The 42,191-nt window shown below is 72.0% G+C and carries 43 protein-coding genes (1 of these 43 only partly in view); 26 read left to right on the top strand and 17 right to left on the bottom strand.

The genetic code is table 11. The features are described from left to right. Window positions 1-203: 203 nt before the first annotated feature. Entirely contained in the window at window positions 204-1,196 is a 993-nt protein-coding gene (gene hemB / locus ACZ5CW_RS14740) for a porphobilinogen synthase (RefSeq protein WP_468601066.1), read from the top strand. A gap of 13 nt (window positions 1,197-1,209) precedes the next feature. Here hemB and ACZ5CW_RS14735 read toward each other — a convergent pair whose 3' ends face one another. Further along, window positions 1,210-1,989 (bottom strand): DUF4232 domain-containing protein, encoded by a 780-nt coding sequence (locus ACZ5CW_RS14735; protein ID WP_468601065.1) that lies wholly within the window; start codon window positions 1,987-1,989, stop codon window positions 1,210-1,212. 211 nt (window positions 1,990-2,200) lie between these two features. Between ACZ5CW_RS14735 and ACZ5CW_RS14730 the strand changes: the two genes are divergently transcribed. Together ACZ5CW_RS14730 and ACZ5CW_RS14725 are read left to right on the top strand one after the other, a co-directional pair. After that, window positions 2,201-3,655 (top strand): helix-turn-helix domain-containing protein, encoded by a 1,455-nt coding sequence (locus ACZ5CW_RS14730; RefSeq protein WP_468601063.1) that lies wholly within the window; start codon window positions 2,201-2,203, stop codon window positions 3,653-3,655. Between the two features lie 104 nt (window positions 3,656-3,759). Continuing rightward, window positions 3,760-4,968: an aminotransferase-like domain-containing protein gene (locus ACZ5CW_RS14725; protein WP_468601061.1), complete on the top strand. Its 1,209-nt coding sequence runs from the start codon at window positions 3,760-3,762 to the stop codon at window positions 4,966-4,968. Window positions 4,969-5,005: 37 nt separating this feature from the next. Here ACZ5CW_RS14725 and ACZ5CW_RS14720 read toward each other — a convergent pair whose 3' ends face one another. Both ACZ5CW_RS14720 and ACZ5CW_RS14715 read right to left on the bottom strand, forming a co-directional pair. Next, complete coding sequence (locus ACZ5CW_RS14720) at window positions 5,006-5,872, bottom strand: DUF4253 domain-containing protein (protein WP_468601059.1); 867 nt, start codon at window positions 5,870-5,872, stop codon at window positions 5,006-5,008. 141 nt (window positions 5,873-6,013) lie between these two features. Further along, window positions 6,014-6,400 (bottom strand): VOC family protein, encoded by a 387-nt coding sequence (locus ACZ5CW_RS14715; RefSeq protein WP_468601057.1) that lies wholly within the window; start codon window positions 6,398-6,400, stop codon window positions 6,014-6,016. A gap of 73 nt (window positions 6,401-6,473) precedes the next feature. On the opposite strand from ACZ5CW_RS14715, the gene ACZ5CW_RS14710 reads away from it, so the two are divergent. Beyond that, window positions 6,474-7,445, top strand: coding sequence for a helix-turn-helix transcriptional regulator (locus ACZ5CW_RS14710; protein ID WP_468601055.1), 972 nt, complete (start codon window positions 6,474-6,476; stop codon window positions 7,443-7,445). 83 nt (window positions 7,446-7,528) lie between these two features. On the opposite strand, the gene ACZ5CW_RS14705 is transcribed toward ACZ5CW_RS14710, so the two are convergent. Both ACZ5CW_RS14705 and argS read right to left on the bottom strand, forming a co-directional pair. After that, window positions 7,529-8,167, bottom strand: coding sequence for a chaplin (locus ACZ5CW_RS14705; protein ID WP_468601053.1), 639 nt, complete (start codon window positions 8,165-8,167; stop codon window positions 7,529-7,531). A gap of 261 nt (window positions 8,168-8,428) precedes the next feature. Continuing rightward, window positions 8,429-10,192, bottom strand: coding sequence for an arginine--tRNA ligase (gene argS / locus ACZ5CW_RS14700; protein ID WP_468601051.1), 1,764 nt, complete (start codon window positions 10,190-10,192; stop codon window positions 8,429-8,431). A gap of 127 nt (window positions 10,193-10,319) precedes the next feature. Between argS and lysS the strand changes: the two genes are divergently transcribed. Beyond that, window positions 10,320-12,062 carry a lysine--tRNA ligase gene (gene lysS, locus ACZ5CW_RS14695; protein ID WP_468601049.1) on the top strand — a complete coding sequence of 581 codons (1,743 nt, stop codon included), beginning with the start codon at window positions 10,320-10,322 and terminating at the stop codon, window positions 12,060-12,062. Between the two features lie 101 nt (window positions 12,063-12,163). Here lysS and ACZ5CW_RS14690 read toward each other — a convergent pair whose 3' ends face one another. The 3 genes from ACZ5CW_RS14690 to ACZ5CW_RS14680 all read right to left on the bottom strand — a co-directional run bounded on the left by ACZ5CW_RS14690 (window position 12,164) and on the right by ACZ5CW_RS14680 (window position 15,493). Beyond that, window positions 12,164-13,408 carry a DUF2637 domain-containing protein gene (locus ACZ5CW_RS14690; protein WP_468601124.1) on the bottom strand — a complete coding sequence of 415 codons (1,245 nt, stop codon included), beginning with the start codon at window positions 13,406-13,408 and terminating at the stop codon, window positions 12,164-12,166. 163 nt (window positions 13,409-13,571) lie between these two features. Beyond that, window positions 13,572-14,513: a DUF3558 family protein gene (locus ACZ5CW_RS14685; protein WP_468601047.1), complete on the bottom strand. Its 942-nt coding sequence runs from the start codon at window positions 14,511-14,513 to the stop codon at window positions 13,572-13,574. A gap of 128 nt (window positions 14,514-14,641) precedes the next feature. Beyond that, on the bottom strand, window positions 14,642-15,493 hold the full coding sequence (locus ACZ5CW_RS14680) for a DUF3558 domain-containing protein (protein WP_468601045.1): 852 nt from the start codon (window positions 15,491-15,493) through the stop codon (window positions 14,642-14,644). Window positions 15,494-15,722: 229 nt separating this feature from the next. On the opposite strand from ACZ5CW_RS14680, the gene ACZ5CW_RS14675 reads away from it, so the two are divergent. Continuing rightward, a complete protein-coding gene (locus ACZ5CW_RS14675) occupies window positions 15,723-16,916 on the top strand; it encodes an RtcB family protein (RefSeq protein WP_468601043.1) in 1,194 nt (397 codons plus the stop codon). A 44-nt stretch (window positions 16,917-16,960) separates the two neighbouring features. Here ACZ5CW_RS14675 and ACZ5CW_RS14670 read toward each other — a convergent pair whose 3' ends face one another. The 3 genes from ACZ5CW_RS14670 to ACZ5CW_RS14660 are packed head-to-tail and all read right to left on the bottom strand — an operon-like array spanning window position 16,961 to window position 18,282. Further along, entirely contained in the window at window positions 16,961-17,116 is a 156-nt protein-coding gene (locus ACZ5CW_RS14670) for a hypothetical protein (protein ID WP_468601041.1), read from the bottom strand. Continuing rightward, window positions 17,116-17,892, bottom strand: coding sequence for an SDR family NAD(P)-dependent oxidoreductase (locus ACZ5CW_RS14665; RefSeq protein WP_468601039.1), 777 nt, complete (start codon window positions 17,890-17,892; stop codon window positions 17,116-17,118). Before ACZ5CW_RS14665 ends, ACZ5CW_RS14670 begins: the two co-directional genes overlap by 1 nt. A 51-nt stretch (window positions 17,893-17,943) precedes the next feature. Continuing rightward, a complete protein-coding gene (locus ACZ5CW_RS14660) occupies window positions 17,944-18,282 on the bottom strand; it encodes a YnfA family protein (RefSeq protein WP_468601037.1) in 339 nt (112 codons plus the stop codon). A gap of 123 nt (window positions 18,283-18,405) precedes the next feature. Between ACZ5CW_RS14660 and ACZ5CW_RS14655 the strand changes: the two genes are divergently transcribed. Beyond that, on the top strand, window positions 18,406-18,927 hold the full coding sequence (locus ACZ5CW_RS14655; protein WP_468601035.1) for a hypothetical protein: 522 nt from the start codon (window positions 18,406-18,408) through the stop codon (window positions 18,925-18,927). Between the two features lie 9 nt (window positions 18,928-18,936). Here ACZ5CW_RS14655 and ACZ5CW_RS14650 read toward each other — a convergent pair whose 3' ends face one another. Continuing rightward, window positions 18,937-19,341, bottom strand: a complete 405-nt coding sequence (locus ACZ5CW_RS14650) for a winged helix-turn-helix transcriptional regulator (protein ID WP_468601034.1) — start codon at window positions 19,339-19,341, stop codon at window positions 18,937-18,939. 136 nt (window positions 19,342-19,477) lie between these two features. On the opposite strand from ACZ5CW_RS14650, the gene ACZ5CW_RS14645 reads away from it, so the two are divergent. The 6 genes from ACZ5CW_RS14645 (at window position 19,478) to ACZ5CW_RS14620 (ending at window position 25,738) form a co-directional block, all read left to right on the top strand. After that, entirely contained in the window at window positions 19,478-20,368 is an 891-nt protein-coding gene (locus tag ACZ5CW_RS14645) for an NADP-dependent oxidoreductase (RefSeq protein WP_468601031.1), read from the top strand. Between the two features lie 112 nt (window positions 20,369-20,480). Further along, a complete protein-coding gene (locus tag ACZ5CW_RS14640; RefSeq protein WP_468601029.1) occupies window positions 20,481-21,566 on the top strand; it encodes an LLM class flavin-dependent oxidoreductase in 1,086 nt (361 codons plus the stop codon). Next, the gene (locus ACZ5CW_RS14635; protein WP_468601027.1) at window positions 21,563-22,135 is read left to right on the top strand and encodes an FMN reductase; all 573 of its coding nucleotides are present in this window, start codon (window positions 21,563-21,565) and stop codon (window positions 22,133-22,135) included. Before ACZ5CW_RS14640 ends, ACZ5CW_RS14635 begins: the two co-directional genes overlap by 4 nt. A 161-nt stretch (window positions 22,136-22,296) precedes the next feature. Next, window positions 22,297-23,046: a response regulator transcription factor gene (locus tag ACZ5CW_RS14630; RefSeq protein ID WP_468601025.1), complete on the top strand. Its 750-nt coding sequence runs from the start codon at window positions 22,297-22,299 to the stop codon at window positions 23,044-23,046. Further along, a complete protein-coding gene (locus ACZ5CW_RS14625) occupies window positions 23,047-24,498 on the top strand; it encodes a sensor histidine kinase (RefSeq protein ID WP_468601023.1) in 1,452 nt (483 codons plus the stop codon). A gap of 526 nt (window positions 24,499-25,024) precedes the next feature. Continuing rightward, window positions 25,025-25,738 carry a hypothetical protein gene (locus tag ACZ5CW_RS14620; RefSeq protein WP_468601021.1) on the top strand — a complete coding sequence of 238 codons (714 nt, stop codon included), beginning with the start codon at window positions 25,025-25,027 and terminating at the stop codon, window positions 25,736-25,738. Between the two features lie 19 nt (window positions 25,739-25,757). Here the strand turns inward: ACZ5CW_RS14620 and ACZ5CW_RS14615 are convergent, their stop codons facing one another. Beyond that, on the bottom strand, window positions 25,758-26,027 hold the full coding sequence (locus tag ACZ5CW_RS14615; RefSeq protein ID WP_468601019.1) for a hypothetical protein: 270 nt from the start codon (window positions 26,025-26,027) through the stop codon (window positions 25,758-25,760). Between the two features lie 77 nt (window positions 26,028-26,104). Between ACZ5CW_RS14615 and ACZ5CW_RS14610 the strand changes: the two genes are divergently transcribed. Next, window positions 26,105-26,935, top strand: coding sequence for a M55 family metallopeptidase (locus ACZ5CW_RS14610; RefSeq protein WP_468601017.1), 831 nt, complete (start codon window positions 26,105-26,107; stop codon window positions 26,933-26,935). Window positions 26,936-27,019: 84 nt separating this feature from the next. On the opposite strand, the gene ACZ5CW_RS14605 is transcribed toward ACZ5CW_RS14610, so the two are convergent. Next, window positions 27,020-27,625 (bottom strand): CGNR zinc finger domain-containing protein, encoded by a 606-nt coding sequence (locus tag ACZ5CW_RS14605; RefSeq protein WP_468601015.1) that lies wholly within the window; start codon window positions 27,623-27,625, stop codon window positions 27,020-27,022. Window positions 27,626-27,834: 209 nt separating this feature from the next. On the opposite strand from ACZ5CW_RS14605, the gene ACZ5CW_RS14600 reads away from it, so the two are divergent. Then, the gene (locus ACZ5CW_RS14600) at window positions 27,835-28,575 is read left to right on the top strand and encodes an MBL fold metallo-hydrolase (protein WP_468601122.1); all 741 of its coding nucleotides are present in this window, start codon (window positions 27,835-27,837) and stop codon (window positions 28,573-28,575) included. Between the two features lie 118 nt (window positions 28,576-28,693). On the opposite strand, the gene ACZ5CW_RS14595 is transcribed toward ACZ5CW_RS14600, so the two are convergent. Next, a complete protein-coding gene (locus tag ACZ5CW_RS14595) occupies window positions 28,694-30,106 on the bottom strand; it encodes an MFS transporter (protein ID WP_468601013.1) in 1,413 nt (470 codons plus the stop codon). Window positions 30,107-30,344: 238 nt separating this feature from the next. On the opposite strand from ACZ5CW_RS14595, the gene ACZ5CW_RS14590 reads away from it, so the two are divergent. Further along, window positions 30,345-31,271: a helix-turn-helix transcriptional regulator gene (locus tag ACZ5CW_RS14590; protein WP_468601011.1), complete on the top strand. Its 927-nt coding sequence runs from the start codon at window positions 30,345-30,347 to the stop codon at window positions 31,269-31,271. Window positions 31,272-31,288: 17 nt separating this feature from the next. On the opposite strand, the gene ACZ5CW_RS14585 is transcribed toward ACZ5CW_RS14590, so the two are convergent. Then, window positions 31,289-32,200, bottom strand: a complete 912-nt coding sequence (locus ACZ5CW_RS14585) for a LysR family transcriptional regulator (RefSeq protein ID WP_468601009.1) — start codon at window positions 32,198-32,200, stop codon at window positions 31,289-31,291. A gap of 80 nt (window positions 32,201-32,280) precedes the next feature. Here ACZ5CW_RS14585 and ACZ5CW_RS14580 point away from each other — a divergent pair, with 80 nt between their 5' ends. Continuing rightward, entirely contained in the window at window positions 32,281-33,267 is a 987-nt protein-coding gene (locus ACZ5CW_RS14580) for an EamA family transporter (RefSeq protein ID WP_468601007.1), read from the top strand. 56 nt (window positions 33,268-33,323) lie between these two features. Beyond that, a complete protein-coding gene (locus ACZ5CW_RS14575) occupies window positions 33,324-34,010 on the top strand; it encodes an NAD(P)-dependent oxidoreductase (RefSeq protein WP_468601005.1) in 687 nt (228 codons plus the stop codon). A 36-nt stretch (window positions 34,011-34,046) separates the two neighbouring features. Here ACZ5CW_RS14575 and ACZ5CW_RS14570 read toward each other — a convergent pair whose 3' ends face one another. Next, complete coding sequence (locus ACZ5CW_RS14570; protein ID WP_003974483.1) at window positions 34,047-34,484, bottom strand: hypothetical protein; 438 nt, start codon at window positions 34,482-34,484, stop codon at window positions 34,047-34,049. Window positions 34,485-34,526: 42 nt separating this feature from the next. Between ACZ5CW_RS14570 and ACZ5CW_RS14565 the strand changes: the two genes are divergently transcribed. The 8 genes from ACZ5CW_RS14565 to ccsB all read left to right on the top strand — a co-directional run. Continuing rightward, a complete protein-coding gene (locus ACZ5CW_RS14565; RefSeq protein WP_468601003.1) occupies window positions 34,527-34,808 on the top strand; it encodes a hypothetical protein in 282 nt (93 codons plus the stop codon). A 282-nt stretch (window positions 34,809-35,090) separates the two neighbouring features. Then, window positions 35,091-36,407 (top strand): glutamate-1-semialdehyde 2,1-aminomutase, encoded by a 1,317-nt coding sequence (hemL, locus tag ACZ5CW_RS14560; protein WP_468601120.1) that lies wholly within the window; start codon window positions 35,091-35,093, stop codon window positions 36,405-36,407. Between the two features lie 47 nt (window positions 36,408-36,454). Further along, window positions 36,455-37,114, top strand: a complete 660-nt coding sequence (locus tag ACZ5CW_RS14555; protein ID WP_468601118.1) for a histidine phosphatase family protein — start codon at window positions 36,455-36,457, stop codon at window positions 37,112-37,114. Between the two features lie 194 nt (window positions 37,115-37,308). Next, a complete protein-coding gene (locus ACZ5CW_RS14550) occupies window positions 37,309-38,613 on the top strand; it encodes a polysaccharide deacetylase family protein (protein WP_468601116.1) in 1,305 nt (434 codons plus the stop codon). A 115-nt stretch (window positions 38,614-38,728) separates the two neighbouring features. Then, complete coding sequence (locus ACZ5CW_RS14545) at window positions 38,729-39,319, top strand: TlpA family protein disulfide reductase (protein WP_468601001.1); 591 nt, start codon at window positions 38,729-38,731, stop codon at window positions 39,317-39,319. Window position 39,320: 1 nt separating this feature from the next. Next, entirely contained in the window at window positions 39,321-40,091 is a 771-nt protein-coding gene (locus ACZ5CW_RS14540) for a cytochrome c biogenesis CcdA family protein (protein ID WP_468600998.1), read from the top strand. A 4-nt stretch (window positions 40,092-40,095) separates the two neighbouring features. Further along, window positions 40,096-41,859 (top strand): cytochrome c biogenesis protein ResB, encoded by a 1,764-nt coding sequence (gene resB, locus ACZ5CW_RS14535; protein WP_468600996.1) that lies wholly within the window; start codon window positions 40,096-40,098, stop codon window positions 41,857-41,859. Next, window positions 41,856-42,191, top strand: partial view of a c-type cytochrome biogenesis protein CcsB gene (ccsB, locus tag ACZ5CW_RS14530; protein WP_468600994.1) — the start only. Its footprint extends 765 nt past the window's final position; 336 of the gene's 1,101 nt are visible here — the first part of the coding sequence; the start codon lies at window positions 41,856-41,858; its stop codon lies off the right edge, out of view. The genes resB and ccsB overlap by 4 nt, the downstream gene beginning before the upstream one ends.

Here is a 42,191-nt window from a genome sequence, read left to right as displayed (position 1 = left end):
CAACAGGAAATACAATAAGGATCCCCCCTCCCCTCCGCCCCCCTCTCGGCGCCCCCCCCCCCCCCCCCCCCCCCCCCCCCCCCCCCCCCCCCCCGGGTCCCCTCACGAGGCACGCAACCGGGGAAACGACCGGGGAAGCGGCCGCGCGCGGGCCGACAGGGCGTCGGCAAAGGCGGCGTCCGGGCGGGCGTAGCGTAGAGGGCATGACGAAGTACGGATCTTTTCCCGGTACGCGTCCCCGGCGGCTGCGGACCTCGCCCGTCATGCGGCGGATGGTCGCCGAGACGCGGCTGCACCCCGCCGACTTCATCCTTCCGGCGTTCATCCTGGAGGGCGTCAGCGAGCCGGTGCCGATCAACGCGATGCCCGGTGTCGTGCAGCACACCCGGGACAGCCTGAAGAAGGCCGCGCTGGAGGCCGTGGAGGCCGGGGTCTCCGGGATCATGCTGTTCGGCGTGCCGGAGGACTCCAAGAAGGACGCCCAGGGCACGGCAGGCACCGACCCGGACGGGATCCTTCAGGTCGCGCTGCGCGATGTACGGGCCGAGGTCGGCGACGACCTGCTCGTCATGTCCGACCTGTGCCTGGACGAGTTCACCGACCACGGGCACTGCGGGGTGCTGGACGCCGAGGGGCGGGTCGACAACGACGCCACCCTGGAGCGGTACGCCGAGATGGCCCAGGTGCAGGCCGACGCCGGCGCCCATGTCGTGGGCCCGAGCGGGATGATGGACGGCCAGATCGGCGTCGTCCGCGACGCGCTCGACCAGATCGGCCGCGAGGACGTGGCGATCCTCGCCTACACCGCCAAGTACTCCTCCGCCTTCTACGGTCCCTTCCGCGAGGCCGTCGCCTCGTCGCTGCAGGGCGACCGGAAGACCTACCAGCAGGACCCGGCCAACTGGCGGGAGTCCCTGCGGGAGGTGGAGCTGGACCTGACCGAGGGCGCCGACATGGTGATGGTCAAGCCGGCCGGACCGTACCTGGACGTCCTGGCCCGGGTCGCCGACAGCGTGGACGTACCCGTCGCCGCCTACCAGATCTCCGGTGAGTACTCGATGATCGAGGCCGCCGCCGAGAAGGGCTGGATCGACCGGGACCGGGCCATCTTCGAGTCCCTGACCGGCATCAAGCGGGCCGGGGCGCGGAACATCCTCACGTACTGGGCCACCGAGGCGGCCCAGAAGCTGCGCTGAGCGGCCCGCGGACCTACCAGTCGAGCGCGTCGCCGGCGTCCTTCTGCCAGAAGGTCACCGTCAGCGAGCTGTCGTAGTAGACCCCCTTGGCCGGCAGGGCCGGGATCGCGGCGGGACCGCCGTCGCTGTTCGGCGTGAAGCCCTGGAAGCCGACCGTCAGCTTGTGGGCGGTCCTGCCGCCGCTGCCGCTGCCGTCGGCGGCCGACAGCAGGACACCCGCGTATCCGGACTCGCCGGGGGCGAGGCTCGTCACGGCCTGGGGGCGGGTCTCCTCGGCCGCCCGCGGCACCCACTGCATCTCGTCGAAGCGCAGGACGGGGTAGTAGGGCAGCTCGCAGATCTTGCCGCCGGTGTTCTTGACCGTGATCAGCATGTGGTTGAGGGGCCTGGGCACCTGCTGCACGGTGACCGAGGTGTTGGAGCCGTTGCACACGACGAACGGCCGGCCGCGGTCCTTGGTGGAGGCGGGCGACTTGGTGGCGCCGTTCTTGCCGGAGCCCGAGGCCGAACCGGAGCCCGCGTTCGAGCCCGAGCCCGCGTGCGAGCCCGAGCCCGCGTTCGAGTGCGAGCCGGAGCCCTTGCCCGCGGCCGAGCCGCTGTCCTTGCCGGTCGTGCCGGCGGCGTTGTCGGCCGTGGGCTGCACGGTGGAGGGGGAGGACGGGGGCGCCGCCGAGTAGGACGCGGACGAAGCTCCCTCGTCCTTCGTCCCCGTTCCGCCGCCGCATGCCGTGAGCGCGAGGGCGGCGAGGGCCACGCCGGTGGCGGAGAGCAGGGAGGTACGGCGCGCACGCATGTCGGATCCTCTTTCGAGTAGGTGGGATCGCCGGGCCGCTCGACCGGTCGTCGGGAGCGGCTTGCCGGGTCGTCCACAGCTTGTGGGACGATCCGTTCCGTCCGCCACATCCGGCGGGCGATCAGGGACAGTGGAACGCCGATCCCGGCCCTGAGCTGGGGAGACGTGCCGCCCCTGGAACGGGGGAATGGAACGGAAGGTGGGGGAAACGGTGGCGGAAGGTACTCCCGGTGCTCTCTTCGCGGCGCTGCTGCGGGAGCTGAAGGACCGTTCGGGGCTCAGCTACGGCGCGCTCGCCAGGAGACTGCACACGAGTACGTCGACGCTGCACCGCTACGTCAACGGGGACGCCGTACCGGCGGACTACGCGCCGGTGGAGCGGCTGGCCCGCATCTGCAAGGCCACTCCGGAGGAGCTGGTCGAGCTGCACCGGCGCTGGGTGCTGGCGGACGCGATGCGGGGACGCAAGGGGGACGTCCAGGTCCCCGCGGTCGCGTTATCGGCCGACAGCCCCCCGGCGCCGGAGGCGGCGGGCGGTCCTGCGATGGCGGAGGCGGCGGGCGGTCCCGCGGTGGCGGAGACGGCGGGCGGTCCCGCGGTGGCGGAGACGGCCGGTGCGGCTGCGGACGATGGGTCAGGTGACGTCCCGGCGGCGTCGGTTACCGCGGCGGACGCGGAGCCGGAGGCCGGGCGCACTCCGGTCGCCCCGGCCCGGGTGGGCGGTGCGGGCTCGCGGCGCCGTGCCCGAGCAGCGCTCGTCGCCGGTGTCGCCGTCGCCGCCGTCCTCGGGGCCGTCGCGCTGGCCGTGCGGCTTCCCTCGGGCGGCTCGGCCGACCAAGCGGACAGGCCCGCCGGAGCGGTCGGGGCGACGGGCCGGACACCCGGTCGTACGCACGTCTCGGTGACGCCGAGTCACGGCACCTCGTCCTCGGCGTCCCCGTCCGCGTCCGGGTCCGCCTCAGGGTCCGCGCCCGCGTCCGGGGCCGCGCCGGCCGGGGGCGGCCCGAAGGCGGGCGGCGAGCGCGGGTCCTCGCCGGACAGTTCCGACGGCCCCGCTCCGCTGACCGTCGCCGCCAGCGGGTACGACTGGGACTACCCCTGCTCCGCGCGTTACCTCATCGACCGCCCCCCGACGCAGGTCGAACCGCCGCCGCCCGAGTCCGACGCGACCGCCTGGGTGGCCGCGCACGGCGCCGTCGCCTCCGGGGAGCAGCAGGTCGCGCTCACCGTGCAGGGGACCGGGAAGGAGACCGTGGTGGTGAAGAGCCTGGCGGTCGTGACGGCCGCCAAGCGCGCACCGCTCGCTTGGAACGACTACGTCATGGCCTACCCGGGCGTCGGCTGCGGCGGTGGCGTGCCGACCCGCTCCTTCACCGTCGCCCTCGACGCGGCCCGCCCGGCCGTCGTGCCCGAGGCGGGGCACCGTGACTTCCCGTTCAAGGTGAGCGAGTCGGACCCGGAACTGTTCCTCGTCGACGCGGACGCCTCCGCGTACGACGTCAGCTGGTACCTGGAACTGGCCTGGTCCAGCGGCTCACGCCAGGGCGTGCTGCGGGTCGACGACCACGGCAGGCCGTTCCGTACGAGCGGCAACAACGGCCGCCCTGCCTACGAGTTCCCGCTGGGCGGCTCGGGGTGGGTCAAGGAGGGCACGACCGTGCCCTGAGCGGCGGCGCGGCGCTGTCCGGATCCCGGAATTATCGGTGTAGCCAGCACATAACTCCCTAGGCTGCGGGCCAGACGACGACCGCCCCAGAGGAGAGCCGTGCCATGACCGTCACCGAGTCCGCGCCGCCCGTGCCGTCCCCCGCCCCCGTCCCGCCGCTCGCCGCCCGAGCCCGCAGCGTGGGCGGTTCGCCCGTGCGGGACATCCTCGCGGTGACCGCGCGTCCCGAGGTCATCAACTTCGCGGGCGGCCTCCCGGCACCGGAACTCTTCGACCGGGACGGCATAGCGGCCGCCTTCCACCACGTGCTGGCGGGCACCCCGGCCCAGGCGCTCCAGTACTCCACCACCGAGGGCGACCCGGCGCTCCGGGCGGGGCTGGCCTCCCGGATCACCGCCGACGGCCTGCCCACCGGCCCCGACGACCTGCTGATCACGACCGGTTCGCAGCAGGCGCTGTCCCTCCTGGCGACGGCCCTGCTCGAACCCGGCGACACCGTCCTCGTCGAGAACCCCTGCTACCTCGCGGCACTCCAGGTCTTCGGCCTGGCCGGAGCACGGGTGGTCGCCGTACCGGGCGACGAGGACGGAGTGGACCCGCAGGCGCTGCGGGAGGCGGTCCGCCGCGAGCGCCCGAAGCTGCTCTACCTGGTCCCCACCTTCCAGAACCCCACCGGCCGTACGATGCCCGCGCCGCGCCGCGAGGCGATCGCCGCCGTGGCCGCCGACCAGGGGCTGTGGATCGTCGAGGACGACCCGTACGGCGAACTCCGTTACGACGGCGAGCGCGTCCCCTGGATCGCGTCGTTCCCCGGCGCCGGGGACAGGACCGTGCTCCTCGGCTCCTTCTCCAAGGTGATGGCCCCCGGCCTGCGCCTGGGCTGGCTGCGCGCCCCCGCCGGCCTGCGCCGTGCGTGCGCGGTCGCCAAGCAGGCGGCGGACCTGCACACGCCGACGGTCAACCAGCTGGCGGCAGCCCGGTACCTGGACGTCCTGGACGCCCATGTCGCACGGGTGCGGGCCGTGTACGGCGAACGCCGCGACGCGATGCTCGCCGGGCTGGCCGAGGCGCTGCCCGAGGGCGCGTCGTGGACCCGTCCCGAGGGCGGCATGTTCCTGTGGGTCAGGCTGCCGGAGACGTACGACACCACGGCCCTGCTCCCGAGAGTGGTGGAGCAGGACGTGGCGTACGTCCCCGGCGCCCCCTTCTACGCCGCCGACCCCGACCGCTCGACGCTCCGCCTGTGCTTCGTCACGCAGACGCCGCCGGAGATCCAGGAGGGGCTGCGGAGGCTGGGCAGGGGGCTGGGCTGACCGGCTGGGGCACGGGCCGGGCCGGCGGTGCGGGCGGTCAGTCCCACCAGAAGTGCCAGTCGCGCTCGCCGACGAGTTCCTTGGCGTAGGCGCCCAGGCTGCCCACGCCGCTCTGGGTGACGTTGTCCGGGCAGAACGCGAAGTGCTCCGCCGCCAGCGCCTCCGCGTCGGCGAGGCCGGTGGGCGGGGCGGCCACGGACACCGTCAGCGAGTCGAAGCCGAGCGCGACGACCCGTATGCCGAAGCGGTCCTCCCAGGAGCGCAGGACCGCGCAGAGACGGGCCACGTCGTTCTCGTGGTTGAGCGGGCCGGACCAGCCGATGGCGGCGGGGATGTCGGCGGATCGCCGGGCCGGCACCAGGGCCAGTCGCGGTCCGGCCGCCGGCCGGGCGGAGGAGTCGCCGGTCAGTGAGTCGGCCAGCCGGGCGGCACAGGTGTCGGGGTCGACGGTGAGGGATCCGGCGGGCGCGAGGCCGGGCCAGTCGAAGCCGATCGGGGCGAGCAGCTCGGCCAGTTCGTCGTCGTGCTCGTACGCCTCCCCTTCGCCGTCCGTCTCCTCCTCGCCCTCGGGGTCCTCGTCCCCCCAGTACTCGACGAGCACCTCCTCGGCGTCGTGGTCCCCGGGGTACGAGGTGCGCCCGGGCCGCAACCGCCAGTCCTCGGGCCCGCCCTGGGTGCCGCCGACGTCGAGGAGCACCGGCAGGAGGCCCGCCCGGCGGGCCGGTACCCCGAGGGCCGCCCAGTGGCCGGGCGCGGCCGGAACGCCGGCGTGCCACAGCAGCGGCTCCCGCCACGGGCCGTCGATCGTCGCGTCGACCAGCCTCCCGGGCGGGAGTTGGAGCCCGGCGGAACGCCCGCTCGGGTCGGCCACCAGCGCGGGCAGCGGGTTGGGAAGAGTCGCCATGCCGCGACTGTAGGGGCAGGCACTGACAGCGGGCGCCGGCGGCCGGTGCCGAGGTTCCTCGGGCGATCGGCCGATGCGGAGCCGGTCCGCGGGGCTCCCTCACCGGTCCGCGGGGCTCCCTCACCCGTCTGCCGGGCTCCCTCAGACGAGGGTGGTGATGCAGAACGGGTGGCCCGCGGGATCCAGCAGGACCCGCCAGCGATCCGGGGCGGGCTGGAAGTCGGGCTTCTTGGCGCCCAGGGCCAGCAGCCGGGCCTCCGCGGCCTCCAGGTCGTCGACGCCCAGCTCGATGTGGGCCTGCTTCTCCTGGGCGGGATCCGGCCAGGTGGGCGGGCGGTAGTCGGCCAGGCGGTTGAAGCCGAGGCCGGCCGAGCCCTCCTGGCCCAGCAGGACGAAGTCGTCGGTGGAGAACAGCACCGGGAAGCCGAGCAACTCGGTGTAGAAGCGGGCCAGTTCGGCGGGATCGGCGCAGTCGAAGGTGACGGCGGCGTAGCGGAACGCGGGTGTGGAAGTGGTCTCCGTGGTCATGGGGACGACGTTAGGACCTGACCAGGACAGTTCCGGTCCTGGTCAGGAGAGCCCGTCTGGAAGACTTCGCGGCGTGATCAGTGCGTCCGCCCGCCTGCTGCGCCTGCTGTCCCTGCTGTCCTCCCGGCCGTCCTGGACCTGCGCGGAACTGGCCGAGCGCATGGAGGTCACCGACCGCACGGTCCGGCGGGACGTCGCAAGGCTCCGGGAACTCGGTTACTCCGTCGACTCCGACGCGGGGCCCTGGGGCGGTTACCGCCTGCGCGCGGGATCCCGGGTGCCCCCGCTGATCCTCGACGACGAGGAAGCCCTCGCCGTGGCGGTCGGGCTGCGGGAGGCGGCGCTGAGCGGGGCGCTCGGCGGGGATCAGGCCGCGCTGTCCGCGCTGCTGAAGCTGCGTCAGGTGCTGCCGCCGCGGATCGCGGACCGCCTGGGGGAGTGGGACGACGCCTTCGTACGCCTCTCGGGGTCCGAGGAGCCGCAGATCAGGTCCGGCCTGCTGCTGGAGCTGGCCGCCGCCTGCCGGCGGGGCGAGCGGGCCCGGCTGTCGTACTGCGACGGACAGGGGAAGGCCACGGTCCGGGACGTCGATCCGTACCGTCTCGTCCACACGGGACGGCGCTGGTACTTCGTCGCGCGGGACGTGGCCCGGGGGCAGTGGCGGACGTTCCGGGCCGACCGGGTCGAGCGGCTCCAGCTCGCCGGGCGGCCGGTGGAGATCGCCGACCCGCCCGACCCGGGTCTGCTGGTCTCCCGCAACATCGCGAACGGCCCCTATCCGCTGACCGCGACCGTCCGTCTCCCCGTGCCCCTCGACCAGGCGCTGCGGCTCGTCCCCGCGACCGTCGGCACGCACCGGCCCGACGGCCCGGACGCCACTGTCGTCGACATCGGGGGCCCCGACGCGGACGGACTCGCCCGCTATCTCCTCGGCCTGGCCACCCCGCTGCGGGTCCTCGCGCCGGAGTCGGTACGGCATGCCTTGCAGCGCCGTACCCGCGCCGTCCTCGAGGCCAACGCGGACGGCCGTCCGCCTTCGGACTGAGGGGCCAGGACAGGAACGGGTGGGGCCTCGCCGGAACGCCGACGTGGTCGGTGTCCGACGAGGCCGTCTCCCTGTGCCTCGGATCAGCCCTCTCGACGGGACATCCGCGAACGGACTCCCCGGTAGAGCAGCGTCCCGCCCAGGAGCGACGCCAGGCTCGCGGCGACCGCGGCCGTGGTGCCGTCCGCGCCGGTGTGGGCGAGGGCCTGTCCGGTCGGCTCGTGCACGACGACGGGCTTCGGCGTCGTGTGCGGCCGGGCCGACGGCACGGTGCGCTCCGAAGGCGTGGTCCGGACGGGCGGCGTGGACGGGCTGGCCTCGTCGGGAAGGTCGACGGAACCGTTCGTGGACGAGTTGCCGAAGACCGGATTGCCCACGCCCACGACGTCGACGCTGTTGCCGCTGATGTTGACCGGCAGATGCACCGGCACCTGGATGCTGTTCCCGGAGACGACGCCCGGCGAGTCCTTCGTGGCCCCTTCGGCCGTGGCCCCGCCCGATGTCGTCGTGGGTTCGGCCTTCTCGGTCGCGCCGTCACTCTTGTTGGCGCAGCCGTTGCCGAAGACGGGGTTGAGAAGCCCCGCCACGTTCACGCTGTTCCCGCACACGTTCACCGGAAGGTGTACCGGTACCTGCACCGAGTTACCGGAGACCAGACCAGGGGAATCGGCCGCGGCACCTTCGGCGGCGGAATCGGCGTGCACCGGACCTGTCAGAGCCATCGCACCCGAGGCGGCGGCGATGGCAAGCACAGTGTTTCGAGTAACCCGTCGCATAGGCTCCCTGCCTCTCAGACATGATGCGGGCACTCACCCGCACCTGGTGAAACGCGCGTGGAGCCGTCCGAGTTATGGCTTATCCACCTTTCGCCCGATGCGATGTGAATCTTCGCAGTTCAGCGGGGTGAATTGCCTGGCGGGAAGGCTGCCCTCGGAGCCCGTGGAGAGCTGTCTCCGCGGACTCCGAGGCCTCAGGGCCGTGGGTCAGAGCTTCTCAGGGGTGCGGATGCCCAGCAGGGCCATGCCCTGGTGGAGGGTGCGGGCCGTGACGTCGCACAGGAAGAGGCGGTTCTCCACCTGCGCCGGGGTCTCGGCCTTCAGCACCGGGCACTTGTCGTAGAACGTCGTGTAGAAGGACGCCAGCTGGTACAGGTACGCGGCCAGCTTGTGCGGGGCGTACTCCGCCGCCGCCTCCCGCACGGTCTCCGCGAACGCGTCCGCGTGCAGGCCCAGTGCCCGCTCCGCGTCCGCCAGTTCCAGCTCCGGGTGCGCGGCCGGGCGGACCTCGCCGGCCTTGCGCAGGATGGACTGGATACGGGCGTACGCGTACTGCAGGTACACGCTCGTGTCGCCGTTGAGCGAGACCATCTGGTCCAGGTCGAACTTGTAGTCCCGGTTCGCCGACGTCGACAGGTCCGCGTACTTCACCGCGCCGATGCCCACCTGGGTGCCGCGCTCGGCGATCTCCTCCTCGGAGAGGTCCTGCGCCTTCTCCCGGACGACCGCGGAGGCCCGGTCCACCGCCTCGTCGAGGAGGTCGACCAGCTTCACCGTCTCGCCCTCACGCGTCTTGAACGGCTTGCCGTCCTTGCCCAGGACCGTGCCGAAGGCCAGCTGGTGCGCCTTGACGTCCTCATTCAGCCAGCCCGCCCGGCGGGCCGTCTCGAAGACCATCTTGAAGTGCAGGGCCTGGCGGGCGTCCACCACGTACAGCAGGGTGTTCGCCTTCAGGTTGAAGACGCGGTCGCGGATCGCGGACAGGTCGGTGGCCGCGTAGCCGTAGCCGCCGTCCGACTTCTGCACGATCAGCGGGACCGGATTGCCGTCGGGGCCCTTGACGTCCTCGAAGAACACGCACAGGGCACCTTCGGAGCGGACCGCCACGCCCGACTCCTCGAGGAGCCGGCAGGTTTCCGCCAGCATGTCGTTGTACCCCGACTCGCCGACGATGTCCGGGTCCTGGATCACCATGTCCAGCTTCTCGAAGACGGAGAAGAAGTAGATCTTCGACTCGTCCACGAACTTCTGCCACATGGCGAGCGTGTGCGGGTCCCCGGCCTGGAGGTCGACGACCCGGCGGCGGGCCCGCGTCTTGAACTCCTCGTCGGAGTCGAACTTCTTCCGCGCGGCCTTGTAGAGGCGGTCGAGGTTCGACATCGCCTCCTCGCCGGTGACCTGGGTCTCCTTGTGGTCCAGCTCGTGCGGGTGCTCGTCCAGGTACTGGATGAGCATGCCGAACTGGGTGCCCCAGTCGCCGATGTGGTGGCGGCGGACCACGTTCTCGCCGGTGAACTCCAGGAGCTGGACCACCGAGTCGCCGATCACCGCGGAGCGCAGGTGGCCGACGTGCATCTCCTTCGCCACGTTCGGCTGGGCGTAGTCGATCACCGTCGTACCGGGGTCCGTGGCGGTCGGCACGCCGAGGCGGCCCGTCTCGTCCGCGTACCGGGCGGCCAGGTTCCCGGTGATCGCCTTGTCCGCGATCGTGATGTTGAGGAAGCCGGGGCCGGAGACCTCGAGGTCCTTGATCACGTCACCCGTCGCCACCTGGGAGACGACCTGGGTCGCCAGCTCCCGGGGGTTCGCCTTCGCCTTCTTGGCCAGCGCCAGGATGCCGTTGGCCTGGAAGTCCGCCCGGTCGCTACGTCGCAGCAGCGGGTCGGCGTCAGCGGCCTCCGGCAGGGTGGCCGAGAGAGCGGACGCGAGGTGCTGCTGGACGGAGTCGCTGAGGGACGTGACCGAGGCCATAGGAAGGGGTGCCGTTCTCCTCGTGGGGATGGATAGACCCAGCCAGTATCCCACGGGGGGTAAAGCGGTTTTCCCGGCCGCAAGCCGGTCTGTGACAATGGAGTGTCACCCGTTCAGAAAGAAGGACGTGCCGATCGTGGCTCAGAGCACCGAGACCACCGACTGGGTCTCCCGTTTCGCGGATGAGGTCATCGAAGAGTCGGAGCGCCGTGCCCCGGGCAAACCGGTCGTGGTCGCGTCCGGTCTCTCCCCCTCGGGTCCGATCCACCTCGGCAACCTCCGCGAGGTCATGACCCCGCACCTCGTCGCCGACGAGATCCGCCGCCGTGGGTACCAGGTCCGCCACCTGATCTCCTGGGACGACTACGACCGGTACCGGAAGGTGCCGGCGGGCATCGCGGGCATCGACGAGTCCTGGGCCGAGCACATCGGCAAGCCCCTGACCTCGGTGCCGGCGCCGGCGGGCTCCGCACACCCGAACTGGGCCGAGCACTTCAAGGCCGCCATGATCGAGTCGCTGGCCGAGCTGGGCGTGGAGTTCGACGGGATCAGCCAGACGGAGCAGTACACCTCCGGTGTCTACCGCGAGCAGGTCCTGCACGCGATGAAGCACCGCGGCGACATCGACGCGATCCTCGGCCAGTACCGGACGAAGAAGGCCCCCGCCAAGAAGCAGCAGCAGAAGGCGGTCGACGAGGCCGAGCTGGAGGCCGAGGAGGGTTCGGGCGCCGCGTCCGAGGACGACGGCAGCTCCGGCTCCGCCGGGTACTTCCCCTACAAGCCGTACTGCGGCGGCTGCGGGAAGGACCTGACGACCGTCACCTCGTACGACGACGACACCACCGAGCTGTCGTACACCTGCACCGCCTGCGGCTTCGCCGAGACCGTCCGGCTCAGCGAGTTCAACCGCGGCAAGCTGGTCTGGAAGGTCGACTGGCCGATGCGGTGGGCGTACGAGGGCGTGATCTTCGAGCCGAGCGGTGTCGACCACTCCTCGCCGGGCTCGTCGTTCCAGGTCGGCGGGCAGATCGTCGGCATCTTCGGCGGCAAGCAGCCGATCGGACCGATGTACGCCTTCGTCGGTATCTCCGGCATGGCGAAGATGTCGTCCTCGCGCGGTGGCGTGCCCACCCCGGCCGACGCCCTGAAGATCATGGAGCCGCAGATCCTGCGCTGGCTGTACGCCCGCCGCAGGCCCAACCAGTCCTTCAAGATCGCCTTCGACCAGGAGATCCAGCGGCTCTACGACGAGTGGGACAAGCTGGCGGCGAAGGTCGCGGACGGCTCCGCCCTGCCGGCGGACGTGGCCGCGTACGGCCGTGCCGTCGGCAACGCCGCCGGTGAGCTGCCGAAGACGCCGCGTCCGCTGCCGTACCGCACGCTCGCGTCCGTCGCCGACATCACCGCCGGGCACGAGGACCAGGCCCTGCGCATCCTCTCCGAGCTGGACCCGGAGCAGCCGCTGACGTCGCTGGACGAGGCGCGGCCGCGGTACGGCAAGGCCGAGGCGTGGATCAACACCCACGTCCCCGCCGACCAGCGCACGATCGTCCGCGACGAGCCCGACGCCGAACTGCTGAAGTCCCTCGACGAGGCGTCCCAGCAGTCCGTACGGCTGCTGCTCGACGGGCTCGCCGAGCACTGGTCGCTGGACGGGCTGACCCACCTGGTCTACGGCGTGCCGAAGGTGCAGGCCGGGTTCTCGGCCGACGCGACGCCGAAGGAGCTGCCGCCGGAGATCAAGACGGCTCAGCGGTCGTTCTTCGCGCTGCTGTACCACCTGCTGGTCGGGCGGGACACCGGGCCGCGGCTGCCCACGCTGCTGCTCGCGGTGGGCCAGGAGCGGGTGCGGGCCCTGCTCGGCGAGTAGGACCGCGCAAGGAAACACAGGGAAACGCAAGGAAACAAGGAAGGGGCCCTCTTTTCGGGAGGGCCCCTTCCTCATGCCTGCTGCATGCCGCTCTCACGCCGTCATGCGATGTGTTCTTCCTGGAGTTCCCGGGTGTGCCGCTCGGCGAAGCGGGTGACCATGCGGTCGGACTCCCGCGGGGGCAGAGCGATGCCGAAGGTCGCCTCCACGTCGTCCCTGAACTGGGCGGGCGTGGGGTAGCTGCCGTCGATCGACTTACGGAAGACCAGGTAGAAATCCTCCTCGGCCGGCTCGGGCTGCGGAGTGCCGCCGCCGTCGCCGAGTTCCCGGGTGCGGTTCGGGCCCACCGGAATGGGGAAGCTGCCGGTCTCCTCAGGGGAGGGCTGCTGGAACTGCTCGGGGGGCTGGTCCTCGTACCAGTCCTCGTACTGCTCCTCGGGTTCGTACTGAGGCTCGAGGGGCGGTTCGTAGGTGGGGTCGTAGCCGCCGTGGTACTCGATCTCGGGCTGGGCCTGGAACCAGGGGCTCTGCTCGTCCCCGGGGCCTTCCGGGCGCCGCTCGCCCGGCCGTGCCGCCTGCCTCGGGACGGGCGCCGCCCCGGAGGCGCGGCTGCCCGCGGCCGCTGCGGGGCCGGTCGCCGCCGCGAGCTGCGGCTGCTGCGGGGCCGGGGGCAGGAGCACCGCCTCGATGCCCGCCGCCGCCAGGCCCGCCGGGGCCGTCTCGGCCAGCGGGACGCCGTAGCGGGCGAGGCGCAGCGGCATCAGCGACTCCACCGGAGCCTTCCTGCGCCAGGCCCGGCCGAAGCGGGAGCGCAGTCGGGCCTGATAGACGAGACGTTCCTGTTCGAGCTTGATGACCTGGTCGTAGGAGCGCAGTTCCCACAGCTTCATCCGGCGCCAGAGGAGGAACGTCGGAAGCGGGGAGAGCAGCCACCGGGTGAGGCGGACGCCCTCCATGTGCTTGTCGGCCGTGATGTCCGCGATGCGGCCGATGGCGTGACGGGCCGCTTCGACGGCGACGACGAAGAGGACCGGGATCACCGCGTGCATGCCCACGCCCAGCGGGTCCGGCCAGGCGGCGGCACCGTTGAAGGCGATCGTCGCCGCCGTCAGGAGCCACGCCGTCTGGCGCAGGAGCGGGAAGGGGATACGGATCCAGGTCAGCAGCAGGTCCAGGGCCAGCAGGACGCAGATGCCCGCGTCGATGCCGATCGGGAACACGTAGGAGAAGTTCCCGAAGCCCTTCTTGATGGCCAGCTCACGGACGGCCGCGTACGAACCGGCGAAGCCGATGCCGGCGATGATCAACGCGCCGGACACGACCACGCCGATGAGTATGCGGTGCATCCGGGTCAGCTGTGGCGCGGCCACTCGTACTCCCCTCCCCTTGCGTGTTGTTGCGCGCAACAGAGTGGCACACGCGTGCGGCGGCCGTGGCGCGGGTCAGGCTTCCGGCCGGGACACAGGGGGCAGAAGGTGATCAGACGGCGTCCCTCCCGCCCCTGGCAGGTCAGTTCTTCTTCGCGGCCGCCTTCGACGGGGACGCGCTGGAGGAGGGGGACTTGGACGGCGTCCCGGACGGGGACTTCGAGGCCGACTTGGAAGGAGGCGCGGGGGACGTCGTGGCCGAACCCTGCGCGGATCCCGCACCGTTGGCCGCCGAGACGGACGCGACCGCGTCCTTGAGGGCCTTCTCCGCGGCCTTCGTCAGGTCGTCGGCGTCCGGGGTCTTCTCGCCCGCCAGACCGGCGCCGTTGTAGTCGAGGGTGACGACGACGTTCTCGACCCGGGCCACGACCGTCTGCTGCTTGAAGAGGCCTTCCTTCTTCTTCAGGTCGTAGCGCACCGCCGTCGCCTCCGCGCCCGTGCCGGACAGCGGTATGACCTTGGCGTTCTTGGCGCCCTCCACCGCCTGGGCGTCCTTCAGCTGCTGGGAGTAGTACGAGTGCGCCTGCGTGTCGCCGGAGCCCCGCGTGGTGTCCGATTCGAAGCGGAGCAGGGAGACGTTCAGCCAGCGGAACTGGGATCCCTTGACGCCGTTGTTGTCCAGGCTGCTCCAGGCGCAGGAGGCACGGGACGACGGATCGTCCGAGCTGCCCTTCTTGGCCGACTTCGTGCCCTTGGGCACCAGATCGCTCAGGGTCTTCTTCGGCAGCGCCGCGCAGGAATCCGGGAGCTTCTTGTACGCGGCAGCCTGCACGGTCGGGGAGGCGCTGGCGGAGGGCTGCGTGGAGCCGCCCGCGGACTGCTGGGCCGAGGCGCTGTCGCCGCCCTTGGCCTCGGAGTCGCCCGAGTCGGAGGAACAGGCGGCGGTGATCAGTACCGCGGGAACGGCGGCCGCGCAGACAAGGGCACGGCGAAGGCGCTTTGCTCGCTGATCACTCCCCCACTGCCTGACAGGCGTGGGAGGTACCCCCATGGCACGGTCGTCTCGCTGGGCTGCTCGCTGCATGGTTCCTTCACTAGTGACGCTCGGTGTTCGTGCGGGTTCCTGCGGGGCCCCACGGTACGCGGTGAAGAAGCTGTGCGGTTTCCGTTCGACTGCTTTGCGGGCGGCCTCGGGTGGGCCCGCGGCGGCCGTCAACCGTTGAGCGCGTCGGCCAGTTGAGAGGCCAGATTACGGGCTCTGTCCTGCATTTCCTTGCTGTCGGGGACCGTTCCCATGGCTGTCGGCTGTTCCTCGTACTGGATCGTGACGACGACGTTGGACGTGCGGAACACCACAGTCACCGTCCGCTGTTCGGCCGTCGAACCGGACGTGTTCAGCTGGTCGTCGAGATACGCCACGTCGCCGAGATCGGGGAGGACGCGCGGCTCCAGACCGGTCGGGGCGGCGTCGGAGGGCGACCCGGAGGGGGACCCGGACGCGGAGTCGGAGGCGGAACCGGAAGGCGTCCCCGAGGGGGTCGCCCGGCCGCTCGCGGAGGCCGTGGCCGACGGGGTGGCGGTCGAGGTGCCCGCCGTCGCCGACCCGCTCTCCGGCTCGGGCAGATCGGCCGCCGTCTCCTTCTCCTGGTACAGCTTCTGCGCCTGGTCGTCGTCGCTGATGGCGTTGTCGTACGACACCACGCGCTCGAAGTCGACCGAGAGGCGGTCGGTGGCGGCGGCCGACTCCACCTTCCAGCGGCAGCCGACCTTGCGATCGGTGTCGTAGGTGAGCGAGGCCTCGCCCTGGTAGGCCTTGTCCCGCTGGCTCGGGTCGGTGAGCTGCTTGATGCCGGGCAGCAGCGAGTCGAGCGTGTCGTGGCCGACCGCGCCGCAGGGTTCGGGCAGGGTGCGGTACTTGCCGGGTTCGGCGGTGGCCACGGTCGTCCCGGAGTCGCCCGGGTTGGCGTCGTCCGTCGGGTTGTCGCTCCCGGAACCGCTCGTGCAGCCGGCCAGCAGCACCGCGAGGAGGGCGGCGGTGCCGGGTACGTAGGCCTTGCGCTGCACGGTCGGGCTCCTCTCGACGGTGTGCGATCCGACGGTGGCCGATCGCCTGGTGCTCCAGTGTCCCCGCTGGTTATTCGCTTGCCGCGGCGGGGCGCCCCCTGGAGACAATGTGTATCGCACGCGCTGCCGTGGATGCCGGTCCCTTGTCCCTTTCATGGACCCTGGCACCGATTTTGCGTTTTGTTGCTTTTAAGCCTTTTGTTGCCTTTGCCGGGGGAATGAGGAACGTATGTCGTACGTGGAGATGCCGGGCGCGAAGGTCCCGATCCGGATGTGGACGGACCCCGCGACGGTCGAGGACGTGGCCCTGCGCCAGCTCCAGAACGTGGCCACCCTGCCGTGGATCATGGGTCTGGCCGTGATGCCGGACGTCCACTACGGAAAGGGTGCGACGGTCGGATCGGTCATCGCGATGCGGGGGGCCGTGTGCCCGGCCGCGGTGGGCGTGGACATCGGGTGCGGGATGTCGGCGGTGAGGACGTCCCTGACGGCGAACGACCTGCCGGGCGACCTGTCCCGGCTGCGGTCGAAGGTCGAGCAGGCGATCCCGGTGGGGCGGGGGATGCACGAGGACCCGGTCGAGCCGGGGACCTTCCACGGGCTGGCCACGGCCGGCTGGGAGGACTTCTGGGGGCGGTTCGACGGGGTTGCCGAGTCGGTCAGGTTCCGTCAGGAACGTGCCACGAAGCAGATGGGGACGCTCGGAAGCGGAAACCACTTCATCGAGATCTGCACGGACACCAGCGGTTCCGTCTGGCTGATGCTGCACTCCGGCTCCCGCAACATCGGCAAGGAGCTGGCCGAGCACCACATCGGCGTGGCGCAGAAGCTTCCGCACAACCAGGGCCTGGTCGACCGCGACCTCGCCGTGTTCGTCTCGGACACCCCGCAGATGGCGGCCTACCGCAACGACCTGTTCTGGGCGCAGGAGTACGCCAAGCACAACCGCACGCTCATGATGGCGCTCCTGAAGGACGTGATCCGCAAGGAGTTCAAGAAGGCCAGGCCGACCTTCGAGCCGGAGATCTCCTGCCACCACAACTACGTGGCGGAGGAGCGGTACGAGGGCATGGACCTGCTCGTGACCCGCAAGGGCGCGATCCGGGCCGGCTCCGGCGAGTACGGGATCATCCCGGGCTCGATGGGCACGGGTTCGTACATCGTGAAGGGTCTCGGGAACGAGAAGGCCTTCAACTCGGCCTCGCACGGCGCGGGTCGGCGCATGAGCCGCAACGCGGCCAAGCGGCGCTTCTCCACCAAGGACCTGGAGGAGCAGACCCGGGGCGTGGAGTGCCGTAAGGACTCCGGTGTCGTGGACGAGATCCCGGGTGCCTACAAGTCGATCGACCAGGTCATCGACCAGCAGCGGGACTTGGTGCAGGTCGTGGCGAAGCTCAAGCAGGTCGTCTGTGTGAAGGGCTGACGCCTTCCACCGAGTCGGGGCGGGCCGGAACACACCGGCCCGCCCTACTTCGCGTGGCGGACCGCGTAGATCATGACGAAGGCCACGAAGTGGATGCCGAAGAGGAAGTAGGCCAGGAAGTACCAGACCTGGCGCTCGTTCTTCGTCTCCTGGGCCAGGCGGCGCTTCTCCCAGCTCTCCGGCGAGCCGTCGTCGGGCATCACTGCTCCCGGTGGACCTTCGTGTTGGAGGCCTGGGCGCGGGGGCGGACGACCAGGAGGTCGATGTTGACGTGGCTGGGGCGGGTGACCGCCCAGGCGATCGTCTCGGCCACGTCGTCGGCGGTGAGGGGCTCGGCGACGCCCGCGTAGACCTTGGCCGCCTTCTCCGCGTCGCCGCCGAAGCGGGTCAGCGCGAACTCGTCCGTCTTGACCATGCCGGGCGCGATCTCGATGACCCGGACCGGCCGGCCGACGATCTCCAGGCGGAGTGTCTCGGCGAGGACGTGGGCGCCGTGCTTGGCGGCCACATAGCCGGCACCGCCCTCGTAGGTGCCGTGGCCGGCGGTGGAGGACACCACCACGACCACGCCGTCGCCGCTCGCGACCAGCTTGGGCAGCAGCGCCTGGGTGAGGTTCAGCGTGCCGATGACGTTCGTCTCGTACATCGTGCGCCACTCCGCCGGGTCGCCGGTGGCCACCGGGTCGGCGCCGAGGGCGCCGCCCGCGTTGTTGACCAGGACGCCGATGGTCCGGAACGCCGTCGCGAACTCGTCGACCGCCGCGCGGTCGGTCACGTCCAGCTGGTACGCGACCGCCGAGTGGCCCGCGTTCGTCAGCTCCTCGGCGAGGGCCTCGATACGGTCCTTGCGGCGGGCGGTGAGGACGACGCGGTAGCCGGCTTCGGCGAGCTGCCGGGCCGTGGCGGCGCCGATGCCGCTGCTCGCACCGGTGACGACGGCGATGCGGGAGGCGGCGGACGGGGCTGCGGTGGCCATGGGCTGCTCCTGGGGTCGGTGCGAGGACGGTCCCGTCCAGCGTAGCGAGCCTCAGGCGCCGTTCCTCGGGGCCCACATGATCACGGCCATACCGGCCAGGCAGATCAGGGCTCCGGCGATGTCCCAGCGGTCGGGGCGGTAGCCGTCGGCGAGCACGCCCCACAGGATCGAGCCGGCCACGAAGATCCCGCCGTAGGCGGCGAGGATGCGGCCGAAGTGGGCGTCCGGCTGGAAGGTGGCGACGAAGCCGTACGCGCCGAGCGCGAGGACGCCGCCGGTGATCCACAGCCAGCCGCGGTGCTCGCGTAGGCCCTGCCAGACCAGCCACGCGCCGCCGATCTCGAACAGCGCGGCGACGACGAACAGGGCGGCCGAACGGAGGAACTGCATGGGGGGCAGCTTGGCACGCGGCGGCCGCGTCACCTGTTGGAGGGCGCCTGGTGCGCGGCTGGCGTGGCATACATCCGTACGGCGGGCGGGAGCCGGAGCGCGAGCGTGCGGTGGCGAGGAGTGATGAGAGTGGGAGCAGTGGACGGCGTATCGCGGGGCCTGCGGGCGTGGGTGTCGGCCGGGGTGTGCGCCGGTGCCGTCATGGTGCCGGGGACCGCGGTGGCCGCTGCTGCGGCCGGGCCCGTGCCGGTCGCACCCGCGCCGGAGGCCGACCTGGCCTTCCACGGGACCGCGGTGATGACCGAGGGCCAGGTGGAGGTGCTGCTGACCCCGCGCAACGACGGGCCCGCCGCCGTCACCGACGCCACCGTGCGGCTGCGCTGGTCGGTGGAGCTGGCGGACGGGCAGCACCTGCCCGCCGGGTGTGCCCGCGAGGACGAACGGACGGTGCTGTGCGGGACCGGGGCGCTGGCCTCGGACGCGACGGGGGAGCAACTGCGTGTGCCGGTACGGCTGCGGGAGCGGTCGGCGGAGGTGACGCTGGAGCTGGACACCGCGTGGAGCGGGGGCGCGGTGGACAAGGACCGGTCGAACGACCGGCTGACGGTGCTGGTGCTGGCCACGGGGGACGCCTACGCCTTCTGAGCCGCCGGGTCAGGCGGGGTTCTCCTGGTCGTAGCGCTCGCGAGCCGCGCGCACCTCGTCGAAGTGGTTCTCCGCCCAGTCCTTCACCGCGGTCAGCAGGCCGGCGAGGCTCGCGCCCAGCGGGGTGAGCGCGTAGTCGACGCGGACCGGGACGGCCGGGGTGACCGTGCGGCTGATGATGCCGTCCCGCTCCAGGGCGCGCAGGGTCTGGGTGAGCATCTTGGGGCTGACGCCGGCGATCCTGCGGCCGAGATCGCTGTAGCGCAGCGGGCCGGCGGTCAGGGCGGCGACGACGAGGCTGACCCATTTGTCGCTGAGCCGGCCGAGGAGCTGGTTGGTGGGGCAGCTGCGCAGGAACGCGTCGTAGTCGGCGCGGGCCTGTTCGCGTCGCTGGGCTGCGGTCATGGTCGCCATGGGCTCTCTCCTCCGGTACACCAACGCACTCTCAGGTAACTACTTACCAATGGATAGTAGCTCTCCTAGGGTTGGTGCTGCGGCCGGGAAACCGGTCGGAAATCCTGTAGATGCCTTGAATTCGGGGAGAGTTGACATGCGTGCTGCTGTGGTGAGGACGTTCGGTGGTCCGGAGGCCGTGGAGATCGCCGAGGTGGCGGTGCCGGAGCCGGGGGCCGGGCAGGTGCGGATCAAGGTCGCGGCCGGTGCCCTGAACCCGGTGGACCTGGCGGTGCGGGCCGGTGTCTTCGGTGGGGCCGGAAAGACGATCGGGCTCGGCTGGGACGTGGCCGGCACGGTGGACGCGGTGGGTGTGGCCGCCGCCTGGCAGGTGGGCGACGAGGTGGTCGCGCTGGTGCCGGGGGTGGCCGATCCGCTGGCGGCGCACGCCGAGTACGTCGTCGTGGCCGCGGACGCCGTGGCCAAGGCGCCGGTCACGGTGGACGCGATCCACGCGGGCACCCTGCCGCTGAACGGCCTGACCGCCGACCAGGCCCTGGACCTGCTGGAGCTGGAGCCCGGCGCGTCGCTGCTGGTGACGGGTGCGGCGGGTGCGGTCGGCGGCTTCGCGGTGCAGCTCGCCGCGCGCCGGGGGTTCGTGGTGACGGGGCACGCCCGGGCGGCCGACGAGGAACTGGTGCGGTCGCTGGGGGCGGCGGACTTCACGACCGAGGGGGTCCGGCCGGAGAGCGTGGACGCGGTGCTGGACGCGGCGCTGCTCGGTGAGCGGGCGCTGGAATGGGTGCGGGACGGGGGCGTCTACGTCGGTGTCCACCCCGGCCGGCAGCTCGGCTCCGTACGCGGGGTGCGGACCACGGCCGTGGAGGTGAGCGCCGACGGGGCCCGGCTGGCGGAGCTGGCCCGGCTCGTGGACGAGGGGAAGCTGAGCCTGCGGGTGGCCGAGACCTTCGCCCTCCAGGACACGGCCAAGGCACACGCCCGCCTGACCGAGGGCGGCCTGCGCGGGCGGCTTGTGCTGGTGCCCTGAGGGGGCGGGTGGACGGGGTCGGGGGGTGGGGGTGAGGGGGTGGAATAAGCGGGGGCGGGTGGCCGTTGGCGGGGTATAGTTGAATCGTCAACAACCTGGAGGGTGAGCGACCATGCAGTTCGGGATCTTCACGGTCGGCGACGTCACGCCGGACCCCACCACGGGGCGCACGCCGACCGAGCGCGAGCGGATCAAGGCCATGGTCGCCATCGCGCTGAAGGCCGAGGAGGTCGGGCTGGACGTCTTCGCGACCGGTGAGCACCACAACCCGCCGTTCGTGCCGTCCTCCCCGACCACCATGCTCGGCCACATAGCGGCGCGCACGGAGCGGCTGATCCTCTCCACGTCCACCACCCTGATCACCACCAACGACCCGGTGAAGATCGCGGAGGACTACGCGATGCTCCAGCACCTGGCCGACGGGCGCGTCGACCTGATGATGGGCCGCGGCAACACCGGGCCGGTCTACCCCTGGTTCGGCAAGGACATCCGCGACGGCATCGACCTCGCCATCGAGAACTACGCCCTGCTGCGCCGCCTGTGGCGCGAGGACGCCGTCGACTGGGAGGGCAAGTTCCGCACGCCGCTGCAGGGCTTCACCTCGACGCCCCGCCCGCTGGACGACGTACCGCCGTTCGTCTGGCACGGTTCCATCCGCTCGCCGGAGATCGCCGAGCAGGCCGCGTACTACGGCGACGGCTTCTTCCACAACAACATCTTCTGGCCCGCCGACCACACCAAGCGGATGGTCGAGTTCTACCGGAAGCGGTACGCCCACTACGGGCACGGAACGCCCGAGCAGGCGATCGTCGGTCTGGGCGGTCAGGTGTTCATGCGCCGCAACTCGCAGGACGCGGTGCGTGAGTTCCGGCCGTACTTCGACAACGCGCCGGTGTACGGGCACGGGCCCTCTCTGGAGGACTTCACCGAGCAGACCCCGCTGACGGTGGGCTCCCCGCAGCAGGTGATCGAGAAGACGCTGGCCTTCCGCGAGTACGCGGGGGACTACCAGCGTCAGCTGTTCCTGATGGACCACGCGGGACTGCCGCTGAAGACCGTCCTGGAGCAGCTCGACCTCCTCGGCGAGGAGGTCGTACCGGTGCTCCGCGAGGAGTTCGCCAAGGGGCGCCCGGCGGATGTGCCCCAGGCGCCGACCCACCAGTCCCTGCTCGCCGCGAAGGAGGCGACCACCGTATGAAGCTCGTCGTCGTATCGGCGGGACTGAGCGTCCCGTCCTCCACCCGGCTGCTGGCCGACCGGCTGGCCGCCGCCGTGGACCGGCAGACGCCGGTGGACATCCAGGTGGTCGAGCTGCGCGACCTCGCGGTCGAGATCGCGCACAACTTCACCAACGGGTTCGCCGGGAAGGCCCTGACCGCCGCGCAGGACGCGGTGGCGGGGGCCGACGGCCTGATCGTCGTCACGCCGGTGTTCAGCGCGTCGTACAGCGGACTGTTCAAGTCGTTCTTCGACGTGCTGGACAAGGACGCGCTGGCGGGCAAGCCCGTTCTGATCGCGGCCACCGGGGGTACGGGCCGGCACTCGCTGGTGCTGGAGCACGCGCTGCGGCCGTTGTTCGCCTATCTGCGGGCCGTGGTCGTGCCGACCGCGGTGTACGCCGCGTCGGAGGACTGGGGTGCGCAGGGGCTGGCCGAGCGGATCGAACGGGCGGCGGGAGAACTCGCTTCCCTGATGCCGTCGACCGTGCAGGCCGGTGAGGCCGCGGTCGTACCGTTCGCCGAACAGCTGGCGGCGTTGCAGCGCTGACCCTCGCCCGCCCGCTCACCTGCCCACCCGGCTCGGCCGGCCCGCAAGCGGCCGTCCCGGGTGGGCGGGGCTGTCCCGGGACGGTGAGAGGGCGGTAAAAAGGGTGATCGTAGGCCCGCGAGGCCCGGCCGAACCGCAGGAGGCCTTGGCAGACTGGAGGCGTGCCCCAGACTGTGCTGCTCGCCGAAGACGACCGTGCCATCCGTCATGCCCTCGAGCGTGCTCTGACCCTGGAGGGCTACGAGGTGACGGCGGTCGCCGACGGGGTGGAGGCGCTGGCGCAGGCGCACAGGACGCCGCCGGACGTCCTCGTGCTCGACGTGATGATGCCGGGCATCGACGGCCTGCAGGTCTGCCGGGTGCTGCGCGCCGAGGGCGACCGCACCCCGATCCTCATGCTCACCGCGCTCGTGGAGACCGCCGACCGCATCGCGGGCCTGGACGCCGGCGCCGACGACTACGTGGTCAAGCCGTTCGACGTGGAAGAGGTCTTCGCCCGGCTGCGGGCCCTGCTGCGCCGTACCAGCCCGGTGCCCGTCACGGCGAACGGCGGCGGCCCCACCGAGTCCGGACCCACCGAGTCCGGCCGGGCCGACGTCCAGGTCTCCGACCGGCAGCTGGAGGCCGCCGGCCTCCGCATGGACCTGCAGGCCCGCCGGGCCTGGCGCGGCGAACGCGAGCTGGAACTGACCCGCACCGAGTTCGAGCTGCTGGAACTGCTCGTGCGGAACGCGGGCATCGTGCTCGACCACTCGACGATCTACGACCGGATCTGGGGCTACGACTTCGGTCCCGGCTCCAAGAACCTCGCCGTCTACGTCGGCTATCTGCGCCGCAAGCTCGACGAGCCGGGCGCCCCGCAGCTGATCCACACCGTCCGGGGCGTGGGTTACGTGTTGCGGGAGGACTGAGTGGGCCGCTCGCGGCGGCCACCGGCCCTGCGCAGGCCCAAGCTCGTCTCCCTGCGCACCACCTTCGCCGTGTCCTTCGCGGCCGTCACCGCCGTCGTCACGATCCTCGTCGGCATCCTGTCCTACAACTCCGCCGCCCGGCTGGTCCGCGTCGACCAGCAGTCGGTGTTCACGCAGGTCGTGCAGGACGTCCAGGACGAGGTACGGCAGCACGAGATGGTCCCGGACGACTTCTCCTCCTCCCGGCCGGGCCACGACCTGGTCCGTCCCGCCCGCACCGATGTACAGGTGCTCGGTGAGCGGGGGCAGATCGTCGACCACGGCAGCCCGGTGCTGCCCGTCACCTCCCGTGACAGGGCCATGGCCGTCGCGCGGCCGGCCGGGGAGGTCGTCCAGCACAAGGACGTCCGGGTCGACGAGGACCTGTTCCGCATCGCCACCGTCTCGCTCGGCGACGGGCGGGGCGCGGTCCAGGTCGCGCAGGAGTTCAGCGACACCGAGGACCTGCTGCGGGCGCTGCAGCAGCGCACGCTGATCCTGATGGCGGCGGTCGTGGTCGCGGCCGGGCTGTGCGGGTGGTGGCTGGCCCGGCGGATCACCCGGCGGCTGGTGGTCCTGACGTCCGCGGCGGAGGACGTGGCCCGTACCCGGCAGCTGGGCATCCAGGTGCCGGTCGCGGGCCTGGACGAGGTGGGGCGGCTCGGGCGTGCCTTCGACCGCATGCTGGGCCGGCTCGCCCAGTCCGAGGAGGACCAGCGGCGGCTCGTCCAGGACGCGGGGCACGAACTCCGTACGCCGCTGACGTCCCTGCGCACCAACATCTCGCTGCTGCGGCGGATCGACGAGCTTCCGCCGGCCACCCGGGAGGACCTGGTCGCCGACCTCACCCAGGAAGCCCGGGAGCTGACCGATCTGGTCAATGAGCTGGTCGACCTCGCCGCCGGGCAGTCCGATGCCGAGCCGCCGCAGCGGGTGGACATCGCCGACATCGCCGAGGACGTGGTGGGGCTGGCCAGGCGGCGCACCGGCCGGGAGATCGTGCTGCGTGCGAGCGGTGACACCACGTCGGACGGGCGGCCCGGGATGCTTCAGCGGGCCCTGTCCAACCTGGTCGAGAACGCGGCCAAGTTCGACCGGGACGGCAAGGCGCCGATCGAGGTCGCCGTCACCGGGCCGGCGCGGCCGGGCACCGTGCGTGTGGAGGTGCTGGACCGGGGGCCCGGTATCGCCGACGGCGACCTCATCCGCATCTTCGACCGCTTCTACCGGGCCGCCGACGCACGGTCCCAGCCGGGGTCGGGCCTCGGGCTGTCCATCGTGCGCGAGGTCGCCATGGCGCACGGCGGAGCACCCTTCGCCCTCCGGCGCGAGGGCGGCGGCGCGGTCATCGGGTTCACGGTGGGCGGCGGGTTCACCGGGAGCGGCGGCAGCGGGCGGGGCGGGGGCGGCTGAGGGCGCTCCGGGGCATGTGCCGTGTGCGGCGCGGGCCCGGGGGGAACGGGGTGTACGGGGACGAGGTTGGGGGTGTACGGGGACGCGGTGCGGGGCGTACGGGGACGCGGTGCGGGGCGTTCGGCGTGGATCGGCCTGGGCCGTGGCCGCGCCCGGCCGCTGCGGACGGGACCGGATCGCCGTGGCGGGGGCGGAGGAGGGCGCGGTGCCGCTCGTACGGGAGGTGCGGGCGCAGGCCGGTCCCGCGTGCCGGCCGTTCGGCGGGCGGAGCCGATCGACGCGGTGGTGCGCGGTGTGCCCGGACCGGAGTACGGGGCCCGCCGTTCCTGGAGGGAGACGGCGGCGCGGCCAGGGGCGGTCACACCGGCGCAGCGGCCGGACGACGACGCGGTGGCCGAGGCGGTGCCGCTGTCCGAGCGGTACTTCCCCGGTTCCGGGCCGCCTCCTCGGCTGAGTAGCCGTACCTACACCCTGCCGGGTAACGGGACTCATCCGTCGCCCTCCCCCCGCGGAATACCGTCCGCACATGCCCGAGGAGACCGCACCGGCCGAGACCGCCGCCACCGCCACCGCCCCCGCCACCCCCCTCGGGGCCGGGGCCGCCCTCGTCCGGGGCGTTCTCGGATGCGGCTGTGCCGTGTTCGCCGTGCTGCTCGTGCTGATCGGCACGCTCGTGTGGAACGCGTGGGGGTCGACGGACTTCCCCCGCGTGCCGCGCGAGGACATGGCGGCCCGCGTGTTCCAGCGGTCCCAGGAGGCCTACGACCTGACGGGGTTCCGGCGGACCATCGAGCCCGGGGTCGAGCGGATCGGCGTCGGCACGGAGAACACCTTCGGCTCCGGCTTCTGTTACGACGGCGGCCTGCTGGGGCTGGAGGACAGGACCGTCGACGGCGCCTACCGCACGAACCACAGCTGGGCCCTGGACCACGTGCCGGCGAGCGTGGCCGTGCCCGCACTGCGGCGCCTGCACCGGCGGTTGCAGGACGAGGGCTGGGAGGTCACCTCGTACCGCGAGGGCGCGCAGGGGAAGAACCAGGACTGGTCTCTGTTCGTCCGGCGGGACGACGGGGACGAGCGGATGTCCTTCACCTGGTTCCCGGAGCGGGAGTACTTCACCGGCGGCGCCGCCGGGCCCTGTGCCTACGACCCCGAGTGGAAGGAAGGCGACGCCGACTCCTACGGCACCGAGGGGAACCCGCCCGCCCTCGGACCCTCGTCCCGTGACCGGGACGAGTGACGCCGGGTGTGCGCGGCCGTCACTCGCCGGTGCGGCGCCGGGCCGCCGCCAGCATCCAGGCGAGGTTGCCCACCGCCGCGCCGGCCGCCACCACGGCGACGATCACCCCGCCGGTCGCGAGACCGTCGCTGAACAGATGCGGGCGCCGGTCGAGGCTGTGCAGCCCGAAGCCGCACAGCTCGTACACGCCGACGGCGGCGATCGCGAGGCTGACGACCAGCACGGTCAGTGTCGGCGCGAGGCTGCGGACACCGACCTCCCCGCCGGGTCCCGTTTCCGTGTCCTGCATGACTCCCCCGTTGAACAGACGTGTGGCCGCTGGCCGTTGGGAACCTACAATACGTAGGGTCGGTTAGGGTCGACGCCGTGCGGATCTACATCAGCGTGGACATGGAAGGCGTGACCGGGCTCGTCGACGCCGAGGACGTCCAGCCGGGCGGCCGGGACTACGAGCGGGGCCGCTCCATGATGGCGGAGGACGTGAACGCGGCCGTGCGCGGCGCACTGGCGGCCGGTGCGGACGACATCCTCGTCAACGACGCCCACGGCCCGATGCGGAACCTGCTCCCCGAGGCGCTGCATCCCGCGGCCCGCCTGGTACGCGGCAAGCCCAAACAGATGGGCATGCTGGAGGGGCTGACCGGGGAGTACGACGCCGCGCTGTGCGTCGGCTACCACTCCCGCGCCGGCGCCCTGGGCGTGCTCAGCCACAGCTTCATGGGCCACGAGATCGAGGACATGTGGCTGGACGGCCGTCCGGTCGGCGAGATCGGCCTCGCCCACGCCACGGCGGCGGCGCTGGGCGTGCCCGTCGTGGCCCTCACGGGTGACGACGCGGCGTGCGCGGAGATGACGGCCTGGGACGCGACGGTCGCCACCGTCCCCGTGAAGTACGCCCACGACCGGTTCGCGGCCGAGCTGCGCCCGGAGGCGGAGGCGCGCAAGGCCATCGAGGAGACGGCCGTTCGGGCGCTGACCCCGCTGCCGCGCCGTCCCGAGGTGTCCGGCGCCGAGGCCACCCTCACCGTCCGCTGGCAGTCCGCCTCGGTCGCCGCCACCCTCCTCGGCATCCCCGGCGTCACGGCCGACGACAGCCGCACGGTCCGCGCGAGCGGCCGACTGCCGTCCCTGTACCGCCAGTTCGGCGTGTGGATGCGCGTGGCGGCCTCGCTCACCCATCAGGCGCCGTACTGCTAGCGAGCACGGGGCCGGGGGTGGCGCTGCCGGTGCCCTGGAGCACGGGGCTGTGCCGCTGAGCCAGGCGTGGGGCCCGGCCGTCGGCTACTGCGCGCCCCGGGCGGTGCGGCGGGCGTAGGAGCGGGCCGCGCGGGCGCGGTCGCCACAGCGTGTGGAACACCAGTGACGGCGGCCGTGGCGGAGCAGATAGCGGTTGCAGGGCGCGGAGCCGCAGGCGGTGAGCCGCTCGGCGTCGGCCCCGGTGAGCAGGTCGGCGGCGTCGGCGGCGAGCGCGGCCAGGGCGTGCTCGACGATCTGGGTGGTCGGGTGCGCGGCGGCCCGGTACAGGCCGCGGTCCGGGGACCAGTGCAGCAGGGAGGCGGCCGGGGCGCGGGTCAGCGCCTCGTTGAGGGTGTCGAGGGCGCCGGCGGGGGCGGCGCTGCCGTCGACACGGGAGGCGAGCAGCGCGCGGATCTCCTCGCGCAGGGAACGCAGCCGGCTCGCGCAGGTCTCGCGCAGATCGGCGTCGGCCGGGGCGAGGCCGCGGTCCACCAGCCAGCGCTGTGCGTCCGCGGGCGTGCCGAGGAGGTCGGCCGACTGGCCGCCGGGCAGGGTGACCGCGCTGTTGGCGAGGTCGAGCGCGCGGTACTGCTCGGCGCCGGGCGCCGGGGGCGGGCCGTCGCCCGCTTTCACGGCATCGCTTTCCTTCACGAGACTCATGGTACGGGTTGCGTGCATCCGTGAGAAAGGGCTAGCGTCTCTCACGGATGACAGTCCTTCTATCCGTGAGGTGAGTTGTTGTGGCCGCTGCGTCTCCTGCGCCTTCCGCGTCTTCCGGTCCTTCCGCGTCTTCCGGTCCTTCCGCGTCTTCCGGTCCTTCCGGGTCTTCCGCGTCCTCGCCGTCCGCTGCCGGTGAGCGGATACCCGTCCGCGTCCTCGGCGGCCCGACCGTCCTCATCGAGTACGGCGGCCTCCGCTTCCTCACCGACCCGACCTTCGACGCCCCCGGCGACTACCCGTCGCCCAGCGGCCGCGTCCTGACGAAGACCGCCCCGCCCCGGGCCACCCCCGCCGAACTCGGCCCCGTCGACGTGGTCCTGCTCTCCCACGACCAGCACGCCGACAACCTCGACCACTCCGGCCGCGCCCTGCTCGCCGACGTACCGCGCACCTTCACCACGCCCACCGCGGCGGAGCGGCTCGGCGGCACCACCGAGCCGCTCACCCCCTGGCAGTCCGTCGATCTGCCCCGCCCCGACGGCGGCACGGTCACCGTGACCGCCGCCCCCGCCCTGCACGGCCCCGAGGGCTCCGAGCCGATCGTCGGCCAGGTCACCGGCTTCCTGCTCACCTCCGCCGACCTGCCCAGCGTCTACGTCAGCGGCGACAACGCCTCCCTCGAACTCGTCGAGGAGATCGCCGCCCGGTACGCCCCCGTCGACACCGCCGTCCTCTTCGCCGGCGCCCCTCGCCTGCCCGTCCTCGACGACGCCCTCCTCGTCCTCGACGGCACCGGAACGGCGACCGCCGCCCGGCTCCTCGACGCCCGCCGGGTGGTGGCCGCCCACTGTGACAGCTGGGCCCACTTCACCGAGACCCGGGAGGACGTGGTCCGGGCCTTCGAGAAGGCGGGACTGACGGACCGTCTGCAGCCGGCGTGACTTCGGGGGCGGCCCCGGCGGGCGGCCGGCGTCCAGGGTGACCGGGGCCCGGCGGGCGGACCGTACCCCGCGTGGCCCCGGCCCGGCAGGCCGCCCGCCGCCGGGGCGCGGCCGGCGCTCAGCGGGTCCTGGCGCGCAGGAACAGGGCGCTGGTGAGGGTGCCGAGCAGGACGGCGGCCGCGTTCACCGCGATCGCCGTCTTCAGCCCGCCGAGGACGGCCGTGGCGCCCGTACCGGTCATCGCGGCGGTGGCGACGGCACTCATGACGGGCGTGCCCATGGTGATGCCGATCTGCTGGGTCATCGTCGCGAGGCCGGTCGCCAGGCCCTGTTCGTGGTCGGCGAGACCGGACGTGGCGGTCACCATGAAGCCGACGATGACGAGCATGTTGCCGACCCCGCCGGCGAAGGTGGCGGCCAGTAGCAGCCACAGTGAGGAACGGTCGGCGCCGAGACCGAGCAGCGCCGCCGTGAAGAGGGCCTGGACCAGGCCACCGGCGACGAGGGCCGGCAGGGCGCCGGTCCGGCCGATGATCCTGGGCGCGAGCGTGCCGCCGACGACCGTCCCGGCACCCAGCACACCGAACGCCAGCCCGGCGGCCAGCGGGGAGAAGCCGAGCACCTGCTGGAGGTAGAGGGTCAGCAGGAACACCAGGGACGTCTCGGTGAGGAACGCCAGCAGACCGGCGACGTTGCCCCACGCCACCGACCGCCTGCCGAGCACACGCAACGGCACCAGCGGTTCGGGCACCCGGCGTTCGACGGCCCCGAACACGAGCAGCAGCAGCACCCCCGCCGCCAGCGGCAGCAGCGCGGCCGGCGCACCCCAGCCGTGCTCACCGGCCTGCGTGAGCCCGAGGACGACGGCCAGCAGACCGAGCGTGACGGTGACGGCGCCGGGCACGTCCAGCTTCGGGCGCTCGGCGGGCCGGGACTCGGCGATGACCGTGGGCGCGACGAGCAGGACGGCCAGGGCGACCGGGACGTTGATGAAGAACGACCACCGCCAGGACAACAGGTCCGTCAGCAGGCCGCCGAGGATCGCGCCGGTGGTGAAACCGGCCGACATCAGTGCCCCGTTGAGACCGAGCGCCTTCTCCCGCAGCGGCCCCTCCGGGAAGGACGTCGTCAGCAGCGACAGGCCCGCCGGGGTCACCGCCGCCGTGGCCAGCCCCTGGAACACACGGGCCGCGAGCAGCACCTCCGGGCTCTGTGCCAGCCCGCCCGCCAGCGAGGCGGCACCGAGGACCGCCAGGCCGCCGAGGAAGAGCCGACGGCGGCCGAAGAGATCGGCGACCCGTCCGAACAGCAGGGTGAACCCGGCCGCGCAGAGCGCGAACGCCGTGCCGATCCACTGCAGACGGGCCAGCGGGAAGCCCAGGCCCGCGCCGATCACGGGCAGGGCCACGTTCAGGATGGAGAAGTCCACGGCCAGCATGAACTGGGCGGCGAGCAGCAGCACCAGCACCAGCCGGAGGCGGGGGGTGAGGACGGTGGGAGCGCCTGCCGTTGGCGCGGCGACGACGGACATGACGAGGTGTTCCCCTCTGTGCGACAGGGTTGCGACGGGATTGCCGGGAACGAGGCTCGTCCGCGCCGGCCGGCCCAGCCAGCACCCCCTCGCGGCCGGTCGCCGCGTGGGTGGTCATTCCATGACCACCCACAGGTGTCCCGTTCACGCGACCCGCCGGGCAGGATGGACGACGTCCGCCCCTGACACCGGGAGGCGACGACCGACGACCACCGACCCGCACCCAGGAGGCACCGGGATGGACGCCCCGTCCGAACTGGGGGACTTCCTCAAGTCCCGCCGCGCCGCGCTGCGCCCCGAGGACGCCGGTATCGCGACCGCCCCGGCCCGGCGCCGGGTCACCGGCCTGCGCCGTGAGGAACTGGCCCTGCTCGCCGGCGTCAGCATCACCCACTACACCCGCCTCGAACAGGGCCGCGCGGCCGGTGTCTCGGACTCCGTGCTGGAGTCCCTCGCCCGCACCCTGCGGCTCACCGAGGACGAGACCGCCCACCTCAAGGATCTGGCCCGCCCCGCGGGCAGACGGCGTCCCGCCCCGCCCCGCGCCGAACAGGCGACCCCCTCGGCCCGCCAGCTGCTCGGGGCCATGACGGACGTACCCGCGCTGATCCTCGACCGGCGCGGCGACGTCCTCGCCTGGAACCCGCTCGGCCACGCCCTGCTCGCCGCCCACCTGCCCCGGGAGGCCCCGGAGGACCCCCCGGCCCGCCCCAACCTCGTCCGCATGCTGTTCCTGGACGAGCGCTACGGGGCCCTGTACGCCGACCGGAAGGAGGAGGCCCACCTCGCGGTCGCCTCCCTGCGCCTGGTGGCCGGCCGGCACCCCGACGACCGCGCACTGGCCGAACTGATCGGCCATCTCTCCATACAGAGCGCGGAGTTCACCGCCCTGTGGGCCCGGCACCCGGTGCGCACCTGCACCTCGGGAACCAAGTCCCTGCACCACCCGGCGGTCGGCGCACTCCGGCTGAGCTTCGAGAACCTCTGCATCCCCGGCCCCTCGGGCCAGCGCCTCATCACCTACACGGCCGAACCCGGCTCCCCGTCCGACGCGGCCCTGCGCCTCCTGGCCGGAACAACCGCGCCACACCCGCGCGCACGGGCCCGGCCGGCCGCCGAAGCCGGTGGGACCACCCCGGGGCCTGCCTCCCGGCCGCCGGCATGACGGTCTGACGGCAGGCCCTAAGGTGCTTCCTCCGCCGTCCGGCTCCCGCGGCGGACGCCGAGGACGTCGAGCATCGCCCGGGTGGCCGGGCTGGGGTTGAACCGGCTCCACGCCAGATACTCGACGCGATGCGGCCCGTCGACCACCGGGACCAGCGCCAGTGCGGGGTCGCCGGCGGCCAGCGGCCGGATGAACGCCGACGGCAGCAGCGCGATGCCGAGCCCGCGCGCGATCAGCCGGGTGATCAGCTCGACGACGCCGGCCTCGTACGCGACGTCGCGGACCAGGCCCGCGGCGGCGAACGCCCGGTCGGACTGGGCCCGGGCGGGTGTTCCGTGCACGAAGTCCACGAAGGTCTCCCCGGCGATCTCCCGGAGCGTGATCCGGGAAGCGCCCGCCAGCCGGTGCCCGGCCGCCACCACCAGCACGTGCTCGTCGTGATCGAGTACGACCGTCTCCACGCCGGACGGCCGCTCGCCCTCCGGCAGACCGAGGAAGGCGATGTCCAGGTCGCCGTCCCGCAGCGCCGCCGCCAGCTCGTCGCTGCGTCCGGAGCGCAGGACGACGCGTACGTCCGGGTGCTGGGCGCGGTACCGCTGCAGCAACTCCGGTACGTCTACGGCGGCCGTGGTCACGATCACGCCGACGGCCAGCCGGCCGCGTACCACGCCGGTCGCCGCGGCGGCGTCCGCGGCCGCACGGTCGGCGGCGGCCAGGCACTCCCGCGCGCCGGCGAGAAACGCCGCTCCGGCGCTGGTCAGTTCCACCCGGCGGCTGGACCGGGCGAACAGCTGGACTCCCAACTCCCGCTCCAGGGCGGCGATCCGGTGACTGAGCGAGGACTGCACCACGGAGCAGCGCTCCGCCGCCCGCGTGAAGTTGCGGGTCTCGGCGACGGCGACGACGTAACGCATCTGCTGTAGATCCACACGATCAATCTTCTTCCTTCATAGCTGTCATGGCAATCATGCTTTGGAGCCATGATGGGTCCCGGTCGAGACTTCCTCGCATGGACTCCTCGACCGAGCGGTCTTCGGCCCCGCCGCGCGGCCCGTCCGCGCAGCGGGTGGCAACCGTCGCGCTGACCGCACTCGCTCCCGCCTCGTGGGGCACCACGTACGTCGTGACCACGGAGCTGTTACCGCCCGGGCACCCGCTCTTCGCCGGGCTGATGCGCGCCCTGCCCGCCGGGTTGCTCGGGCTGGCCGTCACCCGCGTGTTCCCGCGCGGGGACTGGTGGTGGAAGGCGGCCGTCCTCGGCATGCTCAACATCGGTGCCCTCTTCCCCCTGTTGTTCCTGGCGGCCGAACGACTCCCCGGCGGTGTCGCCGCAACGCTCAGCGCCGCCCAGCCGCTGCTGGTCGCCGGGTTGGCCGTCGCGGTGCTCCGTGACCGGCCGACGGCGTGGCGACTGACCTGGGCCGTGCTCGGCGTGCTCGGTGTCGGACTCGTCGTGCTCGGTCCGGAGGCCCGGCTGGACACCGCCGGGGTACTCGCCGGCCTCGGGGGGACGGCCGCCATGGCCGGCGGGGTGGTCCTCACCAAGCGCTGGGGCCGCCCCGCGGGCGTCGGTCCGCTGGCCCTGGCCGGCTGGCAACTGACGGTCGGCGGACTGCTGTTGCTCCCGCTCACCCTGGTGGTCGAGGGGATACCGCAGCGGATCGACGCCGGAGCCGCCGGCGGCTACCTGTGGCTGGGCAGCATGGGCGGGCTGATCGCGTACACGCTGTGGTTCCGGGGGATCGGCCGGCTGCCGGTCGGTGCGTCCGCCCCGCTGGTCCTGCTGTCCCCGCTGGTCGCGACCGTCATCGGCATCGCGCGGGGCGAGTCGCTGAGCCCGCTGCAGTCCCTGGGATTCGTCCTCGCCCTGGCCGCCATGCTCGCCGCACAGCTGAGCCCCCCACGGGCGCCCGCCCGTCACACGCGACGCGGAGCCGAGCCGAGTGAGCCGCGGTTCCACGAAGACCACCGGATCCGCGAGGACCGGGTTCGATGAAGGCACATGCGATGGAGGCAGGTTCCATGAAGGCAACGCCGTCGGAGGAGTCAGGCATGACGATCGCCGTGCTCGGTGGCACCGGGATGGTCGGCAGCCGGGTGATCGCCGAGGCCGCCGCACGCGGACACCGGGTGCTCGCCCTGTCCAGGAAGCCCGCGGGCGTGGACCCCGCGGAGCGTGCGGATCAGGTCGTGACGCCGATCGCGGTCGACGCGCAGGACGCGAACGCCGTACGGGAGGCACTCGCGGGCTCCGCCACGACCGGCGCCGCGGACGCCGTCGTGCTGGCCGTGCGGACCATGCCGGTGGACCAGGAGTTCCTGGTCGGCGCCACCCGTACGGTGCTGGACAGCGCCGCGCGGCTGGGGATCCGCGTCCTCGTGGTCGGCGGCGCCGGTGCCTTGGGCAGCCCCGGCGACCGCGGGCTGCTGGTCGCCGACAACCCCGCCTACGTGCCCGCCGAGGTGAAGTCCGTCGCCGCCGCCGGCATAGCCCAGCTGCGGACCTGCCAGGCCCACACCGGTGCCGACTGGGTCTACCTGAGCCCGCCGGCCCTGCTGCAGCCCGGTGAACGCACCGGCCGCTACCGGCGCGGCACCGACACCCTGCTGACCGCCGCCGACGGACGGTCCTGGATCAGCGCCGAGGACCTGGCCGCCGCCGTACTCGACGAACTCGAGACCCCGGGCCCCGACCAGCACATCACGGTCGTCCACCACGACCAGGCCCCGCCGGCCTGACCGGGGCCACGCGTCCCCACCCGGCGAATCCCAGGCTCAGGGCCACACCAGGCAATACGGCTGATGCCCCGCCTCATGCAGCCGATGGCTGAAGTCCTGCCACTCGTGCAGCAGCTGGTAGACGTTGAACGCGTCCCGCGGGCCGCCCCGGTCCGGGACCGTCGACCAGATGAAGGCCGCCGCGCCGACCGCTTCCTCGCCGATGCCGCGCAGGGGGTCGACGACCGTCATGGGGAGTTTGACGACCGCGTAGTCGGGGTGCAGGACGACCAGTTCGAGGGGTGGCACCTTGTGCAGGGGCACGCCCTCGATGCCCGTCAGCACCATCGCGGCCATGGTCTCCGGCTTGATCTTGGTGAACATGCCGTTCATGCCCAGCTCGTCGCCGCCGAGTTCCTCGGGGCGCATCGAGATGGGGACGCGGGCCGCGGTCGCACCGTCCGGCGCGCCGAAGTATTTGTAGGTCACCCCCACCCGACCACCATTTCTGCTCCCCGCCCGGAGGCGGTCGGCCCGGTGGTCGAGCCGGCGGTCGATCGGCCGGTCCGGCTGCCGTTCCAGGTGCCGTTCCAGGTGCTGGTCGGTCTGCCGGTCCAGCTGCCGGTCGATCTGCCGGTCGTACCGCTCGGGCTCACTCGGTACACCCTGTGCCTGACGTGCGTCAGTCTGACGTGTTTCGGTCGTCTCCTCCGCGTCGCGCCGGTGCCTTCCCCGCCGGGCACGTCGAGGACCCAGGTCATCAGTCCCCTCGCCCAGTCCGCCACCGCGATGCATATCTCCACCCGACTGCTTTTCTAGGACGCGTGGCCCCCGCCGCGCAACCCGATCATCGTGTCAGTGACCTCCCCCACGGCCGCCCGCCGAAACGTGCGGTGGAACAACAGTCCACGGGGAACTTCCCGGCCTCTGATCATTACGTGCGTATGAGCTGTGTGTATCAGGTCTCAGTCTCGCAGATGGCCGACGGGGCCGCTTTGATCTTGAGGCCGTCCGCTGTCCGGACGGGGCGCGGCCTACCCTGAGGGGGTCACCACGCCACCGGAGTCCGAGAAGCCGGAGAAGTCGCACGTCATGAGTGCCCTGAGCGAAACGCCCTATCCGTACGAAGCGCCCGCGTCCCAGGCGCTCTTCGACCGTGCCTCCGCCGTCACGCCCGGGGGTGTCAACTCCCCGGTGCGCGCCTTCCGCGCCGTCGGCGGTACCCCGCGGTTCATGGAGTCCGGGAAGGGGGCCTACCTCACCGACGCCGACGGCCGCGAGTACGTCGACCTCGTGTGTTCCTGGGGGCCCATGATCCTCGGGCACTCCCACCCCGAGGTCATCGCCGCCGTCCAGGAGGCCGTCGCCCGCGGTACGTCCTTCGGCACGCCCGGCGAGGGCGAGGTCGCCCTCGCCGAGGAGATCGTCGCCCGGGTGGCGCCCGTCGAGCAGGTCCGGCTGGTCAGCAGCGGGACCGAGGCGACCATGTCGGCCATCCGGCTCGCCCGCGGGTTCACCCGGCGGGCCAAGGTGATCAAGTTCGCCGGCTGCTACCACGGTCACGTGGACTCGCTGCTCGCGGCGGCGGGGAGCGGTGTCGCGACGTTCGCGCTGCCGGACACGCCGGGTGTCACCGGTGCGCAGGCCGGGGACACGATCGTGCTGCCGTACAACGACCTGGAGGCCGTGCAGGAGGCCTTCCACCGGCACCCGGGCGAGATCGCCTGTGTGATCACGGAGGCCTCGCCCGGCAACATGGGTGTCGTGCCGCCGGACCCCGGGTTCAACCAGGGGCTCCGTGACGCCTGCCACAAGAACGGCGCCCTCTACATCTCCGACGAGGTGATGACCGGTTTCCGTACGAGCCGGAGCGGCTGGTACGGGGTCGACGGGGTCACGCCCGACCTGATGACCTTCGGCAAGGTCATGGGTGGCGGCTTCCCCGCCGCCGCCTTCGGCGGGCGGGCCGACGTCATGGCCCACCTCGCGCCCGCCGGGCCCGTCTACCAGGCCGGAACCCTCTCCGGGAACCCGGTCGCCACGGCCGCCGGGCTCGCCCAGCTGCGGCTCCTCGACGACGCGGCCTACGAGAAGGTGAACGCCGTCTCCGCGCAGATCCAGTCCCTCGTCACCGAGGCACTGAGCAAGGAGGGTGTCGCGCACCGGCTGCAGACCGCCTCCAACATGTTCTCCGTGTTCTTCACCGACCGGCAGGTGCGGAACTACGAGGACGCCAAGCGGCAGGAGTCGTTCCGCTTCACCGCGTTCTTCCACTCGCTGCTGTCGAACGGCGTCTACCTGCCGCCGTCGTCCTTCGAGTCCTGGTTCGTGTCCACGGCCCACGACGAGCGGGCCATCCAGAAGATCGCCGACGCCCTTCCGGCGGCGGCCCGGGCGGCTGCGGAGGCCACCGCGTGAGCAACGGGAACAGCAGCAGCGGCAAGGACGTCACCGTCGTCCATCTCATGCGGCACGGCGAGGTCGAGAACCCGGGCGGGATCCTCTACGGGCGGCTGCCCGGCTACCACCTGTCCGAGCTGGGCCGGCAGATGGCCGACCGGGTCGCCGAGCACCTCGCCTCCCGGGACGTCACCCACGTCTGCGCCTCCCCGCTGGAGCGGGCGCAGGAGACCGCGACCCCGATCGCCAAGGCGCACGGCCTCGACCTGGACACCGACGAGCGGCTCATCGAGGCCGACAACGTCTTCCAGGGCAAGACGTTCGGCGTCGGGGACGGCGCCCTGCGCAAGCCGGACAACTGGAAGCACCTCGTCAACCCGTTCCGGCCGTCCTGGGGCGAGCCGTACGTCGACCAGGTCGTGCGGATGATGGGCGCGCTGAACGCGGCCAAGGACCAGGCGCGCGGGCACGAGGCGGTGCTGGTCAGCCATCAGCTGCCGATCTGGATCGTGCGCTCGTACGTCGAGCGGCGGCGGCTGTGGCACGACCCGCGCAAGCGGCAGTGCACGCTCGCCTCCCTGACGACTTTCACATATCAGGGCGACAGGATCGTCTCGGTCGGCTACAGCGAGCCCGCCATCGATCTCGTCCCGGCTCATCTGCGGGCCGGTGCCAAGCCGCAGAAGGGCAAGGGCACCGTCCAGGGGAAGGCCTTCGGGGCCTGAGGGACCTGAGAGGCCCGAGGGGCCGAGAGGTGCGCAGAGCCTGACGGACCGTCGTTTCTGGCGGTCCGTTTGCTGTGGCTTGGTGCGCCTTTGCGGTATCTGTTACGAAAAGCGCACAAATAAACGGAACCCTCCCGATCGTCGCGCCCTCTGACTGGGTGACCACCAGCAGGCGCGACGAATCGGGGATCTCCATGCGCACCATCTCCCGGACCTTCTCCCGGCGGGGAATGCTCGGCCTCGGCGCGGGCGCGGCGGCCGCCGCCGGTCTCGCCGGCTGCGGGAGCCTCAAGTCCTCGGACGGATCCGGGCACCGGGACGGTTCCGGTGACGGCAAGGGCAAGGGCCGCGCCGAGCAGGGCGGCAAGGGCGGCGCGCACCCGGCCCGGCCCATCGGGGACGGCTCCACCTCCTTCACCGGCAGGCAGCCGCACCAGCCCGCCAAGCCCGAGCCGCTGGAGCCGGGGCAGACCCCGCCGCAGTTCGTGATCTTCTCCTGGGACGGGGCCGGCGAGGTCGGCAACGGGCTCTTCCCGCGCTTCCTGGACCTCGCCAAGGAGCACGGCGCGAGCATGACCTTCTTCCTCTCGGGGCTGTACCTGCTGCCCGAGTCGAAGAAGCGGTTGTACGAGCCCCCGAACAACCCGCGCGGCGCCTCCGACATCGGCTACCTCACCGACGAGCACATCAAGGCCACGCTCACCAACGTCCGCCGTGCCTGGCTGGAGGGGCACGAGATCGGCACCCACTTCAACGGGCACTTCTGTGCGGGCAGCGGCACGGTCGGCAACTGGACCCCGCAGCAGTGGCGGAGTGAGATACGGCAGGCCAAGGCGTTCGTGAAGGAGTGGCGGACGAACACCGGGTGGACCGACCTGCCGTCACTGCCGTTCGACTACGACAAGGAGCTGGTCGGCGGTCGTACGCCCTGTCTGCTCGGCCAGAACAACCTGCTGCCCACCGCCCGCGAGCTGGGCTGGCGCTATGACGCCTCCTCGCCGGGCGGCCGTCAGACGTGGCCGGTGAAGCGGCTGGGCATCTGGGACCTGCCGTTGCAGCAGATACCTTTCCCCGGACATTCCTTCGAGGTCCTGTCGATGGACTACAACATGCTCGCCAACCAGTCGGTCAACTCGACCAAGGCGCCCGCCTACAACTACCCGGGCTGGCGCAAGCAGTCCGCCCAGGCGTACATCCAGGGATTCAAGCGGGCATACGAGACGAACAGGGCACCGTTCTTCGTCGGCAACCACTTCGAGCAGTGGAACGGCGGCATCTACATGGACTCCGTCGAGGAGGCCTTCACGCACATCGCGCGGGAGAAGGAGAAGGGCGCGGACGTGCGGCTGGTCTCCTTCCGGCAGTTCGTGGACTGGATGGACGTGCAGAAGCCCGAGGTGCTCGCGAAGCTGCGGACGCTGGAGGTCGGGCAGCGGCCCGCCGGGGGCTGGAAGGAGTTCCTGCGGGACACCAAGTCGGCCTCCTCGGACGCCGCCTGAGGGTATCCGGGGCACGCCGCCCGAAATGTCCCGTGTAAATACGCCCTGAAATGCGGTTTTCCGCCCCGCAGGGGGGCGCGCGAGATCGCCGGAACAGGCATGCGAAACTTTTCACATGAGTACCCGTAGCCGCGCCGTCCTGCTCAGCGCCGTGGCCGCCGTCGCGGCCCTGACCCTGTCCGCGTGCGGCAAGGGCGGCACCTCCGGCGGCGGTGGCGACACGCACTTCGTCACCGGCAACAACGGCATCGACTCCGCGCCGCAGGGCAAGCGCGCCACGGCACCGGACCTGTCCGGGAAGACCATCGACGGCAAGACCCTGGACGTGGCCGACTACAAGGGCCAGGTCGTCGTCGTCAACGTCTGGGGCTCCTGGTGCGGGCCGTGCCGGGAGGAGGCGAAGTACTTCGCCAAGGTGTCGAAGGACTACACGGGCAAGGGCGTGCAGTTCGTCGGCATCAACACGCGGGACACCAGCACCACCCCCGCGGTCGCCTTCGAGAAGGAGAACGGGATCGGCTACCCGAGCCTGTACGACCCCACGGGCAAGCTGATGCTCCGCTTCAAGAAGGGCACCCTCAACCCGCAGCTGATCCCCTCCACGCTCATCATCGACCGGGACGGGAAGGTCGCGGCGCGGGCGCTGCAGCCGCTCGACGACACGAACCTGCTGAAGATGCTCAAGCCGGTCCTGGCGGAGAAGTGACGTGAGCGCGACCCTCACGCTGGCCGCGACGGGCCAGAACCAGACCGTGCTCCACGGCGCCCTGCTGGTCTCCGCACCGGTCGCGCTGCTCGGCGGGCTCATCTCCTTCTTCTCGCCCTGTGTGCTCCCGCTGGTCCCCGGTTACCTCTCCTACGTCACCGGGGTCGCGGGCACCGACCTGGCCGAGGCCCGGCGCGGCCGGATGGTCGCCGGCGCCTCCCTGTTCGTCGTCGGCTTCAGCGCCGTCTTCGTCTCCGGCGGCGCGCTGTTCGGCTACTTCGGCTCGACCCTGCAGGACTACAAGGACCCGCTGAGCAAGGCGCTCGGCGTGCTCATGATCCTCATGGGCGTGTTCTTCATGGGGCTGATGCCCTGGTTCACCCAGCGCGAGTTCCGCTTCCACAAGCGGCCGGCCAACGGCCTGCTCGGGGCGCCCATACTCGGCGCCCTCTTCGGCATCGGCTGGACGCCCTGCATGGGTCCTACCCTCTCGTCGGTGAACGCGCTCTCCTGGAACGAGGCGAGTGCCGGGCGCGGCGCCCTGCTGACGGTCATCTACTGCCTCGGTCTCGGCGTGCCCTTCGTCCTCACCGCGATCGCCTTCCGCAAGGCCCTCGGCGCCTTCGCCTGGGTCAAGCGCCACTATGTCTGGGTGATGCGCATCGGCGGCACGATGATGATCGTGACCGGTGTGCTGCTGCTGACCGGTGCCTGGAACAGCCTCGTACAGCAGATGCAGACCTGGTCCAACGGCTTCACTGTGGGGATCTGACGCGATGAGCACGACTTCCAAGACCGAGCCCGGCAGCTCCCCGGACGCGGCCGAGGGCCGCGAGCAGGAGGACCTGGGGGCGGCGGGCTCCCAGCTGTCCACGGCACCCCGGGAGGAACTGTCGAGCGTGCCCGGCCTCGGCGTCATCGGCTGGGTCCGCTGGTTCTGGCGGCAGCTGACCTCCATGCGGGTCGCGCTGCTGCTGCTCCTGCTGCTCTCACTGGGCGCGATCCCCGGCTCGCTGATCCCGCAGAGCGGCGCCGACGCGAGCAAGGTCGAGGACTTCCGCGCCGCCCACAAGACGCTGGCGCCGGTCTACGACAAGCTCGGCCTTTTCCACGTCTACAGCTCGGTGTGGTTCTCCGCGATCTACATCCTGCTGTTCGTCTCCCTCATCGGCTGCATCGTCCCGCGCACCTGGCAGTTCGTCGGCCAGCTGCGCAGCCGGCCGCCGGGCGCGCCCAAGCGGCTGAACCGGCTGCCCGCGTACACGACGTGGCGCACCGATGCCGAGCCCGAGCAGGTCCGCGAGGCCGCGCTCGCCCTGCTGAAGCAGCGCCGCTTCCGCGCCCATGTCGCCGGTGACGCCGTCGCCGCCGAGAAGGGCTACCTGCGCGAGCTGGGCAACCTGGCCTTCCACATCGCGCTGATCGTGCTGCTGATCGCCTTCGCCTCGGGACAGCTGTACAAGTCGGACGGCACCAAGCTGATGGTGGAGGGCGACGGCTTCTCCAACGCGATCCCGATGTACGACGACATCCAGTCCGGCCGCCTGTTCACCAGTGACGACCTGGTGCCGTTCAGCTTCGACCTCAAGGACTTCCGGGCCACCTACGAGGCGAGCGGTCCCAACCGGGGCACGCCCCGCACCTTCGAAGCGACGATCAAGTACAGCAAGGGCGCCTACGGCAAGGAACAGTCGACCACCGTCAAGGTCAACGAGCCGCTGAAGATCGACGACGCCAAGGTCTACCTCGTCAGCCACGGCTACGCGCCCGTCATCACCGTCCGCGACGGCAAGGGCAAGGTCGTCTACCGCGACGCCGTGCCGCTGCTGCCGCTCGACGGCAACATCACCTCCAACGGCGTGGTGAAGGTGATGGACGGCTACCGCGACGCCCGGGGCAAGAAGGAGCAGCTCGGCTTCCAGGCCTTCTTCGTGCCGACCTTCGACGCGAAGAGCGGCACGATGCTCTCCCGGTTCCCCGCGCTGGTGAACCCGCTGCTCGCGGTGAACGCCTACCACGGCGACCTGGGCGTCGACTCGGGTATCCCGCAGAGCGTCTACCAGCTCGACAAGAAGCACATGAAGGCGTTCAAGGACAGCAAGGGCGGGCTGCTGAAGAAGCTGCTGCAGCCGGGCGACACGCTCACGCTGCCGAACGGCGCCGGGTCCATCACCTTCGAGAAGGACATCAAGGAGTGGGCCGGCTTCGAGGTCGTCCAGGAGCCGGGCAGCAGCTGGGCGCTCGGCGGTGCACTCGCCGCGATCTTCGGTCTGGCCGGCTCCCTGTTCATCCAGCGCCGCCGCGTGTGGGTGCGGGCGGTGCGCGGCGTCGACGGCGTCACGGTCGTCGAGATGGGCGGGCTCGGCCGCAGCGAGTCCGCGAAGGTGCCCGAGGAGCTGGGTGACCTCGCCGGAGCCCTCTACGATCAGGCGCCGGGGGCGGCCGACCCCGGCGAGGACCCGGACGACGACTCCTCCCAAGACTCCACCGACGACTCCGCCGAATCCCCAGTCGTACCTGCCGAAGGGGCTGAGAAGTGACTCTCGCCGCCGCAACCGATCTCGCCGTCGCGACCAACGAACACCTGGCGAGCATCAGCAACACGCTGATCTACTCCTCGATGGCCGTGTACACCCTGGCCTTCTTCGCGTACATCGCCGAGTGGCTCTTCGGCAGCCGCAGCAAGGTCGGCCGGACGGCCGCCGCGCTCACCGCCGCCGGCGCGCAGAAGGCGAGCGGGCCCGCCGTCACCGTCAAGCAGGCCGGCGGGACCGCCGTACTGGAACGGCCCAAGGTCGTCGTGCGCTCCGCGTCCGGTGCCCGGGACGTGCCGGACGGGCCCGGCGCGCACGGCGGGGACGAGCAGGGCGAC

Source organism: Streptomyces sp. NPDC031379, from assembly GCF_055569615.1.
The sequence above is the reverse complement of the archived record's forward strand: the minus strand, read 5'-3'. Positions and strand labels throughout refer to the sequence as shown.

Coding starts and splice junctions, on each gene's coding strand:
- ACZ5CW_RS14705 (WP_468601053.1), bottom strand. CDS start 8,167: ATGGCTCTGACAGGTCCGGTGCACGCCGATTCCGCCGCCGAAGGTGCC.
- ACZ5CW_RS14615 (WP_468601019.1), bottom strand. CDS start 26,027: ATGCAGGACACGGAAACGGGACCCGGCGGGGAGGTCGGTGTCCGCAGC.
- ACZ5CW_RS14665 (WP_468601039.1), bottom strand. CDS start 17,892: ATGGCCACCGCAGCCCCGTCCGCCGCCTCCCGCATCGCCGTCGTCACC.
- ACZ5CW_RS14590 (WP_468601011.1), top strand. CDS start 30,345: ATGGACGCCCCGTCCGAACTGGGGGACTTCCTCAAGTCCCGCCGCGCC.
- ACZ5CW_RS14640 (WP_468601029.1), top strand. CDS start 20,481: ATGCAGTTCGGGATCTTCACGGTCGGCGACGTCACGCCGGACCCCACC.
- ACZ5CW_RS14575 (WP_468601005.1), top strand. CDS start 33,324: ATGACGATCGCCGTGCTCGGTGGCACCGGGATGGTCGGCAGCCGGGTG.
- argS (WP_468601051.1), bottom strand. CDS start 10,192: ATGGCCTCGGTCACGTCCCTCAGCGACTCCGTCCAGCAGCACCTCGCG.
- ACZ5CW_RS14580 (WP_468601007.1), top strand. CDS start 32,281: ATGGACTCCTCGACCGAGCGGTCTTCGGCCCCGCCGCGCGGCCCGTCC.
- ACZ5CW_RS14660 (WP_468601037.1), bottom strand. CDS start 18,282: ATGCAGTTCCTCCGTTCGGCCGCCCTGTTCGTCGTCGCCGCGCTGTTC.
- resB (WP_468600996.1), top strand. CDS start 40,096: ATGAGCACGACTTCCAAGACCGAGCCCGGCAGCTCCCCGGACGCGGCC.
- ACZ5CW_RS14545 (WP_468601001.1), top strand. CDS start 38,729: ATGAGTACCCGTAGCCGCGCCGTCCTGCTCAGCGCCGTGGCCGCCGTC.
- ACZ5CW_RS14550 (WP_468601116.1), top strand. CDS start 37,309: ATGCGCACCATCTCCCGGACCTTCTCCCGGCGGGGAATGCTCGGCCTC.
- ACZ5CW_RS14650 (WP_468601034.1), bottom strand. CDS start 19,341: ATGGCGACCATGACCGCAGCCCAGCGACGCGAACAGGCCCGCGCCGAC.
- ACZ5CW_RS14735 (WP_468601065.1), bottom strand. CDS start 1,989: ATGCGTGCGCGCCGTACCTCCCTGCTCTCCGCCACCGGCGTGGCCCTC.
- hemB (WP_468601066.1), top strand. CDS start 204: ATGACGAAGTACGGATCTTTTCCCGGTACGCGTCCCCGGCGGCTGCGG.
- ACZ5CW_RS14715 (WP_468601057.1), bottom strand. CDS start 6,400: ATGACCACGGAGACCACTTCCACACCCGCGTTCCGCTACGCCGCCGTC.
- ACZ5CW_RS14690 (WP_468601124.1), bottom strand. CDS start 13,408: ATGCACCGCATACTCATCGGCGTGGTCGTGTCCGGCGCGTTGATCATC.
- ACZ5CW_RS14635 (WP_468601027.1), top strand. CDS start 21,563: ATGAAGCTCGTCGTCGTATCGGCGGGACTGAGCGTCCCGTCCTCCACC.
- ACZ5CW_RS14620 (WP_468601021.1), top strand. CDS start 25,025: ATGCCCGAGGAGACCGCACCGGCCGAGACCGCCGCCACCGCCACCGCC.
- ACZ5CW_RS14555 (WP_468601118.1), top strand. CDS start 36,455: ATGCGGCACGGCGAGGTCGAGAACCCGGGCGGGATCCTCTACGGGCGG.
- ACZ5CW_RS14670 (WP_468601041.1), bottom strand. CDS start 17,116: ATGCCCGACGACGGCTCGCCGGAGAGCTGGGAGAAGCGCCGCCTGGCC.
- ACZ5CW_RS14595 (WP_468601013.1), bottom strand. CDS start 30,106: ATGTCCGTCGTCGCCGCGCCAACGGCAGGCGCTCCCACCGTCCTCACC.
- ACZ5CW_RS14720 (WP_468601059.1), bottom strand. CDS start 5,872: ATGGCGACTCTTCCCAACCCGCTGCCCGCGCTGGTGGCCGACCCGAGC.
- ACZ5CW_RS14645 (WP_468601031.1), top strand. CDS start 19,478: ATGCGTGCTGCTGTGGTGAGGACGTTCGGTGGTCCGGAGGCCGTGGAG.
- ACZ5CW_RS14655 (WP_468601035.1), top strand. CDS start 18,406: ATGAGAGTGGGAGCAGTGGACGGCGTATCGCGGGGCCTGCGGGCGTGG.
- ACZ5CW_RS14675 (WP_468601043.1), top strand. CDS start 15,723: ATGTCGTACGTGGAGATGCCGGGCGCGAAGGTCCCGATCCGGATGTGG.
- ACZ5CW_RS14725 (WP_468601061.1), top strand. CDS start 3,760: ATGACCGTCACCGAGTCCGCGCCGCCCGTGCCGTCCCCCGCCCCCGTC.
- ACZ5CW_RS14685 (WP_468601047.1), bottom strand. CDS start 14,513: ATGCAGCGAGCAGCCCAGCGAGACGACCGTGCCATGGGGGTACCTCCC.